The 57,671-nt window shown below is 45.5% G+C and carries 56 protein-coding genes (2 of these 56 running past the window's edge); 37 read left to right on the top strand and 19 right to left on the bottom strand.

Annotation, left to right across the window (positions count from 1 at the left end):
• Positions 1-2,020: the 3' portion of a S46 family peptidase gene (locus BMW79_RS27710; protein WP_089900922.1), read on the top strand. Its footprint begins 143 nt before the window's first position; 2,020 of the gene's 2,163 nt are visible here — the last part of the coding sequence; its start codon lies off the left edge, out of view; the stop codon is at positions 2,018-2,020.
• A 51-nt stretch (positions 2,021-2,071) separates the two neighbouring features.
• On the opposite strand, the gene BMW79_RS27705 is transcribed toward BMW79_RS27710, so the two are convergent.
• Both BMW79_RS27705 and BMW79_RS27700 read right to left on the bottom strand, forming a co-directional pair.
• Positions 2,072-2,965 (bottom strand): class I SAM-dependent methyltransferase, encoded by an 894-nt coding sequence (locus BMW79_RS27705; RefSeq protein ID WP_089900919.1) that lies wholly within the window; start codon positions 2,963-2,965, stop codon positions 2,072-2,074.
• 25 nt (positions 2,966-2,990) lie between these two features.
• Positions 2,991-4,538 carry an acyl-CoA mutase large subunit family protein gene (locus BMW79_RS27700; RefSeq protein WP_089900916.1) on the bottom strand — a complete coding sequence of 516 codons (1,548 nt, stop codon included), beginning with the start codon at positions 4,536-4,538 and terminating at the stop codon, positions 2,991-2,993.
• A gap of 97 nt (positions 4,539-4,635) precedes the next feature.
• On the opposite strand from BMW79_RS27700, the gene BMW79_RS27695 reads away from it, so the two are divergent.
• Positions 4,636-5,544: a M23 family metallopeptidase gene (locus BMW79_RS27695; RefSeq protein WP_177192359.1), complete on the top strand. Its 909-nt coding sequence runs from the start codon at positions 4,636-4,638 to the stop codon at positions 5,542-5,544.
• Here the strand turns inward: BMW79_RS27695 and BMW79_RS27690 are convergent, their stop codons facing one another.
• From BMW79_RS27690 to BMW79_RS27675, 4 genes are all read right to left on the bottom strand, one after another.
• Positions 5,545-6,075, bottom strand: coding sequence for a DUF7935 family protein (locus BMW79_RS27690; protein ID WP_089900909.1), 531 nt, complete (start codon positions 6,073-6,075; stop codon positions 5,545-5,547).
• 138 nt (positions 6,076-6,213) lie between these two features.
• Positions 6,214-7,353 (bottom strand): pyridoxal phosphate-dependent aminotransferase, encoded by a 1,140-nt coding sequence (locus tag BMW79_RS27685; protein WP_218150464.1) that lies wholly within the window; start codon positions 7,351-7,353, stop codon positions 6,214-6,216.
• A 198-nt stretch (positions 7,354-7,551) separates the two neighbouring features.
• Complete coding sequence (locus BMW79_RS27680; RefSeq protein WP_089900903.1) at positions 7,552-8,271, bottom strand: DUF4397 domain-containing protein; 720 nt, start codon at positions 8,269-8,271, stop codon at positions 7,552-7,554.
• A gap of 43 nt (positions 8,272-8,314) precedes the next feature.
• Complete coding sequence (locus tag BMW79_RS27675) at positions 8,315-9,514, bottom strand: serine hydrolase (RefSeq protein ID WP_089900900.1); 1,200 nt, start codon at positions 9,512-9,514, stop codon at positions 8,315-8,317.
• A 213-nt stretch (positions 9,515-9,727) separates the two neighbouring features.
• On the opposite strand from BMW79_RS27675, the gene secDF reads away from it, so the two are divergent.
• A complete protein-coding gene (secDF, locus tag BMW79_RS27670) occupies positions 9,728-12,874 on the top strand; it encodes a protein translocase subunit SecDF (RefSeq protein ID WP_089900897.1) in 3,147 nt (1,048 codons plus the stop codon).
• 97 nt (positions 12,875-12,971) lie between these two features.
• Here the strand turns inward: secDF and BMW79_RS27665 are convergent, their stop codons facing one another.
• The 5 genes from BMW79_RS27665 to nusB form a co-directional block, all read right to left on the bottom strand.
• Entirely contained in the window at positions 12,972-13,274 is a 303-nt protein-coding gene (locus BMW79_RS27665; protein WP_089900894.1) for a HesB/IscA family protein, read from the bottom strand.
• 155 nt (positions 13,275-13,429) lie between these two features.
• A complete protein-coding gene (gene coaE, locus BMW79_RS27660) occupies positions 13,430-14,026 on the bottom strand; it encodes a dephospho-CoA kinase (protein WP_089900891.1) in 597 nt (198 codons plus the stop codon).
• A gap of 134 nt (positions 14,027-14,160) precedes the next feature.
• Entirely contained in the window at positions 14,161-14,505 is a 345-nt protein-coding gene (gene yajC, locus BMW79_RS27655) for a preprotein translocase subunit YajC (protein ID WP_245752703.1), read from the bottom strand.
• A gap of 29 nt (positions 14,506-14,534) precedes the next feature.
• Entirely contained in the window at positions 14,535-14,972 is a 438-nt protein-coding gene (locus BMW79_RS27650; protein ID WP_089900888.1) for a DUF1573 domain-containing protein, read from the bottom strand.
• Positions 14,973-15,009: 37 nt separating this feature from the next.
• Positions 15,010-15,906 carry a transcription antitermination factor NusB gene (gene nusB / locus BMW79_RS27645; RefSeq protein WP_245752702.1) on the bottom strand — a complete coding sequence of 299 codons (897 nt, stop codon included), beginning with the start codon at positions 15,904-15,906 and terminating at the stop codon, positions 15,010-15,012.
• 448 nt (positions 15,907-16,354) lie between these two features.
• On the opposite strand from nusB, the gene BMW79_RS27640 reads away from it, so the two are divergent.
• From BMW79_RS27640 to BMW79_RS27615, 6 genes are all read left to right on the top strand, one after another.
• Entirely contained in the window at positions 16,355-16,636 is a 282-nt protein-coding gene (locus BMW79_RS27640) for a co-chaperone GroES (protein WP_079473337.1), read from the top strand.
• A gap of 52 nt (positions 16,637-16,688) precedes the next feature.
• Positions 16,689-18,326 (top strand): chaperonin GroEL, encoded by a 1,638-nt coding sequence (gene groL / locus BMW79_RS27635; protein ID WP_089900883.1) that lies wholly within the window; start codon positions 16,689-16,691, stop codon positions 18,324-18,326.
• A 128-nt stretch (positions 18,327-18,454) separates the two neighbouring features.
• Positions 18,455-18,940 (top strand): FKBP-type peptidyl-prolyl cis-trans isomerase, encoded by a 486-nt coding sequence (locus tag BMW79_RS27630; RefSeq protein WP_177192358.1) that lies wholly within the window; start codon positions 18,455-18,457, stop codon positions 18,938-18,940.
• 65 nt (positions 18,941-19,005) lie between these two features.
• Positions 19,006-19,482 carry an FKBP-type peptidyl-prolyl cis-trans isomerase gene (locus tag BMW79_RS27625; protein ID WP_089900876.1) on the top strand — a complete coding sequence of 159 codons (477 nt, stop codon included), beginning with the start codon at positions 19,006-19,008 and terminating at the stop codon, positions 19,480-19,482.
• A 123-nt stretch (positions 19,483-19,605) separates the two neighbouring features.
• Positions 19,606-21,033 carry an L-serine ammonia-lyase gene (locus tag BMW79_RS27620; protein WP_089900873.1) on the top strand — a complete coding sequence of 476 codons (1,428 nt, stop codon included), beginning with the start codon at positions 19,606-19,608 and terminating at the stop codon, positions 21,031-21,033.
• A gap of 164 nt (positions 21,034-21,197) precedes the next feature.
• Positions 21,198-24,002 (top strand): BamA/TamA family outer membrane protein, encoded by a 2,805-nt coding sequence (locus tag BMW79_RS27615; protein ID WP_089900871.1) that lies wholly within the window; start codon positions 21,198-21,200, stop codon positions 24,000-24,002.
• A gap of 9 nt (positions 24,003-24,011) precedes the next feature.
• Here the strand turns inward: BMW79_RS27615 and BMW79_RS27610 are convergent, their stop codons facing one another.
• From BMW79_RS27610 to BMW79_RS27600, 3 genes are all read right to left on the bottom strand, one after another.
• Positions 24,012-24,488 carry a hypothetical protein gene (locus BMW79_RS27610; protein ID WP_089900868.1) on the bottom strand — a complete coding sequence of 159 codons (477 nt, stop codon included), beginning with the start codon at positions 24,486-24,488 and terminating at the stop codon, positions 24,012-24,014.
• Positions 24,489-24,548: 60 nt separating this feature from the next.
• A complete protein-coding gene (locus BMW79_RS27605; protein WP_089900864.1) occupies positions 24,549-27,200 on the bottom strand; it encodes a valine--tRNA ligase in 2,652 nt (883 codons plus the stop codon).
• 145 nt (positions 27,201-27,345) lie between these two features.
• Complete coding sequence (locus BMW79_RS27600; RefSeq protein ID WP_089900861.1) at positions 27,346-28,362, bottom strand: threonine aldolase family protein; 1,017 nt, start codon at positions 28,360-28,362, stop codon at positions 27,346-27,348.
• 326 nt (positions 28,363-28,688) lie between these two features.
• Here BMW79_RS27600 and BMW79_RS27595 point away from each other — a divergent pair, with 326 nt between their 5' ends.
• From BMW79_RS27595 to BMW79_RS27575, 5 genes are all read left to right on the top strand, one after another.
• Positions 28,689-29,546, top strand: coding sequence for a sigma-70 family RNA polymerase sigma factor (locus BMW79_RS27595; RefSeq protein ID WP_012793808.1), 858 nt, complete (start codon positions 28,689-28,691; stop codon positions 29,544-29,546).
• A gap of 135 nt (positions 29,547-29,681) precedes the next feature.
• Entirely contained in the window at positions 29,682-30,563 is an 882-nt protein-coding gene (locus BMW79_RS27590) for a DUF4249 domain-containing protein (RefSeq protein WP_089900857.1), read from the top strand.
• Positions 30,564-30,579: 16 nt separating this feature from the next.
• A complete protein-coding gene (trxB, locus tag BMW79_RS27585) occupies positions 30,580-31,530 on the top strand; it encodes a thioredoxin-disulfide reductase (protein ID WP_089900854.1) in 951 nt (316 codons plus the stop codon).
• Between the two features lie 48 nt (positions 31,531-31,578).
• Positions 31,579-31,956 (top strand): dihydroneopterin aldolase, encoded by a 378-nt coding sequence (folB, locus tag BMW79_RS27580; protein WP_089900851.1) that lies wholly within the window; start codon positions 31,579-31,581, stop codon positions 31,954-31,956.
• A 103-nt stretch (positions 31,957-32,059) separates the two neighbouring features.
• A complete protein-coding gene (locus BMW79_RS27575; RefSeq protein ID WP_143059282.1) occupies positions 32,060-32,815 on the top strand; it encodes a tetratricopeptide repeat protein in 756 nt (251 codons plus the stop codon).
• An 87-nt stretch (positions 32,816-32,902) separates the two neighbouring features.
• Here BMW79_RS27575 and BMW79_RS27570 read toward each other — a convergent pair whose 3' ends face one another.
• Positions 32,903-34,234, bottom strand: coding sequence for an MATE family efflux transporter (locus BMW79_RS27570; RefSeq protein ID WP_089900845.1), 1,332 nt, complete (start codon positions 34,232-34,234; stop codon positions 32,903-32,905).
• A gap of 140 nt (positions 34,235-34,374) precedes the next feature.
• Here BMW79_RS27570 and BMW79_RS27565 point away from each other — a divergent pair, with 140 nt between their 5' ends.
• Genes BMW79_RS27565 through BMW79_RS27550 form a run of 4 tightly spaced genes read left to right on the top strand, consistent with a single transcriptional unit; the run spans position 34,375 to position 36,743 of the window.
• Entirely contained in the window at positions 34,375-35,244 is an 870-nt protein-coding gene (locus tag BMW79_RS27565) for a DUF3822 family protein (protein WP_177192357.1), read from the top strand.
• On the top strand, positions 35,235-35,789 hold the full coding sequence (locus BMW79_RS27560) for an RsmD family RNA methyltransferase (protein ID WP_089900840.1): 555 nt from the start codon (positions 35,235-35,237) through the stop codon (positions 35,787-35,789). Before BMW79_RS27565 ends, BMW79_RS27560 begins: the two co-directional genes overlap by 10 nt.
• Before the next feature lie 27 nt (positions 35,790-35,816).
• A complete protein-coding gene (gene coaD, locus BMW79_RS27555; protein WP_089900837.1) occupies positions 35,817-36,293 on the top strand; it encodes a pantetheine-phosphate adenylyltransferase in 477 nt (158 codons plus the stop codon).
• Positions 36,294-36,311: 18 nt separating this feature from the next.
• On the top strand, positions 36,312-36,743 hold the full coding sequence (locus tag BMW79_RS27550) for a hotdog fold thioesterase (RefSeq protein WP_089900834.1): 432 nt from the start codon (positions 36,312-36,314) through the stop codon (positions 36,741-36,743).
• Positions 36,744-36,783: 40 nt separating this feature from the next.
• Here BMW79_RS27550 and BMW79_RS27545 read toward each other — a convergent pair whose 3' ends face one another.
• Positions 36,784-37,404 carry an NUDIX hydrolase gene (locus BMW79_RS27545; RefSeq protein WP_089900831.1) on the bottom strand — a complete coding sequence of 207 codons (621 nt, stop codon included), beginning with the start codon at positions 37,402-37,404 and terminating at the stop codon, positions 36,784-36,786.
• A gap of 142 nt (positions 37,405-37,546) precedes the next feature.
• Between BMW79_RS27545 and pyrE the strand changes: the two genes are divergently transcribed.
• The 3 genes from pyrE (at position 37,547) to BMW79_RS27530 (ending at position 39,337) form a co-directional block, all read left to right on the top strand.
• A complete protein-coding gene (pyrE, locus tag BMW79_RS27540; protein ID WP_089900828.1) occupies positions 37,547-38,182 on the top strand; it encodes an orotate phosphoribosyltransferase in 636 nt (211 codons plus the stop codon).
• A 52-nt stretch (positions 38,183-38,234) separates the two neighbouring features.
• Complete coding sequence (locus tag BMW79_RS27535) at positions 38,235-38,615, top strand: heavy-metal-associated domain-containing protein (protein ID WP_089904337.1); 381 nt, start codon at positions 38,235-38,237, stop codon at positions 38,613-38,615.
• Between the two features lie 266 nt (positions 38,616-38,881).
• Complete coding sequence (locus BMW79_RS27530; protein WP_089900825.1) at positions 38,882-39,337, top strand: hypothetical protein; 456 nt, start codon at positions 38,882-38,884, stop codon at positions 39,335-39,337.
• On the opposite strand, the gene BMW79_RS27525 is transcribed toward BMW79_RS27530, so the two are convergent.
• Entirely contained in the window at positions 39,334-39,789 is a 456-nt protein-coding gene (locus BMW79_RS27525) for an LEA type 2 family protein (RefSeq protein WP_089900822.1), read from the bottom strand. The genes BMW79_RS27530 and BMW79_RS27525 overlap by 4 nt on opposite strands.
• A gap of 841 nt (positions 39,790-40,630) precedes the next feature.
• On the opposite strand from BMW79_RS27525, the gene BMW79_RS27515 reads away from it, so the two are divergent.
• Both BMW79_RS27515 and BMW79_RS27510 read left to right on the top strand, forming a co-directional pair.
• Positions 40,631-41,257: a WbqC family protein gene (locus BMW79_RS27515; protein WP_089900817.1), complete on the top strand. Its 627-nt coding sequence runs from the start codon at positions 40,631-40,633 to the stop codon at positions 41,255-41,257.
• A gap of 261 nt (positions 41,258-41,518) precedes the next feature.
• Positions 41,519-42,919 (top strand): type III PLP-dependent enzyme domain-containing protein, encoded by a 1,401-nt coding sequence (locus tag BMW79_RS27510; RefSeq protein WP_089900814.1) that lies wholly within the window; start codon positions 41,519-41,521, stop codon positions 42,917-42,919.
• Positions 42,920-43,297: 378 nt separating this feature from the next.
• On the opposite strand, the gene BMW79_RS27505 is transcribed toward BMW79_RS27510, so the two are convergent.
• Both BMW79_RS27505 and BMW79_RS27500 read right to left on the bottom strand, forming a co-directional pair.
• On the bottom strand, positions 43,298-44,131 hold the full coding sequence (locus BMW79_RS27505; RefSeq protein WP_089900812.1) for a hypothetical protein: 834 nt from the start codon (positions 44,129-44,131) through the stop codon (positions 43,298-43,300).
• A gap of 163 nt (positions 44,132-44,294) precedes the next feature.
• On the bottom strand, positions 44,295-44,747 hold the full coding sequence (locus tag BMW79_RS27500; RefSeq protein ID WP_089900809.1) for an Hsp20/alpha crystallin family protein: 453 nt from the start codon (positions 44,745-44,747) through the stop codon (positions 44,295-44,297).
• A 240-nt stretch (positions 44,748-44,987) separates the two neighbouring features.
• Here BMW79_RS27500 and BMW79_RS27495 point away from each other — a divergent pair, with 240 nt between their 5' ends.
• From BMW79_RS27495 to BMW79_RS27430, 14 genes are all read left to right on the top strand, one after another.
• A complete protein-coding gene (locus BMW79_RS27495) occupies positions 44,988-45,401 on the top strand; it encodes a BrxA/BrxB family bacilliredoxin (protein WP_089904333.1) in 414 nt (137 codons plus the stop codon).
• Between the two features lie 261 nt (positions 45,402-45,662).
• Positions 45,663-46,832 carry a prolipoprotein diacylglyceryl transferase family protein gene (locus BMW79_RS27490; RefSeq protein WP_245752701.1) on the top strand — a complete coding sequence of 390 codons (1,170 nt, stop codon included), beginning with the start codon at positions 45,663-45,665 and terminating at the stop codon, positions 46,830-46,832.
• Between the two features lie 9 nt (positions 46,833-46,841).
• A complete protein-coding gene (locus BMW79_RS27485; protein WP_089900804.1) occupies positions 46,842-47,267 on the top strand; it encodes a hemerythrin domain-containing protein in 426 nt (141 codons plus the stop codon).
• Positions 47,268-47,443: 176 nt separating this feature from the next.
• Positions 47,444-48,382: a DUF2167 domain-containing protein gene (locus BMW79_RS27480; RefSeq protein WP_089900801.1), complete on the top strand. Its 939-nt coding sequence runs from the start codon at positions 47,444-47,446 to the stop codon at positions 48,380-48,382.
• 422 nt (positions 48,383-48,804) lie between these two features.
• Complete coding sequence (locus BMW79_RS27475; RefSeq protein WP_089900797.1) at positions 48,805-51,282, top strand: outer membrane beta-barrel family protein; 2,478 nt, start codon at positions 48,805-48,807, stop codon at positions 51,280-51,282.
• A gap of 338 nt (positions 51,283-51,620) precedes the next feature.
• On the top strand, positions 51,621-52,187 hold the full coding sequence (locus BMW79_RS27470; protein ID WP_089900793.1) for an RNA polymerase sigma factor: 567 nt from the start codon (positions 51,621-51,623) through the stop codon (positions 52,185-52,187).
• The gene (locus tag BMW79_RS27465) at positions 52,187-52,744 is read left to right on the top strand and encodes a hypothetical protein (RefSeq protein WP_089900790.1); all 558 of its coding nucleotides are present in this window, start codon (positions 52,187-52,189) and stop codon (positions 52,742-52,744) included. The genes BMW79_RS27470 and BMW79_RS27465 overlap by 1 nt, the downstream gene beginning before the upstream one ends.
• Positions 52,728-53,810: a hypothetical protein gene (locus tag BMW79_RS27460; RefSeq protein ID WP_089900787.1), complete on the top strand. Its 1,083-nt coding sequence runs from the start codon at positions 52,728-52,730 to the stop codon at positions 53,808-53,810. The genes BMW79_RS27465 and BMW79_RS27460 overlap by 17 nt, the downstream gene beginning before the upstream one ends.
• 37 nt (positions 53,811-53,847) lie before the next feature.
• The gene (locus tag BMW79_RS27455) at positions 53,848-54,603 is read left to right on the top strand and encodes a head GIN domain-containing protein (RefSeq protein WP_089900785.1); all 756 of its coding nucleotides are present in this window, start codon (positions 53,848-53,850) and stop codon (positions 54,601-54,603) included.
• A 93-nt stretch (positions 54,604-54,696) separates the two neighbouring features.
• Positions 54,697-55,188, top strand: a complete 492-nt coding sequence (locus BMW79_RS27450) for a YajQ family cyclic di-GMP-binding protein (protein WP_089900782.1) — start codon at positions 54,697-54,699, stop codon at positions 55,186-55,188.
• Positions 55,189-55,262: 74 nt separating this feature from the next.
• Positions 55,263-55,514, top strand: coding sequence for a type B 50S ribosomal protein L31 (locus tag BMW79_RS27445; protein ID WP_079473370.1), 252 nt, complete (start codon positions 55,263-55,265; stop codon positions 55,512-55,514).
• 69 nt (positions 55,515-55,583) lie between these two features.
• Positions 55,584-56,759: a putative sugar nucleotidyl transferase gene (locus BMW79_RS27440; RefSeq protein ID WP_089900779.1), complete on the top strand. Its 1,176-nt coding sequence runs from the start codon at positions 55,584-55,586 to the stop codon at positions 56,757-56,759.
• A 9-nt stretch (positions 56,760-56,768) separates the two neighbouring features.
• The gene (gene tpiA / locus BMW79_RS27435) at positions 56,769-57,530 is read left to right on the top strand and encodes a triose-phosphate isomerase (protein ID WP_089900776.1); all 762 of its coding nucleotides are present in this window, start codon (positions 56,769-56,771) and stop codon (positions 57,528-57,530) included.
• Positions 57,531-57,661: 131 nt separating this feature from the next.
• Positions 57,662-57,671, top strand: partial view of a 2'-5' RNA ligase family protein gene (locus BMW79_RS27430; RefSeq protein WP_089900773.1) — the beginning only. It continues 590 nt past the right edge of the window; only the first 10 of its 600 coding nucleotides appear in the window; it begins with the start codon at positions 57,662-57,664; the stop codon falls past the right edge of the window.

Below are 57,671 nucleotides of genomic sequence, written 5' to 3'. Positions count from 1 at the left end.
CAGTGCCTCGGATATTTACAACATCAACAAAGGAAGTCTGAAAGATGCCATCGTAAGCTTTGGCGGCTTCTGTACCGCAGAAGTGATCTCTGAGCAGGGATTACTGCTCACCAATCACCATTGCGGGTATGATGCCATCCAGAAACATTCTTCCCTGCAGAATAACTTCCTGGAAAATGGCTTCTGGGCTAAAACTGCGGTAGAGGAACTACCCAACCCGGGCCTTTTTGCCACTTTTATTGTCCGGATCGACGATGTCACCAAAGCGGCTTTGCAGGATGTAAAGCCAGGCATGAGTGAAAGAGAGCGGCAATCTGCTATCGATAAACGATTGAACGAAATCCGCCAGAATGCCCGCAAGGAAAGCTGGCAGGAAACCCTGGTAAAGCCTTTCTATGAAGGCAACCAGTATTTCCTGTTTGTCACCGAAACTTACCGGGATGTACGCCTGGTAGGCGCACCTCCTTCTTCTATCGGGAAGTTTGGCTCCGATACCGACAACTGGGTATGGCCCCGTCATACCGGCGATTTCTCCATGTTCCGGATCTATGCCGGTAAAGATGGCCGCCCCGCGCCTTATTCCAAAGATAATGTGCCTTTAAAGCCTAAATATGCACTCTCCATTTCCCTGAAAGGTGTGAAGCAGAACGACTTCACCATGGTAATGGGTTTTCCTGGCCGCACCACAGAATACCTGCCTTCCGAAGGGGTAAAACAAACGGTGGAAGTATTGGATGCCGCTAAAGTTGAAATGCGCGATGCCGCCCTCAAAATCATGGATGGCTACATGCGTAAAGATGCACAGATCAAAATTCAATATGCCGCAAAATTTGCAGGTACTGCCAACTACTGGAAAAAGTGGAAAGGAGAAATGCTGGGTGTAAAACAAACCAATGGCATTGGCAGAAAACTGCAGTATGAAGCTACTTACCGCCAGCTGCTGGAAACAAATCCGGCCTGGAAACAACAATATGCCGGTGTGCTGGATTCCCTGAACGGTTACTACCAACAGATCCAGCCGTATGCACAAACCCGCGACTATTTCAGCGAACTAACCAAGAACGTAGAACTGTTTGATGTAGGCGACCGTCTCATCAACTTCCTCAATAACGTACACGAAAGAGGGGAAGCACAGTATGAGACCATGCGGCAGCAGTTCCTGGAGTCTATGCAGCCATTTTACCAGAACTATAACGCCACAGTCGATCATGATGTAGCGGTGAGCCTGCTGGCACTGTATGCCAAAGGTGTTCCTGCACAATATGCCGGTACTGAGTTTACACAGATCTGGCAGGAAAATAACAAAGACAGCCGTCTCCTGGCTGATAAACTCTACGCTACTTCGGGACTAACCTCCATGGATAAACTGAAAGCATTTGTACAGCAACCCTATAATACCGTGGTAGCACAAATGTGGACAGATCCGGCCGCCCGCCTCGTTATGGCGATGCGTAAAGGTTATGTGGATAATGTAAGCCGCCCGCTGGCCGATCTGCAATCCAATATCAATAACCTGCAGCGCACTTATATGCAGGCACAGATGGAAGTAATGCGCAGCAAGAAAACCTTCTACCCCGATGCCAACAGCACGCTTCGCGTTACCTATGGCAAAGTAGACGGCTACAACCCGCGTGATGCTATCCACTATGATTTCTATACCTACCTGGATGGCGTAATGGAAAAATACATCCCGGGTGATTATGAATTTGATGTACCAGCCAGACTGATAGAGTTGTATAAGAAGAAAGACTATGGCCGCTACGGCGTAAATGGTAAAATGCCTGTTTGTTTTATTGCCTCCAACCACACTACCGGCGGTAATTCCGGCAGCCCTGCACTGGATGCTTCGGGCCACCTGATAGGATTGAACTTTGACCGTACCTGGGAAGGTACGATGAGCGATATCAATTACGATCCGTCTATCTGCCGTAATATCATGGTAGATATCCGCTACGTGCTATTTATTATAGATAAATATGCAGGATGTACCCGGTTGATCGATGAGATGAAGTTGCTGTAATCATTATTGCAATAACAAAAATGCCGCTCAATTATTGAGCGGCATTTTTGCTTATATTTTACATTCGTATACGATAGAACTACACCTATCCACTGTTTTCAGCCCTTTGCGATAGGAGCGGAAGCCGTGGAAGAATCCTTGCAGCAGCCGGCTTTTGCCGGTTTTATATTTTTCGCTGAGCAGGCTTACATAAAAACCGTCGAACACCATCGGATGTTTTTTGGCCAGCCTGATATGGTGCTGGTTCAGTAACTTTTCCATGGAATCGGGAGAGAAATGATACAGGTGGCGGGGTACATCATAGGCCGCCCAGTATTCCTTATAATAACCGGCATCAGAGGAAGTATAGTTGGGCACTGCAATAAGCAGGGAGCCGCCTGGTTTCAGGAGGGTACGGATATGATCCAGGTAACCGTGCAGTTCGTGCACATGTTCCAGCACATGCCACATGGTAATCACATTAAACTGTTGCGATGGTAAGCTATACAGCTGCTCAATCGGTAACGCATCAATATTGTAGATCTCTTTGGCGTTGCGGCGTGCATTTTCATCCGGTTCCAGACCGGTAACAGTCCAGCCGCCGGTTTGCATATAGTGCAGAAAGGCGCCGGTGCCACTGCCGATATCCAGGAGTGTACCTGTTTTGATACCAGCAGCATTGCGTACCCAGTTCTGTTTGGAACGCAGGGTTATTTTCCGGACGCTGTGATATAAGCGGTTAATGAGCCCCTGCTTTGTTTCAGAGTGGGAAATATATTCCTGCGACTGGTAGTAGCGTCCAATATTGGCGCCGTCGGGCACATTCTGTGTAAAACGGCCACCACAGCCTCCGCAATGGAAGATGGGGAAGGTTTCTTTGGATACAGTATAGTCTTTGGCAGTAAGCGCTTCATGTATCTGTGAAGATCCACAAAGCGGACAAGTGTTGTGATAGATTAAACTCATTTGTTTGTTGAATACGCTTATATAATTATTTATACTCTCCCCATACTTCTCTCAGCACATCTGCTATTTCTCCCAGGGTACATAACTGTTCCACTGCGGTCACTACCAGGGGCATCAGGTTTTCGCTGGTGCCAGCCGCCTGCCGGATGTTGGCCAGCGCCTGTTGTACCGCCGTGTTATCGCGGCGTTCCCGGAGAGATCGTAACCGGTCCGACTGTAAAGTACGGATACTATCGTCTATACGGAAAACGGGTGGTGCAGCCTGGTCTGCCGCCGTAAATTTATTGACACCGATGATTATTTTCTCATTATTTTCTATTTCCTGCTGATAGCGGTAAGCGCTGCGGGCAATTTCATCCTGGATGAAACCCTGTTCTATGGCGCTTACAGCGCCACCCATAGCATCAATTTTATGGATCAGTTCCCAGGCTTTGCTTTCCACTTCGTTGGTAAGCGCTTCCACATAAAACGAGCCAGCCAAAGGATCCACGGTGTCTGCCACCCCACTTTCGTAGCCAACAATCTGTTGGGTACGGAGTGCAATGCGTGCTGCTTCTTCCGTGGGTAAAGACAGCGCTTCATCGAAGCCGTTGGTATGCAGGGATTGGGTGCCGCCCATAGTGGCTGCCAGCGTTTGGATGGCCACCCGGACAATATTGTTCTGTGGCTGTTGTGCAGTAAGTGTGCTGCCGCCCGTTTGTGTATGGAAACGCAGCATCTGCGCTTTGGCATCGGTAGCGCCCAGCTCTTTGGTGATGTTCGCCCACATACGCCTGGCGGCGCGGAACTTCGCTACTTCTTCAAACAGGTGGTTGTGTGCATTGAAAAAGAAGGAAAGGCGTTTGGCAAATACATTGATGTCCAGTCCTACTTCCAGTGCCGCTTTCAGATAGGCCTTCCCGTTAGCCAGTGTAAAAGCCAGCTCCTGCACTGCATTGGCGCCTGCTTCCCGGATATGATAACCGGATATGGAGATGGTATTCCACTTCGGTACCTCTTTGCTGCAATAGGCGAAAATGTCTGTAATCAGCCGCATGGAGGGTTTGGGAGGATAAATAAATGTGCCCCTGGCAGCGTATTCTTTCAGAATATCGTTCTGGATGGTACCGGAAATCTTTTTCAGGTCAGCGCCCTGGCGTTTCGCAAGGGCAATGTAAAAGGCCAGCAGGATGAAACCGGTGGCATTAATAGTCATAGAAGTAGAGATCTGTTCCAGGGAAATTCCTTTAAACAGTATTTCCATATCTTCCAGTGAATCGATGGCTACGCCTACTTTTCCCACTTCTCCTTCCGACATGGCATGATCCGAATCATAACCGATCTGGGTAGGCAGATCAAACGCCACACTCAGTCCCATTACACCCTGACTCAACAAATAGTGATATCGTTTGTTGGATTCTTCTGCGGTACTAAAGCCTGCATACTGCCTCATGGTCCACAGTTTATCGCGGTACATGGTTGCGTGTATGCCACGGGTATAAGGAAAGGCGCCGGGTTGTTCTTCCATAGGCACCGGCTGTGTATACAGCGGCGCTATAACAATGCCTGAATCGGTTTGAATGGTCTTTTCCATAGTATCAAAAACTAGCGTTGCAATGTTACATAATTATTATGGTACTTCGCCGCTGAGAAAAATATTGATAATTTGTGTCAAAGTTAAGCAGGCAATTATGATCATTTATTGTTTATTGGGTGCAACTATTGCGCTGGCATTATACAGTTTATACCTGGTATGGAAAGCAGGAAGCAGGCCGTTGCCGGCTACTTTCAGCTATTTATTGCTGGGTCTTTCCCTCGGTGTCTTTCTCTATCTGTATGGAACTTGGGTATATCTTTCTATCTATTCCAAATACGTTTTCGGTGTATTGTTACTCGGAAATATAGTGGCATATGTTGCGCGTAAACATGATCACGCAGCCAGACCAACACCCCGTTGGAAAAAAATCAGTAACGGAATACTGACGGTTGTATTCGTGGTGATGACTGTATTGTACTTCACCGGTACTACGGGTAAGCCGGATCGTGTAGCCTTGTCTTTTCCTTTCAAGCCGGGCAAATACTTCGTGCTGCAGGGTGGTAAGGGATTGCCTACCAATGTGTTCCATTTCAGTTTACGTGGGGCTATCTATGCAATGGACATCGTACAGTTGAACGATGCAGGTGGACGGGCCAATAAAATCTTCTCCCGGAAACTGGAAGACTATGTGATCTTTGGTGATACCATTTATGCACCCTGCGACGGGCTGGTGATGCGGGCTTACAGCAATAACCCCGATAATATTCCACCTGCTATGGACCGTGGTCCGAAGAATACCAACCAGGTATTACTGGAAACGCCCGGTTACTATGTGTTTATGGGCCATCTGAAAATGGGCAGTGTAGTGGTACAGGAAGGGCAGTATGTAAAACGGGGAGATCCGCTTGGCTGTGTGGGTAATTCCGGGTTCAGTACGGAACCACATCTGCATATACAGGTACATGCCAGGCAATCCGGCATTCCCTGGTATCAGGGAAAGCCGCTCTATATTATGTTTAATGGAAAAGGATACCTGTTGAATGAAGTGATTAACGCGAAATAATTACCGCATCAATCTTTTAGCTTCTGCATTAATAATCTGGGAAGTGAGTTCGGCCGGAGATTCACCGGCTTGCAGGAATACTTCCAGGATTTGTTTGTTCAGCTCCATGGCGGGTGCATCCGCTGGTAATTGCACCGCCACCTGGTTAATAACGGAGATGGTTTGTTCCTTTAATGTTTTTACAGCTTCCCAGGTCATGGCAGATACGTAAATCTGCTGGGTAACATTATGTTCGTATTCCGCTTTGATTTGTTGTACCATGGCGATCTGCATATCCACGGCAGTGAGCCCGGGCTGATACGTACGTCCGATAAGGCTTTGCGGCGTGATACGGTCTACATAGAGCGCCATCCTTTCATAGGCCTGTAACTGCAGGGGAAGGGTAGCAGCATTGACTGTTTGCGGTTTGTCGTCTGTTTCCCGCCCGGTGCTTTTATCTTTCTTAAAAAGGTCTTTTATAGTTGGATATACGATAGCCACTGCACCAACTGCAAGCGCCACGTAAAGGAGTGTAGTCACATCAATGCCCATCTTGCTTATTTATGCGCACAAATATATAAACATATTTATATATTCTGTACTGTATGCTTAAAATTAATATGATTACCCGGAGATGTTTATAAAATAACTACTCCGGGTAATCATATCAATTACAGATAATCACTTTTACTAAGCCAGTTTTCCAAGCCAGGTTTTCATTCTTTCCACGCCTTTTTCCAGCTTGTCCATGCCGGTGGCATACGACAGGCGGATACAATCGGGTTGCTGGAAAGCGCCGCCTGTAACGGTAGACACATGTGCTTTATGAAGAAGGTACATGCAAAGGTCGTCGGCATTTTTGATGTGTGAATCTTCAAAGGATTTATTGAAGAAAGCACTTACATCGGGGAACATATAGAAGGCGCCTTCTGGATCATTCACTTTTAATCCGGGAATGGTTTTCAGGGCTTCATGTATGTAGGCGCGGCGTTTTTTAAATTCTGCGACCATTTCCACGGCGGTGGTCAGTTCGCCGGTGAGGGCCGTGATAGCGGCGCGTTGGGTGATAGAGCAGGTAGCAGAAGTAAACTGGCTCTGTATTTTATCACAGGCTTTGGCGATATCCAGCGGAGCGGCGAGGTATCCCAGGCGCCAGCCGGTCATGGCAAAACCTTTACTGAGGCCGTTGATCACGATTGTGCGGTTGATCAGGTCGCCAAACTGCGCGATGCTTTCATGTTTGCCTACGTAATTGATATATTCATATATCTCATCGGAGATAATAAAGATCTGCGGATATTTTGCGAATACGTCGGCCAGTCCCTGCAGCTCTTCTTTGGAATATACGGAGCCGGTAGGGTTGCAGGGAGAGGAGAACATGAACAGCTTCGTTTTCGGTGTGATAGCCGCTTCCAGCTGTTCAGGTGTAATCTTGTAATTATTTTCGATGCTGCACGGAACGAATACCACTTCGCCCTGGCAGAGGCTTACCTGTTCGGAATAAGTAACCCAGTAAGGAGTTGGGATAATTACTTCATCGCCGGGATTGACGATACTGAGTACGGCATTGGCCAGGCATTGCTTGGCGCCCGTAGATACAACAATCTGTTCCGGCGTATAGTCAAGACCGTTATCTCGTTTTAATTTGTGTATTACTGCCTGTCTTACGTCCGGATAGCCAGCCACGGGGGTATAATGGGTGAACCCTTCATCAATCGCCTTCTTCGCCGCTTCGCGGATATGCGCCGGGGTGTCAAAATCCGGTTCGCCGATACTGAGGTCTACGATGTCTATACCCTGGGCTTTCAACTCGCGGCCGAGTTTAGCCATTTTAATTGTTTGAGGCTCGGAAATCCTTGACAGCCTTTCTGCTAGTTGATTCATATCATTAACATTGTATTGACCGGAACAAACCTACAGAAAAAAACCAGATAATACACGGAAAGATGGCGTGTGGCTGCCGCATAAACGCAGAAGGGGCCGTAACCACGGCCCCTTCTGCGTTCTATATGAATTAAAATTCGCTGCTTAGTATAAGCTCTGCATGGAGTTGACAGTGAGCTTGTCGTCACCTGTGCTGCCTTTCACACCCACCAGGTAAATGGTGTAGAAGTTACCCTGTGTGAAATAACCGGTACGCAGGGAAGTATTGTTGGCAATGGTGTTATTGGTGCCAGCTTCCTTGATGGTAACAGAGTTATTCACGCTGAACGGGCTGTATGGTTTGAAGATGCTGGCAGAACTAACATCGCCGTTAAAGTAAAGGCGGTTGCTGTCAATTTTTTCAGTACCTACATAAATGTCAACAGGACCAGCATTTTCGCTCAGGTTCAGGAAACGGATACCCACTTTGTCGCGGCTGTAGTTAGTCTGGTCTGTTTTGATAATGGAGGTTCTAACCGGTACTTTGTTCCAGATCAGGTATGTATAATATTGGGTAGAATCGAAGTTGAAAGTGGTGGTGGAAATCAGGCTGTCTCCTCCTTTTTTCTTCAGGTCAAACTTATGCAGACCGCCGTATACAGCGTATCTGGCATAGAAGTTATAGTTGATAAGGCTATCGGTTATTTTCTGATCGTTGTCGTAAAAAATAGCCGGAGCAGTACTGGTAGATGAACCCAGGAATAAGATCTGGGCCTGTGGGCGTGGATTGGTAAAGTTGTTATCGTTTTTCAGGCAGGATGAAAAGCCGATTACTCCTGTCAACAAGGCAACTACTGCCCATAAGCGATTTTTCTTGATTAGCATTTTGCTCTCAGTTTTTAAAGTGTGTTATTGATCGGTTGTTTTTTTAGTCGTTTGGCTGAAAACGGGACAGGTCCGGTAAAATTTGCTTCTTACGTGCTGCTTCCGCTTCATATATTATTGCTCCGAGTGTCTGGAGAAATGGTTTTCCCATTTTCTCAAAGGCCGCCTGGTCATCTCCCAGGATACCGGTGGTATTGACAAAAACGCTGGCTGATAACAGAAATTCTGTGTTGTTGGCAAAATCCACAATATAAGCGGTATCTGTCAGAAATCCGTAGGCCCAGCCGGGTTTATTAAAGATCCTGATATGTGCGGGGATCCGGCTATCCCGGTCACCGCCAAAAAGTAAAAACCTGGTGTATGCCTGATAATATTGTTCCTGGTCGTACACCGGATCCGTTGATTCTTCCGGGTGTTGGGACATACAGCGATACAAAAAACGGTAATCTTTCCCTGTTAAACGGAATCGTTGGCGATTTGTTACAGCCTCCGGAAAAATTATGCTGCGTAATATATGATGTAAGCTCGTGAGCGGTAATTTATTGCGATGAGAGAAGTTCATGGGTTGCTGCTCCAGTTCACCCAGGTGGTTATACCAGGCTTGCCCGGCAAAGTCGTGGCGGGGAGAAAACTCCAGGTCACTGAAGGCAAGGGGTTGCTGGTACAATACCTGGTCGCCTTCCTGGAAATACAGGGCATTGGTGTAGCGGTTGTCTTCCTCATACAGGGGCAGGCCCACCCGGTGGCGGATCTGCACTTCTTCATATCCCATTTCCCAGAGCCGGCGGTTAAAGGTTTCCTGCCCGATGAATTCATAAAGCCGGTTAAATGCGTCGTTATCGCTGATCAGGAATATTTTCCTGATGTAATGGGCCAGGGAGGGGAGTCCGGAAGCGGCAGAAGGGTCGCGGCGTACGCCTGTATTGATATTTGGGAGGGGGGCGGTAAAAAAAGGCGTGTCCCGGTGCAGGCCGGGGATCTGTAGATCATTCAGTTTTTCCAGTGCCAGTGCCACTGCGGGGAGTTTCACCGTAGAAGCGGGGTAGAAGTAGGTATCCGGGGGCACCCCGTAGTGATAGTCCGTGAAATGAGGCTGCTGCTGCTCATCCCGATCTATCCGGGTGAAAATTACCTGTAAACGGTAAGTCGAAGGATCGCTGAATATGGCGCCTAACCGGCTTTTTTGACTTTTCAGCAAAGCTTCCAGAAAATTATCTGTTGCCGGATAATGTTGGGTTTGCATATATTTGTCGTTGTTATAGATTGTAAAGCAAAGGAATATATTTAAAAAGACCAGAATCAGGGAGCAGCAGTTTTAAAAAAAGTGTGCCAACCAACCTGCAAAGGCAGGCGCATATTGAATTTGCGCGTCTTTTAACAAGGACTTTAATATATCGATTTAAATTCTATCTTTGCAACTCTTAAAATTTTTTTTTATAAACCCGAAACAAACAGTATGCAACTTAAAGGACTGGTAAGATTTTTTGCCATCGCACTGATCCTTATCTCTTTGTACCAATTGTCCTTCACGTTTTTGGTGCGGAACTATGAGAAGAAGATAGAGCAGCAGGCCGAGAACGATGTGGCCAAACAATACCCTACACCTGAAAAGAAATATCCCAGCAATTCAGAACTGCAGGGCTTCTACTCAGATACGCTGAAAGGGTTTATTAAACAGAGGAGACAAGAGATTGTGGACAGTACCGCCAGCACAAAGATTGCAGGTTTCCCATGGAATGTCACTTACACCAAGGCCAAAGAGAAAGAATTGAATCTCGGTCTGGACCTGGTGGGTGGTATGAACGTTGTACTGGAAGTAAAGGTGGAAGATGTTATCCGCGCTTTATCCGGTCAATCCAAGGACGCCGCTTTCAATAAAGCGCTGGAAAGAGCAAATGAGCTGAAGAAAACAAACCAGGCCGATTTTGTTACTTTATTCGGACAAGCATACGCCGAGGTAGCACCACAGAGTAAACTGGCTTCCATCTTCGCAAATGCCTACCAGAAGGATATCAACTTCAATTCCTCCAACCAGCAGGTGCTGGACATGATCCGCAGGGAATCACGTGTTGCCATTAAGAATACCTATATCGTACTGCAGAAACGTATTGATAAATTTGGTGTGGCACAACCCAACATCAGCCTGGATGAAAACAAAGGACTGATCTCTGTAGAACTCGCAGGTGTGGACAACGCTGCCCGTGTACACAAGTACTTACAGGCAACTGCTAACCTCGAATTCAGGGAAGTATACAAGAACTCTCCGGAATTTGTACAGAATGTACTGGCTCCGATGAACGATGCAATCAGGAATTCACAGAGCGCACTGCCTGCCACTCCTGCTACACCGGATACTACTTCCGCTGTTACTGCTGCTGCCGCAAAAGACACCAGCAAAGATGGCAGCCTGCATGATTACCTGTCTAAAGCAGATACCGGTAAAAATGCCAGCAAAGAATTACAACTGAAAGAACAGCAGAAACAGAACCCGCTGTTCATGGTATTATTCCCTAACGTAGACCCACAATCCGGTTCCATTTATCCGGGTCCGTCTGTCGGAAGAATCTTACCTAAAGATACCGCTACTTTCAACCGTTATCTCGAACTGCCAGCTGTTAAGGCTATCCTGCCTAAAGATGCAGTTTTTGCATACGGTGCTGAAAATAAAGAAGATAAACATGGTCCTTTAGCCGTTTACGCACTGAAAGTAAACCCAGCTAACCCTGATCCACGTGTTGGTGGCGGAAGCATCGTTGATGCCCGTCAGGATATGGACCAGAACAACCAGCCGGAAATCAGCATGACGATGGATAACGAAGGCGCCCATCAGTGGAAAAAGCTGACCGGTGAACTGGCTCCAACCAATCCTAAAGATCCATCTACCTTTAACTATGTAGCAGTAGTACTCGATAACATCGTTTATTCTGCTCCTTCCATCCAGGGTGAAATTGCGGGTGGCCGTTCTTCTATCAGCGGTAGCTTTACCATTGAAGAAGCAAATGACCTCGCCAACATCCTGAAATCCGGTAAAATGCCGGCTCCTGCACAGATCGTTCAGGAACAGATCGTAGGACCAACCCTCGGCGCTGAATCTATTGCTGCCGGTGCCAAATCCTTTATGATCTCCTTCGGTGTGATCTTCGTACTCATGCTGGTGTATTACAATTCTGCCGGCTGGGTGGCTAACATTGCACTGGTACTCAACCTGCTGTTTACCTTCGGTATCCTGGCTTCCATGGGTGCTACGTTAACAATGGCGGGTATCGCGGGTATGGTACTCACGATCGGTATGGCGGTGGATACCAACGTAATCATCTTCGAAAGAATCAAGGATGAGCTGACCCACGGTAAATCTTACCAGGAAGCAGTCGCCGATGGTTACAAACGTTCCTATGCACCGGTACTCGATGGTCACGTTACTTCCCTGTTAACAGCTTTCATCTTATTCTACTTTGGTTTAGGTCCGGTACTGGGCTTTGCTACCACTCAGATCATAGGTTTGTTCCTGTCTCTGTTCTGCGGTATCCTGGTTTCCCGTATGGTAACTGATTTCTGGATGAGAAAGAAAAGACATTTTGAATACTTCACGCCGATTTCCCGCAAAGTATTTAAACATGCTGCTTTCGATTTCGTAGGTAAACGTAAATATGCTTACATCGTTTCTGCTATCGTAATGGTGGCAGGTGTATCTTCCTTCTTCCATGGTTTCGACCACGGTATCGATTTCTCCGGCGGTCGCAGCTATACTGTCCGCTTTGAGCATCCGATGAACAGACAGGAAGTAGCAGATGTACTGCACAAAGAGTTTGATTCCGAAGTATTCGTTAAAACAATCGGCAGCACCAACCAGCTGAGCATCACTACTGCTTATAAAATTGAGCAGCAGAGCCTGGCGGTGGACAAAGAAGTAGCGGATAAATTATACAATGGTCTGAAGAAGTTCTATGACGCTTCAGTTACACCGGAAGTATTCACTACCCGTTATGTTGTTGGTTCCCAGACGGTATCGCCGACTATTTCCGATGACTTGCGTGCAGGTGCGGTAAAGGCAACGGTACTGTCTATCGTGGTGATCTTCCTCTATATCCTGTTACGATTCAGCAAATGGCAGTACTCTATCGGTACTATCTTCTCTTTGCTGCATGACGTACTGGTAACGCTGGCAGTATTCTCCTGGTGCAGATCCTTTGTACCATTTACACTGGAAATTGACCAGCACTTTATTGCGGCAATCCTGACTGTGATTGGTTTCTCCATGAACGATACCGTGATTGTATTTGACCGTATCCGTGAGTACTTCCGGACCGGCGCTCATGGTCGCGACAGGGATACAGTGATCAACAAAGCGATCAATGACACCCTGAGCCGTACCATTATGACCTCCCTGACGGTGTTCCTGACCATCCTGATCCTGTTTGTGTTCGGTGGTGAAGTAACCCGTGGTTTCGCCTTTGCGATGCTGGTGGGTGTGATCACTGGTACTTACTCTTCTATCTTCGTTGCGGCGCCAGTTCTGGTAGACTTCGACAAGAAGAATCAACTGGCCAATGAAGGTGAGTCAGTAGAAGTTGTTGCTAAGAAAACAGCGGCTACTACTAAATAAGTAAGATCTCACTGAAACAATGTTTGATAAATAAAAACCTCCTGGCTTGCCAGGAGGTTTTTTTATGAGGTATTATAAATAATATAGAGAGATGTGATCAGCTGCCTGGCTGCCGGAATACGAACCCGGTGGCGTCGCTACCTTGTTGATAGTCTATTTCCATTCCCATAAGATACATGCCATGGGCTTTCTTCATAATCACCGGAACACCGGCCACATCAAAGAGGTCGTCATCTTCCATGATGGCATCAAAACCGAGCATATAGGCTACGCCCGAACAGCCTCCTCCTTTCACACCTACCCGCAGGTAAGGTGCTTCTGTATTTCCCTGTAATAATTGTTTCACGATCTCAACAGCAGTGGCTGTCAATTGAATAGGAGCTTTGTTCGCAGTATCCATCATCCGAATTTTACCCAAAGTTAGGGAAAATCAGGAGTGGTTCACAGGTGCGCTGAAAATGCCTCGGGAGTGCTTTAAACATACTGAATAACAGTAGGTTACGTGGGTTTTAGCCGGATGTGAGGTGGGCTTGATGCGGAAACACACTGTGGTGCTTACTTTCCGGTCGAAAGTGCTAAAAGTTGTTCATGAAGGGCGAGTACCTGTGGAATCACCATATGTTGTTCATCGTTGTGGATGATGAAGTCGCTGAGCCGCATTTTGATAGTTTCATCTATTTGTTTGTACATGCGGGCCAGTACTTCGTTCCGGGTTACATTATCCCGTTTCATCACGCGGTGAACGCGCAGCGGTTGTGGTGCAAATACGGCAATAATCTTATCTAGATGGTGAAAGGACTCGGTTTCAAAGAGTAATGCAGCTTCTTTCAGGACGTAGGGCGTGTGCTGTTGTTGGGCCCAGTTATCGGAATCCCGGATGGTAGCCGGATGCACGAGGGAATTCAGCAGGGCAAGTTTGTTTTTGTCGTTGAACACGATGTTGCCGAGATACTTACGGTTCAGAACGCCTTGAGCATCATATACTTCATCGCCGAAATGCTCCCTGATCTGTGCGATCAGTTCGGGATCCCGGACCATAATGTCTTTGGCGCGATCGTCCGCATAGTATACGGGAACGCCCAATAATTCAAATATTCTGCTGACGGTGCTTTTACCGGAACCGATGCCGCCGGTGATTCCAATCTTTAACATAGTCCCAATTTATAAAAAAATACGAATTACCCATATGAATTACGGAGTTACCGGTAGATGTGCGGCGGAGGGTATCCGTTTGCAACATCTTCCTGTAACTCCGTAAAGCAGCAATTACTGTGGTTCGTAATTCCTTATTTGGTATCAGCAGGTTTCTGCTGAGCTGATGTATATTCCATGCTGATAGCAGAACGTTCGATAGTGAAGCTGGTACCAGGACTTACTTCCATCAGAACGGTGTTGTTATCGTTCATTTTCTTCACTTTACCGTGGATACCGGCAATAGTGACGATTTTATCACCTTCTTTCAGGTTATCGATAAATTGCTTCTGCAGTTTTGCTTTTTTAGTCTGGGGCCTAATCATGAAAAGCCACATAACGACAATCATACCGCCAAAAAACAGGAAAGAAACCCAGGAGTTACCACCGCCTTGGGCACCGCCCTGAGGCGCCATTAATAAAATGTTCAGGATGTTCATCTATAATTGATTTAATAGTTTATTCCGGTCTATTTGGTAATGATATTACACTGAATCTTAGGTCCTATCACGTAGCCGTCATTATTATTGATCTTGACAGAAATTTCTTTCTCTGTGTAACCGGATTTGCCGTGGCTGTCGAAAATCACCTTCATAAAGCCGGATTGTCCGGGTTTGATGGGTTCTTTTGGCCATTCCGGCACGGTGCAACCGCAACTGGAGATGGCGTCTTCGATCAGCAGCGGGCTGGTACCGGTGTTGGTGAATTTGAAGGAATATTCCACTTTTTCACCTGCTGTAATTTCTCCGAAGTTATGCACCTTTTCTTCAAAAGTGATGACGGAGGATTGAACAGCTTCGTTTTTTTGTTCGCTTCCTGTTGCAGTGGCCGGCGTATTTTTGGCACTATTGTTACAAGCCGCTATGAGCAGGCTTCCACAGGCGAGTAGACAGAACAGTTTTTTCATGGCATTGCTATTTTACGGTAAAAATAACTTTTCCCACTTACTTTTTCGGACGGTCCTGTTTCTGTACTAACTGGTCTTTTTCCAGGTCTTTCAGAATGTTATCCAGGATACCATTGATAAACTGGCCGCTCTGCGGAGTGCTATAGGCTTTCGCCAGATCGATGTATTCGTTGATGGTTACCTTGGTAGGGATGGTTGGGAAGTAGAGAAATTCGCATACACCCATTTCCATCAGTAACATATCTACTGCCGCAATACGTTCAGAATCCCAGTTTTGTAATTTGGGTTTGATCAGTTCGAGGCAATATTCTTTTTTGTCTATTACTGTCAGCAGGAGTTCCCGGGCATAATCGAGCTTTTCTTTGCTGATCAGCTGCAGGAAATTGAAGAGATGCGGCTTATTGAAATAGTTATTGATCAGTATGCTCATCATTTCTTCATCGTCGCCCCAGTGGAGGAAGGTATCTTCCATATGCTGGAGAAACGGCTCACTTTTGGCCAGTATTTCTTTGTAGATGAATTCCAGTATTTCCTTTTCGCCCTGTTTGGTGCGGGTACCTTCAGCTATATAAGCTTTGTAGGTATCAGTAGCAGCCAGTTGGTTATAAAGCTTTCTGAGCAGGTCGTCGTCTGTCTGCAGCTTCATTTTCCATTGTTCCAGGTTTACCTGGAAACCTCTGTCGCTGGTTATCTGGAAAAGGAAATCATTCCCTGCAATTTTAGTATTCACCTGCAGGTCCTCGGCAGAGGGTAGGTGTTTGGATGCACGGGCATTCGCATCAATTTCCGCGTATTGTGCCACCTGTACCACTGAATTAAGTAAGTAGGTAAAGATCTGACAGGTCTGGTCCAGCTTTTCGTTTAAAAGTCTGGTAGCCGTTCCTGGCTTAATACTGCTTTCCTCCATCGTTTCCAGGGCGTAAAGTGTTTGCATTACCTTTACCCGGATGTTTCTTCTACTGATCATCGTATAAAAAAGAACTGGTATAAGGGCGCAAAACTAGAGAAAAATTTTCATATTCAAGGATTTTAGCGGAGTTTGTCTTACTCAGGATTAGGCCGATTATGGTGATTTTACGATTTTGATATACTTATGATTTTAAAAGATTTTGGGAGATTAAAGCGAACTTTTCCGCTTCAATCTCCCAAAATCTTTTAAATCCCACAAAATCGACATCATAAAATCACCATAATCGGCCTGATACGGGAAGGACAATACCCGCGTTCTGTCATTTTTTCGGGTCGCCTGTCATGATTTGTCAGTAGGAAACCCTGTCCCTACCTCCGTGACCTGAAAATTTGACCCGAAAACCGCCTTGGCACAATTCTCGTGGTCGGGAAGGAACAAAAACACAAAACATCTTTTTTAAATAAAAACTACTATGGCTAAACAATTAAGTATTAAACCTTTAGCTGACAGGGTAATCGTGAAACCTGCAGCAGCAGAAGAGAAAACAGCTGGTGGTATCATTATCCCCGATACTGCAAAAGAAAAACCAGTGAGAGGCACCGTGGTGGCTGCTGGTCCTGGTAAAAAAGATGAACCCATCACTGTGAAGGTAGGTGATACTGTACTGTATGGTAAATATTCTGGTCAGGAACTCCCTATCGAAGGCGAAGATTACTTAATCATGCGTGAATCTGATATCCTGGCGATCGTTTAAGATACTTCCACGGATATGTTTTAATTCCTAAAAGAAAAATCTACAAAGTATTATGGCAAAACAAATTTTCTTCAATATAGACGCCCGCAACAAAATGAAGAAAGGCGTTGACACCCTGGCTGATGCTGTTAAAGTAACCCTGGGACCAAAAGGTCGTAACGTAGTGATCGAAAAAAAATTCGGCGCTCCTGGTGTGACTAAAGATGGTGTTACCGTTGCAAAAGAAATCGAACTCGAAGACGCAATCGAAAATATGGGTGCGCAGATGGTGAAAGAAGTAGCTTCCAAAACTGCTGATCTGGCAGGTGATGGTACTACTACGGCTACTGTTCTGGCACAGGCTATCATCGGCGACGGTTTGAAAAACGTAGCTGCCGGTGCTAACCCAATGGATCTGAAACGTGGTATCGACAAAGCAGTGAAAGCTGTTATCGAGAACCTGAAGAAACAATCCGAAAAAGTTGGTAACGATACACAGAAAATCGAACAGGTTGCTTCTATCTCTGCTAACAACGACAGCGAAATCGGTAAACTGATTGCGCAGGCGATGCAGAAAGTAACCAAAGATGGTGTAATCACTGTAGAAGAAGCTAAAGGTACTGACACTACCGTTGAAGTAGTAGAAGGTATGCAGTTCGACCGTGGTTACCTGTCTCCTTACTTCATTACCAACAGCGAAAAAATGCAGGCAGAACTGTCTAATCCTTACATCCTGATCTACGACAAGAAGATCAGCACCATGAAGGATATCCTGCACATCCTGGAGAAAGTAGCTCAGCAGGGCGCTCCACTGGTGATCATCTCCGAAGATCTGGAAGGTGAAGCACTGGCTACCCTGGTGGTAAACAAACTGCGTGGTACCCTGAAGGTTGCTGCTGTTAAAGCTCCTGGCTTTGGCGACAGAAGAAAGGATATGCTGCAGGACATTGCTACCCTGACCGGTGGTATCGTTATCAGCGAAGAACAAGGTTACAAACTGGAAAATGCTGACCTCACTTACCTGGGTAAAGCAGAATCCATCACTATCGATAAAGACAATACTACCGTTGTTGGTGGTAAAGGCGAAAAAGACGCGATCCAGTCCCGTATCGGACAGATCAAAGCGCAGATCGAAGTAACTACTTCTGACTACGACCGCGAAAAATTACAGGAACGCCTGGCTAAATTAAGCGGTGGTGTTGCTGTACTCTACGTAGGTGCTGCTACAGAAGTGGAAATGAAAGAAAAGAAAGATCGCGTAGATGATGCTTTACACGCAACCCGCGCTGCCGTTGAAGAAGGTATCGTACCAGGTGGTGGTGTAGCTTATATCCGCGCTATCGAAGCGTTGGATACACTGAAAGGTGATAACAACGACGAACAGACCGGTATCGCTATCGTTAAACGCGCTATCGAAGAACCATTACGTCAGATCACTGCCAACGCAGGTATCGAAGGTTCTATCGTAGTACAGAAAGTGAAAGAAGGTAAAGCTGATTTCGGTTTCAACGCACGTACAGAAGTTTATGAAAACTTACTGGCTGCCGGTGTAATCGATCCAACTAAAGTTTCCCGTATTGCACTGGAAAACGCTGCTTCTATCGCTTCTATGTTGCTGACAACTGAATGCGTAATCGCAGACAAACCAGAACCTAAGTCTGCTGCTCCTGCAATGGGCGGCGGTGGCCACGGTATGGGCATGGATTACTAATTCATATGATAAGAATAGGAACTCCTGCAGGCATCGTCCTGCAGGAGTTTTTTTATGCAGTTCGGAACCTGTGCTGTAACTTTATCATGACATATCCGTTTAACAGCCAGGATAGTAAATTGAAGCGGATGAATACAGTTGTAAAATTAATTTGCGTAAGCCTGCTACTAGCACTGGGGGCTTGCATGAAAAATAGCGATGACCTTCAACAGGATGCGCGGATGGATAATCCCAGCTCCAGTGCCATCCAGGCATACCTGGATGCACATAATGAAACGGCCATCAGGGATGTTTCCGGTCTCTATTACAACATAATAGCGCCTGGTGATAGTGTACATTTTGTAAAAGCTACCTCTATTCCTACTGTTATTTACACCAACCGTCTCCTCTCCGGGGAAATTGTAGGTACCTCACTGGGAGCCACAGACTTTGATCAACGGATGTTGAAAAATCATATTCCAGGCTGGCAGATCGGCCTGCAGAAGATTTCCCAGGGCGGTAAAATCAGGTTGTATATCCCGCCATCCCTTGCCTATGGCTCCACAGGGATCAGCGGCGTTATTCCGGCCAATGCCATCCTCATTTCTGATGTGGAACTGGTAAGTATCCGGTAGAAGCATTATCTTATGCCAATTGTCGTATCACCTTTTAATCTTAATAAAACCGAAACTCAAATTGTATGAAGAAAGTTTTTCTGTTGGGAGGATTGTTCCTGTTAGTGCTTGCTGCCTGTTCGAAGAAAGATGATACCCCGCCTTACGACGCCATTGCACAATATGATGCGGATTCCGCCAAGATCGTAGCCTACATCGCTGCCAATAATATTCCCAATGTACAACATGACCCACGCGGTCTCTGGTACCAGATCATCACCAAAGGAGAGGGCGATTCTGTGAAACAGGCTGCCAATGTACTGGTATCCTACAAAGGTCAGTTACTGGATAAATCTGTTTTCGACAGCAACGACAGCATCCGGTTCGACCTGAACAGAACGATTGCCGGCTGGATCCTGGGTATTCCTAAAATCCGCAAGGGTGGAGAGATTAACCTGATTATCCCGTCTTATTACGGATATCAGAACCAGGCATCTCCTAAAATACCTGCGAACTCCGTGCTGTTGTTTAATGTGAAGCTGAAAGATTACGTGAATAAATAATTAAGATCAATATAAAAGAAGTGCCGTCTTTCCACCAGGAGACGGCATTTTTTTTGCCAGGCACCGGGCGGTTTGCTTTATTCACTGGCTTTCCGTTAATTTTACAGATAAATCAAGTAATTAGTGGCACACGAATGTATTTCCGTATTCGACATTTTTAAGATAGGCGTTGGTCCTTCCAGTTCCCATACCTTAGGCCCCTGGCGCGCTGCATTGCAGTTTCTGGATCAACTGGAGCAGGACGGCAAATTAGCCGCTGTCAGCAAAGTACAGGTATTATTGTATGGCTCCCTTGCGAAAACCGGCCATGGACACGGTACTGATATTGCCGTACAACTGGGGCTCTGCGGGGACGATCCGGTGACCTTTGATGTAAACCAGATCAATCCTAAAATGGACGCCATCCGCCGTCAACGCAAAATGCAGATAGCGGGTAAATATGAAATAGACTTCGATCCCGTTGAAGATATTGATTTCCTTTTTGAAGAATCTCTGCCTTTTCACCCCAATGCACTTACCTTCCTGGTTACTTTAGTGGATGGGGAACAACTGGCTTCCACCTGGTATTCTATCGGTGGTGGTTTTGTAGTGCAGGAGGGAGATGCCGGCGGCAGTTCCCAGCAGGTAGATCTTCCTTTCCCGATTGACACCGCCCGTCAGTTGCTGCAATGGTGTATCAAAACAGGCTACAGCATTTCAGAACTGGTACTGGAAAATGAACAGGCCTGGCGTCCTGAAGAAGAAACCCGGCAAAGGCTGCTGAATATCTGGCGCGTTATGCAGGAATGTACTTTCCGTGGTTGTCATACCGGTGGCGAATTACCGGGAGGATTAAGAGTAGGCCGTCGTGCGCAGGCGCTTAATAAGAAATTGCTGAAAGGCCGTACCTACAGTGATTACGCTTCCTGGATCGAAGCCATCCGCGCGGGTGGGGAACATTTTAGTTATACGCTCGACTGGGTAAGCTGTTTTGCGCTGGCGGTGAATGAGGAAAATGCATCCTTCGGCAGGGTGGTAACAGCTCCTACAAATGGCGCTGCAGGCGTTATTCCGGCAGTTTTGCAATATTTCATCGCTTTCTGTGATGGTTTTCATGAAGAAAAAATACAGCAGTTCCTGCTCACGGCTTCTGAAATAGGCAGCATTTTCAAGAAGCGTTCTACTATTTCCGCAGCGATGGGTGGCTGCCAGGCGGAAATCGGGGTGTCTTCTGCTATGGCGGCAGCAGCGCTTACTGAATGTATGGGCGGTTCCCAACGCCAGGTGCTGATGGCCGCAGAAATAGCGATGGAACATCACCTTGGCCTTACCTGCGATCCTATCGGCGGATTGGTACAGGTGCCCTGCATTGAAAGAAATACCATGGGCGCTATTAAAGCCATTACAGCATCTCAACTGGCGCTGCAAAGTAATCCTGAACTGGCCAAGGTATCCTTGGATGCGGTTGTGAAAACCATGTGGGAAACGGCGCAGGATATGAATTCAAAATATAAGGAAACTTCCGATGGCGGTCTGGCGGTGAATATTCCGATCAGTTTGCCGGAATGCTAAAATAAATATTACGGGATGCACTGATCATGTGTTAGAAGATATCCCCGAACGAATTACGGACATAAAAGCAGATTACGACGAATATCGGTTATAATATAAGGAAAGAACCATATTTTCGTTTATACGTTATCATATCTGCTTAGATCCGTAATTCGTTATTTTTTATGCGTATTATCCTTGCCATTACTCTCCTTTCCTTTTCTTTTTCTTTATCAGCGCAGCAATTCGGAGGCAACCCTCCCTCGCTGAAATGGCAGCAGATCAATACAGATACGGTGCGGGTGATTTTCCCCCGGGGCATGACCGCGCAAGGCGAACGGGTAGCCAACATGGTGCATTATCTGAACCGTTATACCCGCGCTTCTATAGGCCCGCTCGAAAAAAAAGTGAGTATCGTATTGCAGAACCAAACACTGCAATCCAATGGATATGTACAACTGGGGCCCTTCCGTTCCGAATTTTACCTGACACCTCCTTCCAATTCACTCGACCTTGGCTCGCTCAACTGGATAGACCAGCTGGCAGTGCATGAATATCGTCATGTATTGCAGAATATGAACTTCCGGCAAGGGGTATCCAAAGTGTTTTCTATCCTGGGAGGAGAACTCGGACAGGCGGCAGTGACCAATATTGCTGTGCCCAACTGGTTTTGGGAGGGTGATGCGGTGGTGATGGAAACTGCATTGACACCACAGGGCAGGGGCAGACTACCTGGTTTCTTCGACGGATTCCGGGGTTTGTCGCTCGCAGGTAAACGTTACGCCTATATGAAAATCAGGAATGGTTCTTACAGAGATTATGTACCGGATCATTACCCCCTTGGCTACCTGATGACCAGCTATGGCCGCGAACATTATGGCTCCCATTTCTGGAAAGACGTCACCAGTGATGCTGTCCGTTTCCGTGGGGTGTTTTATCCGCTGTCGCATAGCCTGAAAAAAAGAACGGGCATGAACGTAACCGGCTTTTATGATGCCATGTTGCGGGAATACCAGCCGTTGTGGAATAATTATGCCGCCCGTCCGGATACCACAGCAGCAGTGGCTTTACTGCCCGTAGCCAAACCGGTGACCAATTATAATTATGTATATGCTGCGGGAGATAAAGAATGGATCGTCTTAAAAAATGCCTGGAACAAAGTACCGGGTATTTACCAGTTGAACGCTGCCGGCAAGGAGCGTTTGCTGTTGCGTCCCGGTATCATGTACGATGATTTTTTTAGTTACCGCAACGGCCGCATTGTATGGGCTGCTGCCCGCTTTGACGCACGATGGGGCTGGAAAGATTTCTCCGTGATCCGTTTGTGGGATGCGGCTACCGGCCAAACCAAAAACATCTCTCCAAAAGGTAAATTCTTTTCTCCCGATATTACCCAAAATGGTCAGCAGGTAATTGCAGTTGCTACCACACCGGATATGCAATACAGCCTGCAGCTGATCAATACACAAACGTCGGCTGTTACAAAGCAGCTTCCCAACCCGGACAACTGGTACTACACCTATCCGAGGTTTACGCAGGATGAGCAGGCGGTGATCAGTGCTGTCAGAAATCATAAAGGAGAAATGGCGCTGGTTCAGCAATCACTGTCAACCGGGGAAAGCACCATGTTAACGCCTTTCAGCTATACCGTGATCGGTATACCGGTAGTGCAGGGAGATACCGTTTACTTCACCAGTGGTGTGAAAGATGTAAATAACGTATATGCACTTACGTTAGCAGACCGTAAAACGTACGAAGTAACAGACCGGGGGAACAGTACGCAACATGCCGCTGTGGCGGGCGACAGCCTTGTGTTTAATGAATTTACCATCAAAGGATATAAGCTATACCGGGCGGCATTGAACCGGCCAGCCTGGAGACCGGTGGATGTAAGCAGTGATGGCCGTAGTGCCTGGCTGCAACCGCAGTTTAAGGAAGGCGGCAATATACTGGACCGGGTGCCGGATGATTCCATGCCGGTGAAAAAGTATCCGCAGTTTACCCGTCCGTTTAACTTCCACAGCTGGGTACCATCGTTTAATGATCCGGATTATGGTATATCCCTGATCGGCGAAAACATCTTAAGTACTACTTCTACCAGTATCGGCTATACGTACAACCGGAACGAAGGAAGTTCAGATATTGCGGCAGGCTTTACTTTCGGCGGATGGTTCCCGGTATTGTCGGTAGGTGCCGATTATACCATTAACCGCAACGGACTGGATCAGAACCGGCAACGGGTGTACTGGAACGAGGCTACCGCGCATGTAGGCGTCAGCGTTCCGTTGAATTTATCATCAGGACTTTACAGTCGTAGTTTATCTGTCGGAAGTAATTACAATATCCGTCACCGTTATCTTGATGCTAAATACAAAGGCAATGACCTGCAGTTCCTGAGTAATACGCTGATCTTTAATAATCAGCGGATCAAGGCGGTGCAAAATATCTATTCTCATTTCGGGCAGTATCTCGCGGTGCAATATAACAGCTCTGTTTCCGGATTGTATGCCGAGCAGCTGTATGCCCGGCTGGATCAGTATTTGCCGGGGCTTTGGCAAAATCACAACCTCGTATTGCAGGTTGCTTATCAGCAGCGCGACAATGCGTTCAACTACACATTTACGGATAATTTCGTATATGCGAGAGGGTATAATACGCCTTTGTATACCAGCATTTATAAGCTGGGGGCAAACTATCATTTGCCGTTGGTGTATCCTGACTGGGGCTTTGCGCAGATCCTGTATTTCAACCGCATCAGGGCCAACCTGTTCTATGACTACAGTATGGCGAATTTTTCCCGGGCTAATGTGAATCAGAACACCCGCTTTACCTCAGCAGGTACGGAGTTATTCTTTGATACGAGGATAGGCAATGCACTGCCGTTTACATTTGGTGTGCGGGTGAGTCACCTGTTTGACCAGGATCCTACAAGCAATGTGCAGAACCGGGTAGACTTTATAGTACCGATCCAGCAGTTGTTTAATTATTAAGGGAGATATTTATTTCACGGTGATTTTCAGTGCGGGAGACTGGTAGAACTTTTCCTCCGCATATTTGATAATGATCTGATCAAAGTAGAGTACATCACCGGTCTGGAGGTTGTCTTTCAGGTGCTTGCTCCAGGCTGCGGGAAGCGCGGCGGCTTTGAAATTATCGCCGGTAAAATCTTTATAAACGCCCGGCTGGCCAGTAGTATCGTTCAGGAAGGGTTCGTGTTTTTCGTAGGTAAATGCGAAAGAGAGTACCGGGTATTTGATATTCTTTTCATCTCTCACAATCAGTGCGGAGTCCAGTAATTTTATCACTTCACTTTTCGGGAGGGTGTCGCTCAGGTAGATACCCCAGCTGCTACGAAGTTTCGCAGGTCTTTTGCTGCTGACGGTGGCAGGAGTAGTGGCCGGCTTTTTAGCGGATTGGGCAACTACCGGTGTGATCGCAGTGGCTAATAAGAAACTAAGTAACAGGTGTTTTTGCATGATAGTACGGGGATATAAAAAAGATCGCCCGGTATAGTAACGACCGGGCGATCTGAAAAATTATAAGGATTTTAAACTTTCCTCGATGACGGAGATCTTCGCTTCCGCATCTGCTTTCTTCTGACGTTCTGCGTCTACCGCTTCCGGTTTGGCATTCTGTACAAAGCGTTCATTGCTGAGTTTCTTTTCTACAGATACGAGGAATCCTTTCAGGTATTCCAGGTCTTTTGTCAATGCAGCTTTCTGTGCGGTGGTATCCAGTGCATTTTCTGTACCCAGGTAGAATTTATCTTTCTGGATCACGAGGGTGATGCAACCAGGTACCGGTTCCTGCACATAGTGAATGGCTTTCGCATTCACCTGTTTTGCGAGCATGCCTTCAATCTGTTTGAATGCATTATCGTGTTTGGTTTCTATGTGCAGTACGATCGGGTCTTTAGGTTTGATCTGATGTTTGTTACGTGCATCGCGGATGCTGCTGATCACTTCTTTGGCCAGTGTACCTTCCAGCAGGGTAGCGTGAACAGGCGCCTGTGGTGTGGTGAACTGTTTGATCATCAGGGAATCATTATCTGCACGCACTGCCAGTTGCTGGTAAATTTCTTCGGTGATGAAAGGCATGTAAGGGTGCAATAGTTGCATCAGTTGTTCGAAGAAATAAACAGTTTTCTGGTAGATAGAAGCCGGGATCGGTTGTTCGAAGCCAGGTTTCGCCCATTCCAGGAACCAGCTGCAGAAATCGTCCCATACCAGGCTGTAGATGGCTTTCAGGCCTTCGCTGAGGCGGAAGTCTTTATGCAGGGCAGCTACTTCCAGTTGTACTTCATTCAACCTGCTTTCAAACCATTTCACAGCAAAGTTATCAGCAGCGGCGTTGATAGCGCTGTCGTCTTCCTGGCGTTGTTCCCACATTTTCACCAGCTTGAGGGCATTCCATATTTTATTACAGAAATTGCGGCCTTGTTCACAGCTGGAATCATCGTAGAGCAGATCGTTGCCGGCAGGTGAAGAGATCATGATACCGAAGCGTACGGCATCGGCGCCATAGGCGTGGATGAGTTCCAGCAGATCCGGGGAGTTGCCCAGTTGCTTACTCATTTTACGACCTTGCTTATCACGTACCATTCCGGTGAAATATACGTCGCTGAAAGGTTTCACTTCTTTGAATTCCAGGCCTGCCATGATCATGCGGGCCACCCAGAAGAAGATGATATCCTGTCCGGTTACGAGTACGGAGGTAGGGTAGTAGTAGTTGATATCTTCGTTATCTGGCTGTGAAATACCGTTGAATACTTCCATTGGCCAGAGCCAGGAGCTGAACCAGGTATCCAGACAGTCTTCGTCCTGCGTGAGTTCTGCGGCAGTGATGGTGATGTTCCGGGCAGCAAACTGCTGTACCGCTTCTGCAGCGGTAGCGGCTACTTCGAAGGTGCCATCGGGTGCGTACCAGGCTGGGATTTGTTGTCCCCACCAGAGTTGGCGGGAGATACACCAGTCTTTCACGTTTTCCATCCAGTATTTGTACGTCGCGAGGAAGCGGTCGCCGGGATGGATTTTTACATCTCCGTTTACCACTGCATCCAGTGCGGGTTTGGCCATTTCGGCCATTTTTACAAACCACTGGGTAGAGATACGTGGTTCTACTACGGTGTCGGGGTTACGTTGGCTGTAACCGAGGCGGGTAGTGTATTCCTGTTCTTTTTCGAGCAGGCCTTCTTCCGCGAGGGCGGCTACCACTTTCTTACGTGCCACGAAGCGGTCTTCTCCTACAAATACGATGGCGGCAGCACTGAGTGTACCGTCGTCATTAAGGGTATCTACTATTTCCAGGTTGTGTTTCAGCCCGAGGTTATAGTCATTGATATCGTGTGCTGGCGTTACTTTCAGTGCGCCGGTACCAAATTCTTTATCTACGTAGGTATCAAATATTACCGGTACGCGGCGGTTTACCAGCGGAACGGTAGCGAAGTGACCTTTCAGGTGTGCATATCTTTCATCTTCGGGATTCACGCAGATGGCGGTGTCGCCCATGATGGTTTCAGGGCGCTGTGTGGCGATGGTGATGAATTCGCCGGTAGGAGTGCCATTGGCATCCGTGATGGCGTATTTCACGTGGTACAGCTTACCCTGGAGGTCTTTGTATTCAACTTCCTCATCGCTCAGCGCTGTTTTGGCTTTTGGATCCCAGTTGATCATGCGTGCGCCGCGATAGATCACGCCTTTTTTATAGAGGTCGATGAATACGGTGATCACTGCTTTGTAGTAGTGGTCGTCCATGGTAAAGGTAACGCGGTCCCAGTCGCAGCTGCAGCCGAGTTTTTTGATCTGGTGATAGATGATATCGCCATATTTATCTTTCCATTCAAACGCGTATTTGAGGAATTCTTCGCGGGTGAGCTGTGATTTTTCGATGCCTTTTTCCTGTTTCAGCATATTTACCACTTTTGCTTCGGTGGCAATAGAGGCATGGTCGGAGCCTGGAACCCAGCAGGCGTTGAAGCCGCTCATACGAGCCCGGCGTACCAGGATGTCCTGGACGGTTTCATTGAGGGTATGGCCAAGGTGTAAGACCCCTGTTACATTGGGAGGGGGGATGACGACAGTAAAAGGTTGACGGCCATCCGGTTTAGAGCGGAAGTAGCCTTTGTCCATCCATTGTTGGTACCATTTTTCCTCCACCGTAGCGGGCAGGTAATTTTTCGAAAGTTCCATGCTATTCATAATATAAGGTTGCAAAAATAACAGAGATTAGCCAGAGATGGAAATTTAAAGGGCAAGAATAGTTGAATGACCGCAGTGCAGATGGCAGGGCGTCATGTTGTCTGAAAACATGACGCCCTGCCATTATAGTGCAGTGTTATGCCATTTCTGCGATGATTTCGCAGGTTTGTGCAATCATTTCCGGTGTATTGTCCAGGTGTGTTACAATTCTGACCTGGGTGGGAGAGATGGCTATGACAAGAATCCCTTGTTTTTTCAGGTAGTCGGCAAAAAGTTGTGGGGTCCAGTCGCCCGTTACTTCAAAAATGAGGATGTTGGTTTCTACGGGGAGCATATGTCCGACGAAAGATTTTTCCAGCAGTGCCTGGGCGATTTGTTTTGCATGCAGGTGGTCTTCAGCGAGACGTGCTATATTGTTCTCCATAGCATAGATGCCGGTGGCAGCCATGTATCCTGCCTGCCGGAGGCCGCCGCCGAATTTTTTGCGGATTCTCCGGGCATTTTTTATGAAGTCTTCGCTGCCGAGGAGTACGGATCCCATGGGGCAACCCATTCCTTTGTTCAGGCATACGGAGATGCTGTCGAAGAGCTGGCCATATGTTTTCGGGTCCTGGCCGGTGGCTACGAGTGCGTTGAAGAGCCGGGCGCCGTCGAGGTGCAGTGCGAGACCGTGTTGTTTGCATACGTCGCCTATTTTCACCATTTCTTCCCAGTCGTAGCAGCATCCGCCGCCACGGTTGGAGGTGTTTTCGAGGCAAACGAGGCTGGTGCGGGCTTTATGTACATCGTCGGGATTGATGGCGGCTTCCACTTGCGGGGCGCGGATCATGCCACGGTCGCCGGTGATAGGGTGTACCTGTGCGCCGGAGTTAAAAGCGATGCCGCCTCCTTCATAAATATACACATGGGCAAGATTGCTGCAAACCACTTCGTCACCCGGCAACGTATGTACTTTAATGGCGATCTGGTTACTCATTGTGCCGGAAGGGCAGTACAAGGCTGCCGGTTTGCCAAAGTAGGCTGCCATCATGGCTTCCAATTTATTGATACTTGGGTCTTCACCGAAAACGTCATCACCGGTTTCTGCCTGCAGCATCGCCTGTAACATGCCAGGGCCGGGACGTGTAAAAGTGTCGCTTCTGAAGTCAATCATTTTATTGAAAAATTTGCAACGGCTTAACAAATAAATTAGTTAAGATGTTAATTTAAATATGATTCTTTATCAATTGTTAAAATTTGTATAAAGCATCGCAGAACAGGGACTAAAGCACTATAAAATTCCGTTATAAAACTGTACTTTGTTATATGGCTGGCAAATATAAGAAGGATTTGGTAGAGTGATTGGTTAGCACGATCTTTGCAGACTTATTTTGAAACTAACAATAAAGCGCGGGAAACTTTGTAAGTTAATAATTTTAAAAATTCGAACAAAAAATTTCTTTCGCTGTTATTTATTTATAAACCAATACAATTTTTCATATGAGGCAACTTAAAATTGCCACCCAGATCACCAATCGTGATTCGCAGGCGGTAGAAAAGTACCTGCAGGAAATCTCGAAGATCCCTTTGTTAACACCTGAGGAGGAGACCGTTTTGGCGCAGCGCATTAAAATGGGCGATCAAAAGGCTCTTGAAAGATTGACTACAGGAAACTTACGTTTCGTTGTTTCTGTTGCGAAGCAGTATCAGCACCAGGGCCTTAGCCTGAGTGATTTGATTAATGAAGGTAATCTCGGCTTGATCAAGGCGGCACAACGTTTCGATGAAACGAAAGGTTTCAAATTTATCTCTTATGCGGTATGGTGGATTCGTCAGTCCATATTGCAGGCGCTTGCTGAACAGGGTCGTCTTGTTCGTCTCCCGCAAAATAAAATTGGTACCTATAATAAAGCGAACAAAGCTTACATGGCATTTGAGCAGGAAAACGAGCGTGAACCTTCTACCGAGGAACTCGCAGAAATCCTGGAGATGTCTGAATCAGAAATTAACAATATCTTCCAGAGCAACACGCGCCATATGTCCTTAGATGCACCTGTGCATGAGGCAGAAGACGTAGCAATGGGCGACTTGCTGGAAGGTGGAGATATTACTGATGACGACGTGATGAGAGATTCACTCCGTGAGGAAATACGCCGGGTATTAAAATCCCTGAGCCCACGCGAAGCTGAAATTGTGAATGCTTATTTTGGTCTGGATGGTGAAAATGGCGCAACAATCGAACAAATCGGTCAGAAATACGATCTGACTAAAGAAAGAATCAGGCAGATTAAAGAACGTGCTATTAAAAGGCTGCAGAAAGCCCGTTATAGCGGCGCACTGAAATCTTACCTGGGATAAAATACCTTTTTCGTTGGGGTTATTTTGTAACGAAAACGATAAATCTACTAATCCTCTTTATTCTATAAGAACACCGGCCTTGTAAATACATGGCCGGTGTTTTTATTTAGTGCTCACCCCTTATTTTTGCACTCTATGCGCAAGCTGTCCTTCTTTATCCCGGTGATACTGCTCTTTTCCGCCTGTGAAAAAGATATCAGCGTGGACCTGCCTGTGGAAGCACCACAACTGGTAGTAGAAGGCACCTTTGAAAACGGGATGTATCCACAGGTGATTCTCACGCATAGTCTGAACTATTTTTCCAGCATAACGCCGGATATACTGGCGAAAGCCTTTGTACACAACGCTGCTGTCACCGTTACCGATGCCGGCAATAACGTTATGACACTGAAAGAACGGGTAATAGACAGTGCAAATACAAAGTTCTATGTATATGGACCGGATTTTACGGGAGGATCTGCCCGTTTTACCGGCAAAGTGCCAGGTACCTATACCTTACGCATCAACGCTGACAATAAGGCATATGAATCTGTGACAACTATACCATCGCGCGGCATGAGACTGGACTCCATCTGGTGGACCCTGGTGCAGGTAGATGATTCGACCAAAGCCCGTTTATGGGTGAAGATTACGGATGCTCCTGCATTTGGGAACTATGGCCGGTACTTTACCCGGAGAAACAGGGAGCCGTTTTTACCCGGAAGAAATTCTGTGGTAGATGACCAGCTGGTGAACGGCACAACATTTGAAATTCCTGTGGACGCTGGTGTAGACAAGAATAAGAAGCCGGATGTGTCAACAGACGCCTTCTTTGAACTCGGAGATACGGTTACCCTGAAGTTTTGTAATATTGACAAAGCGACTTGGGATTTCTGGCGGACACTTGATTTTGCCTATAACAGCAACGGCAATCCGTTTTCATCGCCCACCAAAATACTTGGGAATGTATCTGGCGGCGCATTAGGTTATTGGGGCGGTTATACCGTTTCCTATAAAACAATTATTATTAGCAGGTAATTATACAGCAAACAAAATGGAAAACAAGCAACAAGAACATGTGCATTTACTAATCATCGGTTCCGGCCCCGCCGGTTATACCGCTGCTATTTATGCCGCAAGAGCCAACCTCAAACCAGTACTATATCAGGGTATTCAGCCCGGCGGACAATTAACCATCACTACCGAAGTGGAAAACTATCCCGGTTATCCGGAAGGTATCCAAGGTCCTGAAATGATGGTGGACTTTGAAAAACAGGCTGCCCGTATGGGAGCAGATATCCGTTATGGTCTGGCAACTTCAGTGGATTTCAGCAAACAACCTTATAAAGTAATTATTGACGAAGAAAAGGAAATCACTGCGGATGCAATCATTATCGCTACCGGTGCTTCTGCCAAATGGCTGGGGCTTCCTTCCGAGCAGCGTTTGAATGGTAGCGGCGTTTCTGCCTGCGCCGTTTGCGACGGATTTTTCTTCCGTGGTAAAGAAGTAGCGATCGTAGGCGCCGGTGATACCGCTGCTGAAGAAGCACTTTATCTCTCTAAAATGTGCAGCACCGTGCATATGCTGGTACGCCGCGATGAAATGCGCGCGTCTAAAGTAATGCAGGACCGTGTACTGAAAACTTCCAATATCATTGTATACTGGAATTCAGAAACAGATGAAGTACTGGGCGATAAGAAAGTAGAAGCCCTGCGTATCCTGAACAATAAAACAGGCGAGAAGAAAGAAGTACCGGTAAGCGCGTTTTTCGTAGCTATCGGTCACCAGCCTAACTCCGGTATCTTTAAAGAATACCTGACCCTGGACGATCAGGATTATATCGTAACTGAACCCGGCTCCAGCCGTACCAGTGTAGAAGGTGTATTTGCCTGCGGCGATGTACAGGATAAAATTTACCGTCAGGCAGTAACTGCTGCCGGTAGCGGATGTATGGCTGCCCTGGATGCAGAAAGATACTTATCAGCAAAAGAACACCACCAATAATAACACGGAGCAACACATGGATTTGCAGGAAATGATTCCTGCAGATCCATGATCCGTTATCCGCAATTTTCCTTTATGCTCACGATCGCCCTTGAAGAGGCTACCTTCTACGCTTACCATGGTCTTTACCCGGAAGAAACCATTATCGGCAATCATTTCGTGCTGGATGTGGCAGTTCGTATACCCGGTACCGTACCCGTAGATGATTTGTCTGAAACCGTTAACTACCAGGGCATCTATGAAATAGCCAAAGCTATTATGGAAGTACCCCGTCCTTTACTGGAAGAGGTAGTGTATGAATTAACCGATGCGCTCAAGCAACGTTATCCCGCTATACAACACAGTATGGTGAGTCTCCGTAAAATGAATCCCCCCATGGGAGCCACTATCCGCAACTCGCTCGTTTCCCTGGAAAAAAATTATTAGTACGCTGCTTAGCCGGGAAAGGTATTTTTTGGGATATGTATGATGTTTCCGTAAATTTATAGCTATAAGTTAATCAACAAATTCTCACGCTAAAACCTGTCCTATGTTGAAACGGATCATGGCAGTTTGCTTTTTGTTATCGACGGTCTTGTTTGCCCGGGCCCAGAGTGTCACAGATATGATGGAAGAAGCCAGGCAGCTGGAAAAACAGATGAAGGAAAGCGAAGCATTTGAAAAAGATAAGGAAATCCTGAAAATACAACCCGCTGAACTGGATGCACTGAACCAGGCGAGCCAGTTATGTTCCCGCATTGGTAACCGGCAGAAAAGTAAAGACGACAAGATCAGTTATTTCAATCTTGCTAAAAGCTATGCCCAACAGGCATTGAAAGTAAATCCCAACAGTCCGGAGTCGAATTTATCCATGGCCATAGCGATGGGACGCATGGCATTGATTTCCGGTGCAAAAGATAAAGTAGCTGCTTCTAAAGATGTGAAGAAATATGCCGAGCTGGCAATTAAATTCAATCCTTCTATGGCGCAGGCCTTTCATGTGTTAGGTAAGTGGAATTTTGAAGTGGCCAACCTGAATGCTTTTGAAAGAGGCGCGGCCAAAATGCTGTTTGGCGGATTGCCGGACGGTTCCCTGCAGAATGCCATCGCCAATTACGAAAAATGCCGGCAGCTGGATCCTGGTTTTATCCTCAACTACTATGAGCTGGCCCGTGCCTATAAAGCCGATGACCAGCAGGAGAAAGCGATTGATGTGCTGAAGAAGGCGCTGACTTTGCGTAATATTACCCAGGATGATGCCAGCATCAAAGCAGATTGCAAGAAGATGCTGGATGACCTGCAATAATGTGTAAGATATTAACGGACGATAAACTGTTCGGGGAGATGAAAGTGCATGGCGGCTTTTATCTCCCCGGATCTTTTTAAAACCCCATCAGATTTCCTTCCCTTTCCACCTGCCGCTGCGCAGGTACCAGTAACTCATTCCGAAGATGACCGTCCAGTAGATAAAATCGGCGCCCCATGCCCATTGCAGCTCGCTGCGCATCCTTTCAATCACGATATCACAATAGAGCAGATAACCGATAACGGCCACTATTTCTGTAATCAGGTTGATGCGGGTATTACCGGTGCCTACCACCCCGCTCATCACCACCGCTGCTACTGCCATGAGAATAGTGCTCAGGGTAATGATGCGGATAGAAGGGATGGCAGCGGTAATCAGGTCGGCATTGTTGGTATAGATATGCAGGAGAGTATAAGGAAACAGGTTGACAAGCACGCAAACGGTAGTAGCGCATCCTACACTGATCCAAACAATTCTCCGGATAATGGGAAATACAAGTTCGGGTCGTCCCTGGCCGATAATGTTGCTGACCATCGTATTACAGGCGGCTGCCAATGCCCAGGTGAAGATGCCGAAGAAACCGAAGATGCTGCGGATCATATTGGATACGGCAAGCGGTCTTTCTCCCAGGTGCTCAATAAAGATAAAGAACACAAACCAGCCGCCTATGCTGAAAAGGAACTGTACGATCAGAGGGGCAGATACATTCAGGATATTGCGGATAATGCTCCAGTTGATCTTCAGATAGTTGAACAGGCTATATCTAATATGGTATTTTTTAATGAAAAGGATGCTGAGCGCTACGCCGCAACCGGTTACTTCCGCGATCACCGAAGCGGTAGCTGCACCATTGAGGCCCATATACGGGAAGCCCAGCATACCGAAAATGAGGGTGTAATCGAAGAATATGTTCATCATTTCCTGGAAGAGGGAGGTGATGACCAGCACTTTAGAATGACCGCTACCTATGTAAAACGCGTTGGCCATATTCAGCAGCATGAGAAAAGGCAGTCCCCAGATACGGATACGTATAAACGAAACGGCTGCAGAAATAATATGCTGATCGTGCAGGGCTTTGGAAAAGAACCAGGGCGCTGCCAGCAAAGTCAGTAAAATAGCCAGTCCGGAAAAAAGGAGGCCAAGTTGAATACCATTGGAGAAAAGCTGTCCGATGCCGGAGAACTGCTGCTGCCCGGCCCTCCGGGCAATCAATACCTGCATGCCATTATTCAGGCCGTAGGCAATCATATACATCACCAGATAAAAAATACCGGCTATACCATTGGCGGCCAGTTCAAATTCTCCCAACCGGCCAACGAAGGCCGTGTTGGTAATATGGTTTATCTGCGGAATGATGAGCGCAAGACAGATAGGTCCTGCTATTTTAATAATCTGCCGGTTACTTACTTCCAGTTGCATGAATCTTCTGCTGATTGTGGGTGTAAAAACAAAGATAGGGCTATATGTTGATCATCTCTGCGTGATAAAACAACAAAACGCCCTCACCAATTAACTAAAAAGATTATTATTGTAATTCATTTGAAAGGTTAAATATGCCCGTGGCTTATAACATCCATCCTGCATTTACGGTAGACGATGAAACCCTGTTGGAAACAGATCTTACTGCCTGCAATTTACTGGTACTGGTAGGAAGCGGCACATTCAGCTATGCTGTGTTTGATCCGGCGGCTAAGAAATTCCTGGCGTTGAAGTCGTATCAGTTTACGCCCCGTAAGCTGGCCCTGGCCGATCTGGAAATGATAGAACAGGTATTTGATACAGACAAGCTGTTATTTACCGCTTTTAAATCTATACTGCTGGCTTTCAATACCGGTGGTGGTGTATTGGTGCCGCATATGTACTATATGCCCTCCATGAAAAAGGAATTTCTGCACCTGGCCAAACCGGAGAAAATGCAGGAAGCCATCCTGTCGGATTTGCTGCCGGCATTGCCAATGGTGAATATTTACAGCGTAGATAAGGATCTGCTGGGATTCCTGCGCAAGGAGTTTTCGACTGATCTGGTGATACATGCCAATTCTGCCTTGCTGCAATCTTACCCGATGGACCTGGATTTTTACGCAAAAGACGGAGTAGCATTTGTAGAAGTAGATCAGCATGCCTTTACCATGACCGTTTATGCGGGAGGGAAACTGTTGATCCAGCAGGAATCGGAATACCAGACAGGGTTGGATGTGGTATATGCCCTGGTGAATATATTACGCCAGCTGGAGCTGAACGAGCAGCTGGTGAAGGTGAAATTGGGTGGTGCGGTAGCTACAGATGCCGGTGTTTACCAGGAGATGTACAAATTTATACCACACCTGGAATGGATACAACGAATACCGGGTTTCCACTACATTACTAAAATGCAGGAAATACCGGGCTATTATTTTCATAATTTATATGCGTTAGCGCTATGCGTATAATCGGAGGAGCGAGTGGGGGAAGGAAAATACAACCACCGGCAAAAATGCCGCATACACGGCCTACTACAGATATTGCAAAAGGAGGGTTGTTTAATATCATAGAAAATAACCTGGACATTCCATCTTTAAAAACACTGGATATTTTTGGCGGCACCGGCAGCATCAGCTATGAGCTGGCTTCCCGTGGCGCTACCGACATGACCGTGGTAGAAAAAGACCCTGCTATGGCGGCTTTTATCAGCAAAACGGCATTGTCTTTAGGAATTACCGGCCTGAAAACGGTAAAAATGGACGCTTTTAAGTACCTGCAGCAATGCACCGAAAAGTTCGACCTGATCTTTGCAGATCCGCCCTATATGATGGAAACGCTGGATCAGCTGCCATTACTGGTATTTGAGAAGGAGTTATTGAACCCGGAAGGCTGGCTGGTGGTAGAGCATACACAGCATAAGAAATTCCAGGACTATTCTTATTACAGATCAGAAAGAAACTATGGCGCTACCGTCTTCTCTATATTTATTAACCGGGAAGAATTAAAGCGCTGACCGTTCACTATCAATAATAACATCTTCATGAGAACATGTTTATTCCCGGGTACATTCGATCCAATCACACTGGGACATACGGATGTGATAGACCGTGGGCTTGATTTGTTTGACCGCATGGTGATTGCCATCGGGGTAAACAGCAGCAAAACGCCTATGTTTGCACTGGAAGAGCGGATGGCCTGGATCCGTGAAATATATAAGGCAGACGCCCGGGTAGAAGTAGCTTCTTACTCCGGTCTGACTATTGATTTCTGCAAAAAGCTGGATGCCCGTTTTATTCTGCGTGGCATCCGTTCCGGCGGTGATCTGGAATATGAGCGCGCTATTGCAGATGCCAATCGCACCGTGGCCCCCGGAATTGAAACTATTTTCCTGACACCTGTTCCGCAGTATTCCAGTATCGCTTCCACACTTGTGAGGGACCTCTATAAATACGGCGGAGATGTCTCAGCTTTCCTGCCGGCGGCAGTACTGGAAGGCATTCAACGCCTGAAGCAATAATTTAATAAAGCAGATGATATGAAAACGATCTGGCACAATACAAAGATTTCACTGGACCAGTTGAACGAGATGGGAGGCACTACCATGGCTACCTGTCTGGGAATGGAGTTTACAGAGATAGGTCCGGATTACCTGAAAATGATGATGCCGGTAGATCACAGAACGGTACAACCTTATGGTTTGCTGCATGGTGGCGCTTCGGCGGCGCTGGCAGAAACGGTGGGCAGTATGGCGTCTGGTTTGATCATTGATCCGGAGAAGCAGATCTGTGTAGGCATGGAAATCAATGCCAATCACCTGAGAGGGGTAAGAAGCGGGTATGTACATGCCTGCGCAAGGCCTTTGCATATTGGCAGCAATAGTCATGTATGGGATATCCGTATTACAGACGATCAGCATAAGCTGGTATGTGTAAGCCGGTTAACAGTAGCCATACTGGCCAAGCGATAGTATTTGTTCCGGGAGCGTTTGTTCCCGGAACAAAGCAATACTACATGGCTGCGGCCCTAAACACTTCCCTGATGTTTTCGTAAGAGAATTTCAGGTACTTCTCTACGTTTTCCGGCCTGATCCATTGCAGGTCCTGGATATCTTCTTCTATCTGTGGTACGGTTAATTCTGTGCCGGTAAACAGCATCCGGTACCAATAGGTATGTTTCAGTACTTTTTTATTTTTCATGGGGTAGTAGTGGAACGTCTCGGTGATCTTATGTTCCAGGGAAACGTTGTGCAGGCCGGTTTCTTCCGCTACTTCGCGTAAAGCGCAGGTTTCGAGGTCTTCGCCCGGGTCCTGTTTACCTTTTGGAAGGTCCCATTTTCCGCGACGGAACATCATGAGTACTTCTCCGGCAGGGTTGGTAATAAGACCACCAGCCGCTACCAGGGTGGTGAAATGCAGGGATACTTTTTTGAAGAGCTGTTTTACATCGGGGGCAATGAATACTGCGGCTTCTTTTTTACCATCTTCCAGTTTCTGCAATACATTTTCCATTTTTTTGGTGTCCGGATTGTCGTATACTTTGGCAGCTGCCAGGCGAGCTGGAATGATAGTGGTATCAGTACTCAATAAGAGCGGACGTTCGTTGAGATAGATCGTAATTGGTGCTTGCATGCCGCAAATGTAATTACGAAATATGAATTAGAGATTACGAATTATGAATTTGGGTGGATCGTCTGTGATTCGGGAAACTCCCTATAAATTCGTGGGTGCTAATTCGTAAATTGAATAAAATGATAGTACTTTTGGCGATTGTATGAATAAAGTAAGCGAAAAACAAGTTGCAGAAAAGTTACTGCAGGTGCAGGCCGTGAAATTAAGCCCTGCACAGCCCTTTACATGGGCTTCCGGCTGGAAATCACCGATCTATTGCGATAACAGGAAGATCTTATCGTTTCCTTACGTGCGCGACTATATTAAATCTGAGTTGTGCAACCTGGTATTTGAAACCTTCCCGGATGCGGCAGTGATTGCAGGGGTAGCTACTGCGGGTATTCCGCATGGAGCGCTGGTAGCAGATCAGTTGAAGCTGCCATTTATTTATGTAAGATCCAAGCCGAAAGAGCATGGGATGGGTAACCAGATTGAAGGGGTATTACAGCCAGGGCAACCGGTGGTAGTGATTGAAGATCTTATTTCTACCGGTAAAAGCAGCCTGGAAGCAGTACAGGCCATCCGTGCAGCAGGTGGCGAAGTAATCGGTATGGTATCTATTTTCAACTATGGTTTTGATATTGCGGTAAAAGCGTTTGAAGCGGCGGGAGTTCCTTTCCATTCGCTGAGTAACTATTCTGCGATGATTGCCCTGGCGGAAGAGAAAGGCATCGTATCTGCAGATGAAATTGCTACTTTGCAGGCCTGGAGAAGTGCGCCGGATCAGTGGGGGAAATAGTCAAAAATTGCATATCACTTTTTTCGTATATTCGGGTATTAATATTACAACTATGCGTATCCTAAAATTAGTCGTGTTGTTCCTGTTTGCCGGTATTGGTGTAACGATGGCACAACAGAAACAGAAAGCGATCGAGACTGCAAAGATCAGTACTCCGACCGTGCAGTGTGAATCCTGCAAAAACAGGATTGAAAGGTATATGTCGCACGAAGAAGGCGTACAATCCGTGAAAGTAGATTTCAAGAAACATGTAACTACGGTAAAGTATTATACAGATCGTACCAACATTGAGAATATCAAAACCGGTATTGCCAATGCAGGATATGATGCAGACAATGTAACTGCTAACCCGGAGTCTTACCAGAAACTGCCTACCTGCTGCAAGAAGCCTGAAGATGGTGGTGGCATGGATCCGAAGAAGAAAAAGAACTAATTATATTATTCAGCCTTTGGTATGCCTGCGAAAAGCGGAGTACTAAAGGCTGAACTGTTTCCGGGCGTAAGTGAAGCACGGAACAGTTTTGGGAGATGTGTCACTTTACAGTGTATATTCAAATACGGTTTTATTGATGCACTATCCTATCGCTTATACTTCATTTTTAAACAGTTAACGTTATCCCAATTCTCTTTAATCCGCTGAAACATCATCTGGCGGCGCTTATCGAAACACTTTTCCAAACGGCTCCTTCCGAAATAAATGTGCGGCTGCTGGCGCTTGGCGGCTCGCAGATGGATATGTATGCCGGGCAGCTGGACGTAGCGGCTATTTTTGATGAAATAAGAACACAGCTGAAGACGGCTGGGGTGGGTACACGTGCGGCATATGAAGCTTACCTGTTGCAGGGTGGTGGTTATGCCACCATGGCGTTGTCTGATACATCCGTGTGGGTGCTGCGTTTGGCGGCGGATAAGCCGGATTATATTCACTTGCATCCCGGCCGGTATAGTCCGCATACGTTTCGGGTGAAGGCATCGGCGCTCAAAACAGCATTGGCCTACCTGGCAGCATCGCGGAATGGGGGGCTGAAAGGCCCTCTGCTGGAGGATCTGAATGCACTCAGAGCGGGTTTACGGCTGTCGCCTCTCCGGAGTGTATCGGAGAGCGGCCATATATTGGAAATAATGTCGTTGCTGGATTGTGGTCCTGTTGACTAGAAGAAATTAAGCGGCTGCCGGGTTTCGCATTTAATCGGAAAAGGGAGGAAAATGCCTGCTTTACCTACTTTACAGTTCCCGGTAGCTTTAATGGTGACTTCTTTATTAGCGAAAGCGGTGAACGCATTTTTCAGCACATTGGCCATATTTACTTCCAGTTTTACCGGGAAATAGAATGTATCTCTGGCGGGAATGGAAATAGTGGTGTCTTGTAAAGAGTGTCCTACCTGTGTATCATCAAAATATACGTCGAAGTTCGCGTCTTTCAGTTGAAGGCGGTAATTGTTTGGATTATAATAAGCCAGGGTCATTTTTACGATGCTTTTGGATATGCCCAGCTCTTCCATATCGATACCGGCCACTCTCACGAACTGAATGTCTTTATTCTTTTCGCATGAACTGGCTAATCCCCAGATAAGAAAAACGGCAGTTAAAATTCTAAGCACTTTCATCAGCTGACCAGGTAATTTAATTTATGTCAAACCTACTGCAAAGCTTTTAGTTTATCAAACATCGGTTTTGAATTGGGAAACTTTTAACGGAGAAACGGCAGGGAGTATTTTAAAAAAGGGGCGATGTTCAGTGTTGTTATATCTCTGTGTTTTAAATTTTTCCAGGCGATCTCTGGGGGAGAATCCAGTAAAGGAAGAGGCTGGTTTGACAGCGATGTTGAATTTTAAAAGCAAGTTCTGGCGGTGACAACTATAGTAAAATCGGAGTTTGGTTTTGGAGATTTTAAGCAGTCTCTGTCTATTATGTTGAATCAAAAGAAGAGTCCGCTTTTCGGAAAAAATATCAATTTTTTAAAGCAAGCTCCGGACATTTTTAAGGAAACAGAAGAGCTGGCTACAGTTATTTCTATGGCGACCTCTGGCACATCAATAATATAAAAGAAGAGCTTGTTTTATGGAGTTCTACCTAAATAAATATAAGCAGTCTCTGCTTTATTCGTGGTAAAGCAGGTGTTTAATGGGCACAATAACAGGGGAGGCCGCTAAAATAATTAGAACATAAAACACATATAAATAAAATGGTGCTTTATGAAAATACCTTATCTTCGTAATCCTTCCTGTGTTCGCTAAAATTGAACAAAGAATCCACTAATTTCTTTAGTATTTTTGCATTTCGGTAATAATTGGCTGAAAGAGACGGGTACTAATTTATTTAGCATATTTATATCTGTGCTATGAATTGTTTATCATTTACTTAAAGTTAATTGTTAAGTATTTATGTATAAGTGGTTGTCCCGTGGAACAAACGTCATTTCACAACGGGCGCTTAAAATTTGACATTATGACAGAGAATGCATCAGGAAGGATTTTATTGATTGAATCTCAATATTTTCCACCAATTGATTCATATAAAACTTTAATTAAGCACGATATATTACAGATAGAGAAATATGAACACTATCAGAAGGTCAGTTATCGAAACCGTTGTTATGTAGCGGGGCCAAATGGCCGGATGATTTTGAGTGTACCGTTGGCAAAAGGGAAAAACCAGCGGACCGTGATGAAGGATGTACGGATCAGTAATGAGGAGAAATGGCAGGGTTTGCATTGGAAAACGCTGGTGTCTGCTTATCGTCGTTCACCCTGGTTTGAATATTATGAAGCGGACCTGCAGGAATTATTTGAAACCCGTTTTGACTTTTTACTGGATTGGAACATGGCTTGTTTTGAATGGATGAATAGCAAGCTGGGCCTTATGATCCCAGTAACGTTTACAGAGAGCTATCAGAAGGAAGTAACGGGAGTAACGGATGCCCGGGAAACGATCCTGCCGGACGTGGTAAGAGAAGCGGAGCCATCCTATACCCAGGTATTCCAGGAGCGTACCGGTTTTATTCCCGGTCTCAGTGTACTAGACCTGCTTTTTTGTGAAGGGAAGCAGTCTTTGGAAATATTGCAGGAAGACTAAGCGAGATATCGGATAATATTATTTAACTTGTTGACTTGTAATTGTTTGTATATTTGCCCGGGTAATGGTGCTTTTTTAATCAATACCTCCCGAAAAAAATTGAGGTGGCAATCAACAAAATATTTAGATTTGCAACCTATTTTGCTGGGGTTCGAACTGACGTAGGTGTGTAAACCAGGAGTTTCCCAGTGAGGGAAAAATGGATTGTTATCCTGTTATTTTTTTCTATTACTAATTCCTAAAATTCATTTGCAGTACTAAATGAACAACACCTACACAGACCTGGTTAAACAGACTTTTGAATTTCCCCAGGAGGGCTTTGAAGTTAAAGACAACTACCTGGAATTTAATGGTTTGGATATTAAGGCATTGATCGACAAGTATGGTACACCTTTTAAACTGACTTTCCTGCCGAAAATCGGGATGCAGATTAACAAGGCGAAGAAAATGTTCCATGACGCCATTAAGAAGAACCGGTACGAAGGGGAGTATTTTTATTGCTATTGTACCAAGAGCTCGCATTTTTCCTTTATTATGGAGGAAACCTTGAAGCATGGGGTGCATATTGAAACTTCCTTTGCTTATGATATTGACATTGTCAATAAATTATATGAGCGTAAGAAGATAAATAAGGAAACCTATGTTATCTGCAATGGTTTTAAAACCAAGGCATATACCAGGGCTATTGCACGTCTGATAAACAGTGGGTTTAAAAATGTACTTCCTGTCCTGGATAATAAGGAAGAGCTGGAAGACTACAAGCGTAATATCAGGATCAAGGATAAGGTGAAACTGGGTATAAGGGTGGCAGCAGAAGAGGAGCCTAGCTTCGATTTCTATACTTCCCGCCTGGGTATTCCTCCCCGCGATATCCTGGAGTATTATGTTGATAAAATTAAAGGTAATGAGAAGTTTGAGCTGAAAATGCTGCACTTCTTTATGAATAAAGGGATTAAAGACGACATTTACTACTGGAGCCAGTTTAACCGTGTAATGAATCTTTACTGCCAGCTGAAGAAGATCTGTCCTGAATTGGATAGCATCAACATTGGCGGTGGCTTCCCGATCAAACACTCCCTTGGCTTCGACTATGATTACAACTATATCGTAAACGAGATTGTGGCCAATATCAAGAGTATGTGTAAGAAGAATAAGGTACCCGTACCTAATATCTACACAGAGTTTGGTTCCTTTACCGTTGGAGAAAGCGGAGCGGTGATCTATAGTGTGGTGGGTGAAAAAATGCAGAACGACAGGGAGTCCTGGTATATGATTGATAGCTCTTTCATTACTACTTTACCAGACACCTGGGGTATTGGGGAGAAGTTCCTGATGTTGCCTATTAACAAGTGGGACCAGGAATACCAGGAAGTGCATCTCGGTGGACTTACCTGTGATGGATACGATTTTTACACATCAGAAGAACATATTAATGCTGTATTCCTGCCTAAGCAACAGGCATCCGGTGAGCCGCTGTATATTGGATTTTTCCATACCGGCGCTTACCAGGATCAGCTGAGTGGATACGGTGGCATCAAGCATTGTCTTATTCCTTCACCGAAACATGTGATTGTAGGATACGACAAAAACGGGCAGTTGAAAGATTGGCTGTATGCCAAGGAGCAGACTGCGCAGAGCATGTTGAAAATTTTGGGTTATTAAAAAAATGGGTTAGTAATCCTACTGAAAGCCCCCCGATTATTCGGGGGGCTTATTTTTTTTCATTTTTTTTCTCTCAGTGATAAAAAAAAGGCTTTCAAGTTACTGAAAGCCCTATCATGGCATAGGTTAGATGATATTCATCCGGCATAAGGAAAATAGGAGATGAATATTGACTGCACAAAGATAAAGTTATCGTCAGCCATCCATAAGGCATAAAAGTTGTAATTTTTTCTAATCCTGTTTTAATCATTTGGAAGGGAGAAGCATTAATTTATCATCATGATGTCCGGAAATAACACAAATGGTAATATTTACTTATCGATATAATACGAATAGTATTAATATAGGCCTATTCTTTTATAACACAGATGTGTAAGCCTATTTTGTCTGTGAATCATTGAGATAGTCGATAGCGGATCCGCAGTGTTTTTCGATTTCGCTGAAGCAGCTGTCCAGCAATTCTATTTCCCCTTTACTAATGGCTGTTTTCCCCGAAGAGGAAAAGCCTTTTACCAGCAGGAACTGTTTGGTGAGGTGTTGATTGATCAGGGACAGGTGCTCTTTTTGTTTTTCTGCCGTTCTTTTTTGTTCCATGGAAATAATGTTCCGATAGTACTGTCCCAGTGCGCGGATAAGGAAAAGCAGGTACATGCCCACCACGAGTGGATTGGCGAGGTATTGAAAAACGGGGGAATAGCCTGGGGTAATAAACACCGGCACACTATCCACTTTGATCCATGCCACTGCAATCAGGTAGCTACAGAGGGTAAGGCTCCAGATCAGTGCGGCCGTAAGATTCACGGTGATGTAGCAGATCAGGATGCTCATCACCCATATCAGTGTGTATTTGGGACTCAGGTCCTGGTTGTTGAAGAAAGAAGAAAGTATCGGAATGATCAGGGTGGTGAGGGTAGTGAGCAGCCCTGTTATCTTTGCGGAGATACCTGCTCTCAGCAGTAACAGGCAGGTTATCAGTAACACGATCATGAGTGGGATCAGGATCATGTTGGCCACATTCAGGCTGAGCATATTGATAAAAAGCAGGCTTACCAGCAATACGATATAGAAGAAGGCATAATCAAAGATCAGTTTGATTTTTGCCTGTTCGTAAGTGTTTTCGGTATGGAGGAGTACCTTACCAATCACTACTTTTTCAGTGTTCAGATAAATGTTTTTAAGGAATAACCAGCCTTGCCGGAAGAGCTTTGCCATGAGTGCGTGCTTAGAGAAGCAAATTATTGCATAATAAACAATGGTAAATTCAACGTTTGTGTGAATTCCTGATATAAAAAAAGGGACGCCTTTGCAGGCATCCCTTACTTAAACCCTCATGTTACTACAGCAGGCTTCCTTTTAACGGGAAGCCATACTTCCCTTATTCCACTACTATTTCTTTAGGGGCATCCTGTTTGTTTTCCTTTTTACCAAGGGTTACTTTCAGGATTCCGTTGTCATATTTCGCATTAATCTTACCTGCATCTACCTGTTCGCTGATAGTGAAGGAACGTTTAAAAGATTTGAAGTTGAATTCCCGGCGTACCTGTTTGTCGCCTTCATTCTTTGTTTCAGTTTTCTTTTCCGCGCTGATGGTAATAGCTTTCTCATCTGCACTGATTTTGAAGTCTTCTTTAGAGAAGCCGGGTGCTACTACATCCAGCAGGAAGGCTTCCGGTGTTTCTACGATATTTACCGGAGGATGGGTGGTAAAATAATCGTTGGTCAGAAAATCATCTTTCACGTATTTATTTAATCCTCCATTGAGAATGTCTTCTACTAATCCGCCAAATGATTTGGGAAGTGGGCTGTGGTTAAATTTGATGTGTGTCATAGTCTCTATAAATTTTTTTAGTGTGAAATCAATTTTATTGTTGATACCAGGTACAGATCAAATGGGATACCATGCCGTAAAAACTGCTATTTTGTTAGTAAAAAGGTTACAGATTGCGACATTGTGTCACTATGATTGTATAATTTGTGTCAAAAAGTCTAATTGCGCATCCATTTTTTTACTTTCTGGGTACATATAATTAACTTTGTAAAAAATACAAACAGAAAAAACTCAAATTATATGTATCCAGCGGAACTAGTAATGCCTATGAAGGCGGAATTGACAGATAATGGCTTTGAAGAATTGCTGACATCAGAAAGCGTTGATAATACTTTACAGAAAGAAGGAACTACCCTGGTAGTGATCAATTCTGTATGTGGTTGCTCTGCAGGTACTGCCCGTCCGGGTGTATTGCTGGCAGTAGCGCACAGCGAAAAGAAACCAGACAGGCTGACGACCAGCTTTGCAGGTTTTGATGGTGATGCAGTAAGACAGATCCGTACTCATCTGATGCCTTATCCACCTTCTTCTCCGGCTATCGCATTATTTAAAAATGGTGAATTGGTGCATTTTATCGAGCGCCACATGATCGAAGGCCGTTCTGCACAGATGATTGCAGCAAACCTGGCGGACGCTTTTGAACAATATTGCTAAAAATTCATATTTCTAAATTCCAAATTTAGAAATTCGAAATTGCATCGTACTTTGGTGGTTTGATTTTCCTTTTGATTAAATTCGGCTTTGTTCATAGGAAGATTCAGATCACCAATTTTTTTTTCGGCTATGTATCCTAATTTATATTACGCGTTCAGAGATCTGCTTGGCATAGAGATTCCGTTTTTGAAGATTTTCCAGACGTTTGGTTTTTTTGTCGCCATTGCATTTTTGGCTGGGGCCTATATTTTAACGCGTGAATTGAAGCGCTACGAGGCGCTTGGATTACTGAAAGGTATTCCGGAAAAGATTACTACCGGCTTACCTGCTTCTCAGGGAGAACTGATTGGTAATGCGGTAGTAGGATTTTTTATCGGGTATAAGATCCTCGGGATCTTTTTTCAGTGGGATACTGCTTCCCAGGATTTACAGGCCTTTGTTTTTTCCAGTCAGGGTAGTCTTTTTGCAGGCATTCTACTAGGAGCCGCCATGGCCGGATATAAGTACTACACTAAAAAGAAGGCTGCCTTGCCACAGCCGAAAGAGCAGGTGGTAATGGTGATGCCGCACCACCGGGTACCAGATATTATTGTGATGGCTGCTATTGCGGGTTTACTTGGTGCTAAAATATTTCACAATCTTGAAAACTGGAACGACTTTGTACACGACCCGATCGGGGCATTGTTATCTTTCAGCGGACTTACTTTTTACGGTGGTTTGATTGTAGCGGCCATCGTGATTATCAGCTATGCGCGCAAGAGACAATTCAATATCCGTGCATTGATCGATAGTGCGGCGCCCGCATTGATGCTGGCCTACGCTATAGGAAGAATGGGTTGTCATTTTTCCGGAGATGGCGACTGGGGTATTTACAACAGCGCCTACACCATTGATACCAATACCGGCCATACGGTGAAGATGGCGCCCGCCAATTTTACGGATGTGGTACAAAAGAATGCCGGTTTCTTTCAACAGCAATATGCCAGCGTAGAGCAGATTCCGCATGCTGCTTTTGAAAAGCCGGGAGCTTTGGGCTTTTTGCCCGACTGGCTTTTTGCATATGGTTATCCGCACAATGTTATTAAAGAAGGAGTACAGTTAGCCGGTTGTGATGGACAATACTGTAAGGTATTGCCAACAGCCGTATATCCTACACCGTTATATGAAATTATTGTTTGCCTGATTTTGTTTGGTATCCTTTGGGGGATCAGGAAAAAAGTAACCACGCCAGGTGTTATTTTTGGCATATACCTGATATTAAATGGCGTAGAAAGATTTTTTATAGAGAAGATAAGAGTCGATACCAGGTATGATATATTCGGCTTTCATCCCACACAGGCCGAAATCATTTCCACGCTTCTGGTTATCGGAGGTATTGTACTGATCAGCATCTACCGAAAAAATAATACCGCTGCCAATAAGCTTTCCTGATTTTAGTATATGCAACGTCACTCTTCCTTAGTGCCCTTGTCGCACGAGCACAGGCGCCTCCTATTTGTATGCCGCTACCTGAAACAAGATGCTTCGCCTTATGAAGGCTTTCCGCTGGAAACACAAGCCAGATTTGAGTATATCATTAAAGTATTTCAGGAAACCATGGTGCCGCATATTCAAAAGGAAGAGTATCTTTTTGAAAAATGCGCTGGTAAAAATCAGGTGATAGATGCCATGATCCGCGAGCTGCAGGAAGAACATCTGGTTATTTCCCGCATGTATAGTACACTAACAGACAGTACAGATCTGGACGCATCTATGCATATATTGGCTTGCAGCCTGGAAGCCCACATCCGTAAGGAAGAGCGGGAGTTTTTCGAATTACTGCAGCAGGAGTTGCCGGATGTGCTGGCCAACCTGAAACTGGAGTAGTTATAAATGTACTGAACGTGTTATTGTACGGAGCTGATTTTAATACTAATTTTTCAACAGAGTTATAGTAGCACTATGTGTTTGTAATATTGTTCCATTAATTATCTATACATCTCATCGCGGTTTCTCCTTGTTTGTTTAGCTGGTAAATAACCTGTGGCTATTTAATTAGAGTTATGCGTACGTTTTTTTACAGCTTATTGGCAATCGGTTGCCTGACATTCCACCTCAATGCGCTGGGTTTATCCCGGGAAGATAGTCTCAGTAAATACGAGAAACTGGACTCATCTGAGATACTTGCAGCATCCTTTAATTACAAAACGGGTGAACAGGAGTTGGGGCAAGGCGCCACTTTGCAGGTGCCGGCGGGTTATCGCCTGCTCGATGGAGCGCAGGGCAGGATACTTGTAGAGCACTTATGGGGCAACCCGGAGAATCCAAATATCGTGGGTGTGTTGTTGCCAGACAGAATGGGGCCTATGGAGAAAAATTTCCGTGGGGTGGTAATTTCCTTTGAACCGTCCGGTTATATGGCAGAGTCAGAAATCCAGCGGATTGATTATAAGAAGTTGTTGGTGGAGATGAAGGAGGATCTGAAAAGTGATAATCTTTTGCGTCGCCGGAAAGGCGCGGGTGTTATTACAGGAATGGATTGGGCCTTTACACCATATTATAATGCCGGTAATCATACTTTACACTGGGCGCGGATATTACATTTTGGTGGAGGTATACCAGCTTCCCTGAATTATGAAGTCCGCGTATTGGGCAGGAAAGGTGCGCTTTGTTTTACCGCCATTGGTAAATCCACTGAGTTGGCGTTAATAAAACAACAGATTGCTACAGTGGCAGCCGGCGCATATTTTACGGCAGGTAACCGGTATATTGATTTTAACCCACGCACTGATCAGGCTAGTCTCTGGACCCCCGTGCAGGAGTCCGTGCTTCTCCGGATATTGTCGTTTGATAATATATTATTGAGCATCCGGAGTATCTTATCCACCATGCTGGTGGCTTTGTGTATGGTATTATTTGTTTACTTTATGGATTATTACCATCATCATCGCCGCAGATCCGCCTTCCGCAAAATGATAAAAATAGACGAGCACCTGAACTAGGAGCCTTGTTTTTACCTTTTATCCACCTTTTTATTCGTCATCCGGCGGTAGCCGGAGATATTACTCCTCTTTATATATAGCTCCTTTTTCCCGGGTCGGGGACTGATCATTCATTTTATCCTTCCATAATACCGGTTATCCGGTATTAACACCGCTATTTAATATAGTGCAGATTCTCTTGCAACATTCTCTCTGTTGGGTCGTCTTTCTTATCGTTCCATAGCAATTTACCATTCGTCCCTTTCTACAGACCGCTTGTGTAATGCTATGTACTGTGTAATACATAATACCTACTTTTACATCGTAGTAGTTAATCTAATGTAGTAGTCTAACCACTGTAGTAGTTTAACCATTGTAGTATACAAACTAAGGAACTAAAAAAAGTCAATCACAACGTCAAAACCACTCTAAATCACCCTTATATGAAAGCAAGTTTAAAAGCTATAGCCTTAACAATGAGCGTCTTAGGTACTGCTTTAACTTCATTTGCCCAAAATGCCCCCAAAGTAAATGGCCAAATCACCCAGTCCGGGAACAAACCAGTAGAGTTTGCTACTGTAACTTTATTAAAAGCAAAAGATTCATCGCTGGTAAAAGGAGCGATCGCAGATATAAGCGGTAAGTATGAATTTGAACAGGTAAAACAGGGTAAATACCTGGTTGCGGCAGTGGCCGTTGGTATGACCAAACGTTACAGTCCTGTTTTTGAAGTAGGGGTGACCCCGGTAAAAGTACCGGCCGTATCATTGGAAGTTGTTTCCAAAACCCTGAAAGGTGTCGATGTAAGTGCGCGTAAGCCTTTTATTGAGCAGAAAGCTGATAAAATGGTAGTAAATGTGGAAAGCAGCATCACTGCCGCTGGTGGTTCTGCGATGGAAGCGCTGGAAAAATCCCCTACAGTAACAGTAGATAAGGATGGTAATATTTCCATGAAGGGAAAAAGCGGTGTAGTCATCATGATAGATGGTAAACCAACCAATATGACCTCCCAGGACGTTGCCGAGCTGCTGAGAAGTATGCCAGCCACCAATCTTGACCAGATTGAACTGATTGCCAATCCTTCCGCCAAATACGATGCCGCCGGCAACGCAGGGATCATTAACCTGAAATTAAAGAAGAACACCAACTATGGTACCAACGGAAATATCAGTCTTGGTGCGGCTCAGGGTATCAGACCCCGCTGGAACGGTGGCCTGAACCTGAATCACCGTAATGAGAAATTCAATGTGTTCGGCTCTTTGAATTACAGTCACCGGGAACAGCAACAGGACCTGGGTATTTACCGTGCCTTCACCGAAAATGGCCAGAACCGGGTATTTGACCAGGTAAATGGTATACATCAGAAATCCAATTACAAAGCGGGTAAAATCGGGGCCGACTACTTCATCAGTAAAGGTCATACCATTGGTGTGATGGCAGATATTTCCGGCGGCGACCGTAACACACCGGGTAATGCCAGTACCCGCATTGGTAATGGCAAACAGGTGGATTCTATTCTGAAAACCAATACTATTGAAAAGAATAACTGGAACCGGAATGCCTTTAACCTGAACTACCGTGGTATCCTGGACACCACCGGCAGGGAACTGAACATCGACGTGGATTACGCAAAAAACACGGAAAAACAACTGGCTAATTTATATGCCACTTCACATGATGCCAGTGAGAAAGGAATTCTTGCCAGCGACACTTCCCGGAATAATCAGCCATCCACTATCGATATTAAAACTGCTAAAATTGACTACACACATCCGCTGAGAAACCAGGCAAAATTTGAAGCCGGTGCAAAAGTGAGTTTTGTGAAAACAGACAATGATGCCCGCTTTGATTCGCTGAGAGGAGGCAATTGGGTACTGGATGAGAACCGTTCCAACCACTTTATTTACAAGGAAAATGTAAATGCCGCCTATCTGAATTTCAGCAAGCAGTTTAAGAAAGTATTTGTGCAGGTAGGGTTACGTGGAGAACAAACCAATATCCAGGGTACGTCCACCTCTACCAAAAACCAGGAGGAAAGCAAAGTAAAGAATGATTCCAGTTACTTCAACCTGTTTCCCAGCATGGCGCTGACTTATAAACTGAATAAAAGTAATACCCTGGGAGTGACTTACAGCCGCAGGATCCAGCGTCCGAGCTATGAAGATCTTAATCCGTTTGAATTTTACCTGGACAGGTATACCAAGCAATCCGGTAATCCTAACCTGAAGCCGCAGTATTCAAACAATTTTGAGATCACCCATACCTTCAAAGAGTTCCTGATTACTTCCATCGGTTATACGCATACAAAGGATCTGATGACAAGGGTATTGGAAGTAGAGGTGGATCAATCTACCGGTGATACCACTATTCTGAAGCATAAATACCAGAACGTGGCAAAGGCTAACAATTTTAACCTGAACGTATCTGTACCCATGCCTATTACAAAGTGGTGGATGAGTTTTACAACGGTGTCTGTCTCTTATGCGAGTTTTGAAACGGTGGTAAACAACAGTACTGTGAAGCTTTCCTCTCCTGGCTTCTTTGCACGTACCCAGCAAACATTCACCCTGAGCAAGGATTTGTCTGCCGAAGCCACCTTCTTCTTTGTATCTCCGCAGGTAACAGACGAAGGATTGTTCAGAATGAAGTCTTTGAGCTCCCTGGACCTGGGTGTTTCCCAGAAAGTGCTGAAAGGTAAGGGTACTTTAAAGCTGAATATAACGGATGTGCTTAAAACCAATTACTTCCGCGGATCGTTTGACAATGTGGGTAAATACACCTCTATCTATAGTAAATGGGATGCACAGCAGGTACGTCTGAGCTTTACCTATCGCTTTGGTAACACCAATGTAAAGGCAGCGCGCAACCGTCAGACCGGACTGGAAGCCGAGCAAAATCGCGTAAAACAGGGCGGTAACTAAGACCAGTCCCGTTTGAAAGATGGTTTTTTAGGTATATAAGGAGGGAAAAACGTAGCCCTTTACCGGGCTGCGTTTTCCTTAACATTACACCGGCATAAAGATGTGTTGGTTTCATCACAGGAAATGGCAGTTTGGTATAATTTGACCCCGGAGGATAGGACATTACAATAATTTTGAAGAAATTTTTCACCTGGCACCTCTTTCATCCATGCTCTATAAATAGTTAATAATTAATCAGATAACGGAATTTTGCTGTTAACAAAGCGGATAATGTCACACTAAACCGGAAATTTCCCCATCGTCAGTATGCAACCTTTTTTACAATTACTGTCTTTATAATGAAAGCATCAGCCACTAACTTGAATCAGACGCCATTAGCAGAATATATTGTAGAACGCTGCAAAAAAGGAGATGTTCGTGCATTCCGTGAATTGTACGACGCTTACTCTGCTGCCATGTATAATATCTGTCTGCGTATGACCAACAACGTGAGTGATGCGGAAGACACCTTACAGGAGGCTTTTATCCAGGTGCACCGGAGTATTCATAAGCTGGAGAAAGAATCCAGTATCAGTGCCTGGATCAAGCGGATAGTGGTAAATCATTGTTTGAATACACTGCGTAAAAAGAAAGTGTATTTTGAAGATGTAGAGGACGTGGAAATAAAGGCAGAGGAGGGGATCGATGAGGCCCAGTTTACCTGGACCGTTGCGGCGGTGAAATCTGCTATTCATACCTTACCACAGGGATACCGGACCGTGTTGAATCTTTATCTTTTTGAGGAGTATTCACACCGGGAGATAGCAGAAATGCTGGGTATTACCGAATCTACCGTAAAAACGCAGTATATGCGGGCCAAAGAGAAAGTAAGGCAGATTGTAAAACAGCAAAATGTAACTCGTTAATGCCAGACAATTTTGAAAGTTTTATCCGTCAGCACCGGGAGGAATTTGAGGAAAAGGGGCCTTCACCGAGGGTGTGGGATGCGCTGGAGCAGGAACTGACGGTCGGGCGCAAAGGAAAGGTGGTTTCCCTTTTACAGAAAAACTGGTTTAAAGCAGCCGTGATAGTGGTGTTGATGGCCAATGCAGCGGCATTGTTCTACTTCACCAGGCACCGGGAGCATCAGCAGCAGGAACTGGCTGTAATAGCGCCGGATATACAGGAAGCGGGTGTATACTATACCACACGCATCAACGAAAAACTACAGCAGATTAATGCTTATCCGGATGCCGCACTGGGGCTGGATAGCACTGCCCGTAAAGAATTGGCGCTTCGCAACGATACTTATAAAGCACTGGAGAGAGAATTAAAAAATAATCCGGGCAATGAAAGAATCCGCGCCGCCATGGTGCGCTATTACCAGCTGAAGCTGGACCTGTTGGATAAAATTCTGGAAGAGTTACAGCAGAAGCATGTAGCTCCCGGTAACACAAAAAAACATTATGAAGCTGAGATTTAAATGCCTGTTATTTCTGCTGATGCCGCTATTGGCAGCCGCTCACGAGGGCGCAACGGTTTACAAGAAAACGGTTGTAAAGGAGTTCAAGGTAAATGATAATGCCAGACTGACCCTTTCCAACAAATACGGCAAGATCATTTTTCACGCCTGGAATAAGAATGAGATCAAGGCCACTATTACCATTACCGGTTTCGGAAAGAGTGATGAGCAGGCCAAAGCCATTGCAGAACTGGTGGATATCAATACCAACCAGAGTGGAGGCACAGTATCGTTCAACTCTATCTATAGCCCGTCGAAGAATAGCTCCGGTTGGTTTTCCTGGGGCGGCAAGATGGATTCCAAGGATTACGTAAACATTGACTACGATATCTATATCCCGCAAAGCCTGCAGGATCTGCAGGTAACCAATCAGTTCGGGGATGTGATCGCTGACAAGTTTTCTTTTCCTGTAACACTGGATATGAACTATTGCACCTTTGATATCCGTGAGGCGCAGCAACTCAGTTTCAGAATCAATTACTGTGATAAAGGAAAGATCGGAAAGGCCGGTAAAGTGACCGTAAGAGGCAATTACTCCACCATTCGCGGAGAGCAACTGGAATCGCTGGATGCTACTTCAAATTACAGTGAATATGGTTTCAGCCGGTTGGGTAGCCTGAAGATATCGTCGAACTATGATGATTATAAAATTGATGCAGTGGGCGCGGTGTCTGGCAGGGGAACTTATTCCGATGTGCGCATAAAGGAATTACAGCAATCTGTGGATCTGAATATGACTTATGGCGATGTGAAAATAGAGAAAGTGGGAACAGGTTTTAAGCAGGCAGATTTACTGCTTACGTATTCCGATCTGAATATAAGTTTTGCACCAAAGCAACCTTTGTTGATAGAAGTTAACCTGGTGAACGGCGACATGAATGCCGGCCATTTGGAGCTGAAAAATGTCAGTTCCCAGGAGAAGGGTTCGACACTTCGTTACTCTGCACAGACAGTCACCGGTAGTGAATCATCTCCCTATATAAAAGTACGGGGTACCAACACCGATGTGAAAATGGGAAGTTATTAATCAGCCGCCATTCTAAAACCTTTTTTAACATACAACTATGAAACGAATTGCCATTTATTTGTTAGTCGCATTGCCTTTATTAATGGCAGCAACGGTATTGGTGTCCTTCTCGCATATCGGTAAATATGCTTTTTCTTTTAACGAAGAAAGAATCCGGGGTAACGGGAATGTAAAAGAAGAATCACGTCCGGCGACTGCCTTTACCGATATCAGTACTTCCGGGGTGTATAAAGTGATAATTGAACAGGGAAGTACCCACAGTATCCGGATAGAGGCAGAAGATAACCTGTTGCCTTATATCCTGACAGATATTGCCGGAGGCGAACTGAGTATCCATTCCAAGAAGGGGTATAATATTCAGCCTACCAGAGAAATCAGGGTATATATCACGCTGAAGCAGGTAGATAAGCTGTCGGCCAGCGGAGCGGGCGGTTTTACCAGCAAGGGTACGCTGAACAGCGACCGTATCCAGCTGCGGTTCAGTGGTGCAGCAGATGCAACCCTGGACATCCATACCAAAGAATTGAAAGTGGGTGTGTCCGGTGCGAGCAACATCACGCTGAAGGGAAGTACCGAGAAAGCGGATTACGGAATTTCTGGTTCTGCTGATATTTCGGCACTGGATCTGGCCACAGGCGATGCCAAGATTGGAATTTCCGGTACCGGTAAAGCAGATGTGTTTGTGCAGAAGAAACTGGATATTGGTATATCCGGTATGGGAAGGGTTAAATATAAAGGAGAACCGAGTATTACCCAGTCAGTTTCCGGCATGGGTAAGATCAGCAAGATATAATAACAAGTTAGATTTAGAGTATATAACGGGCAGGTAGTTCTCTACCTGCTTTTTCTTTTTTATATTTGTCGTTCGAATATAAAATTTTTAGTTATGCCGTCCTTTGATATTGTTAGCAAAGTAGATTTACAGACACTGGATAATGCGATTAACACGGTGAAGAAGGAAATCACCAACAGGTTTGATTTCAAGGGTTCACATGTGGAGATTGAACTGAATAAGAAAGAACTGGTGCTGAATATAGAAGTAGACAGTGATATGAAGCTGGGTCAGGTGCTGGATGTGCTGGTGAGCAGAACCATGCGCCAGGGGCTGGATGCTTCTATTTACGATCTGAGTAAGGAGCCATACCAGAGTGGTAAGGTATTTAAGAAGGAGATACCGGTGCGTAATGGTATTAAGCAGGAAGATGCCAAGAAGATAGTGAAAATGATCAAGGATGCCGGTTTAAAGGTACAGGCCGCGATTATGGACGATATTGTACGGGTAACAGGGAAGAAAATTGATGACTTGCAGGAAGTTATCCAGAAGGCCAAGGAAGCTAACCTGGGTATTCCTTTGCAGTACATTAATATGAAATCCTGATTTTTTTACGAATAATCTTTGGGTGTTTAAGAAAATTAGTTAACTTTGCACCCTGTATTTACAATAATTTTGATATGAAACAGGGAATCCATCCAGAAAGTTACAGATTTGTGATATTTAAAGATATGTCAAACGGCGAGAGCTTTTTAAGCCGCTCTACCGCACCTTCCAAAGAAACTGCAAAGTGGGAAGACGGTAATGAGTATCCGTTGATTAAGTTGGAAATTTCCAATACTTCTCACCCTTTTTATACTGGTAAGAACGTGTTGGTGGATACTGCAGGACGTATTGATAAATTCAACAAGCGCTACGCTAAGAAAGCTTAGTTTCTAAGTAAAATATTTTTTAGGAAAATCCCATCGGCTTATCGATGGGATTTTTTATTTTAGCCCCTTATGGAGCGTAATTATATTCTTTTTGACACGCCCGTACGTGAACTGTTATACCCCTTTACACATACAAGACCCATTGCTGCCTGCAGAGTAGGGATACTTACCATACAGGAGAAATGGGAACACTGGCTGGGTACAGGTATCAGTCATTTCACCGTACCGCATCTGCAGGCAAAATTTCCCTTGCTGCATAAAGACAGCCAGTCTGTTACTGTTTTACTGAGCGGACATATCCTGCCTGATGCGGGGCTGGTGGCAGCTATCCTTGATCTGGCGCCGGACCAGGAGTTGTATAAGAATAATGAGTTGTTGGCCAAAGCGGTGCTGGGAGCGGATGTACCATTGTTCTCTGCCGGTGACCGGAAAAATTATCCCGGGGAAGTACTGGGAATTTATAAGCCATGGGATATCTTTGCGCTCAACGACCAGGCAATCAGGGCAGATTTTCAGCTGCTTACAGCGGGGAAAACCTCTGCGCTGTTATCACACACCAATCAACAGATCAATCATACGGATATTTTCGTGGAACCCGGCGCAAAGATAGAGTGCAGTGTACTGAATGCCAGTACGGGCCCTATTTATATCGGGAAAAATGCGCAGGTCATGGAAGGTAGCCTGATCAGGGGGCCTTTTGCGATGAACGAGGGAGCGGTATTGAAGATGGGTACGAAAGTATATGGGGCTACAACATTGGGGCCTTACTGTACGGTTGGCGGGGAAATAAAGAACAGTGTGCTCTTTGGGTATTCCAATAAAGGGCATGACGGGTATCTGGGAGATGCAGTGATAGGGGAATGGTGTAATCTGGGGGCAAATACCTCGTGTTCCAATCTGAAAAATAATGTGTCGGACGTGAAAGTGTGGATGGAAGCCAGTGGAGAGGCTATGTCTGCGGGAAAGAAATGTGGGGTGATGATGGGAGATTACAGTCGTTGCGGCATTAATACGATGTTGAACACCGGTACCGTGATAGGCGTATCCTGTAATGTATTCGGGGGGCATTTTCCGCCCAAATTTGTGCCTTCCTTCAGTTGGGATAGCGGGCAATACAGGTTGGTGGAAGCGCTCCGGGATGCAGGTAACTGGATGGCACTGAAGGGGAAGCAACTCACGGAAAAGGATCAAATGATACTGGAAGCAGTATATGCATTTATAAATCAGAAAGACCTTAAAACTTAATATCACAGTATGAGAAAGAAAATTGTTGCAGGTAACTGGAAAATGAACCTTACGCTGGCACAGGGCGAGCAGCTGATCAACGATATCCTGCAGGCAGGACTGAAACTGAAAGAAGGACAGGAAGTGATTGTAGCTACGCCGTTTCCTTATTTACAGAAGGCAAAGTCGTTGCTGAAAAGCTATCCTGGTTATTTTGTAGCGGCACAGAACTGTTACAGCGAAAAATCCGGCGCATATACCGGTGAGGTATCTGCAGAGATGCTGCAATCAATAGGCGTGGATTATGTTATTCTGGGTCACTCTGAAAGAAGGGAATATTTCCAGGAAAGCAATGCGATGCTGGCAAAGAAGATAGATCTGGTACTGGCGGCTGGTTTGAAGCCAATTTTCTGTTGCGGTGAGCCACTGGAAATCAGGCAGGCAGAAACGCAGAATGCTTATGTAGCGAAGCAACTAGAGGAAAGCTTATATCATCTGACGGAAGAGCAGTTGAAAAATGTAGTGATTGCCTATGAGCCGATCTGGGCGATTGGTACGGGATTAACTGCGAGTGCGGCGCAGGCGCAGGATATGCATGCGTTTATCCGTTCGCAGATTGCTAATAAATTTGGCAGGGAAGCGGCGTTGCATACTTCCATTTTATATGGTGGCAGCGCGAAGCCGGGTAATGCTGCAGAACTGTTTGCCAATGCGGATGTAGATGGTGGTTTGATTGGTGGAGCATCACTGGTAGCTGCTGATTTTGTAGCTATCATTGAGAAGCTGGCTTAAATAATTGAAGGATACGCAGTTATGACAACTGCGTATTTTTTTAGTAAAAAATGCTAAAAAAATTAGTATTTCAATAAAAAGGTTGTATATTCGTATTGTCATTCTAACAGGAAGAATTAAAATATCAGGTTATGAATACGA

The organism is Chitinophaga arvensicola, assembly GCF_900110835.1.
Lineage (GTDB): Bacteria > Bacteroidota > Bacteroidia > Chitinophagales > Chitinophagaceae > Chitinophaga > Chitinophaga arvensicola.
Note: the sequence above shows the minus strand (reverse complement) of the source record. Positions and strands in the feature narration are given on the sequence as shown.

Excerpts from the sequence above, each read along its gene's own strand:
- BMW79_RS27705 (WP_089900919.1), bottom strand. The coding sequence starts at position 2,965 with ATGAGTTTAATCTATCACAACACTTGTCCGCTTTGTGGATCTTCACAG.
- BMW79_RS27700 (WP_089900916.1), bottom strand. The coding sequence starts at position 4,538 with ATGGAAAAGACCATTCAAACCGATTCAGGCATTGTTATAGCGCCGCTG.
- BMW79_RS27695 (WP_177192359.1), top strand. The coding sequence starts at position 4,636 with ATGATCATTTATTGTTTATTGGGTGCAACTATTGCGCTGGCATTATAC.
- BMW79_RS27690 (WP_089900909.1), bottom strand. The coding sequence starts at position 6,075 with ATGGGCATTGATGTGACTACACTCCTTTACGTGGCGCTTGCAGTTGGT.
- BMW79_RS27685 (WP_218150464.1), bottom strand. The coding sequence starts at position 7,353 with ATGGCTAAACTCGGCCGCGAGTTGAAAGCCCAGGGTATAGACATCGTA.
- BMW79_RS27680 (WP_089900903.1), bottom strand. The coding sequence starts at position 8,271 with ATGCTAATCAAGAAAAATCGCTTATGGGCAGTAGTTGCCTTGTTGACA.
- BMW79_RS27675 (WP_089900900.1), bottom strand. The coding sequence starts at position 9,514 with ATGCAAACCCAACATTATCCGGCAACAGATAATTTTCTGGAAGCTTTG.
- secDF (WP_089900897.1), top strand. The coding sequence starts at position 9,728 with ATGCAACTTAAAGGACTGGTAAGATTTTTTGCCATCGCACTGATCCTT.
- BMW79_RS27665 (WP_089900894.1), bottom strand. The coding sequence starts at position 13,274 with ATGGATACTGCGAACAAAGCTCCTATTCAATTGACAGCCACTGCTGTT.
- coaE (WP_089900891.1), bottom strand. The coding sequence starts at position 14,026 with ATGTTAAAGATTGGAATCACCGGCGGCATCGGTTCCGGTAAAAGCACC.
- yajC (WP_245752703.1), bottom strand. The coding sequence starts at position 14,505 with ATGAACATCCTGAACATTTTATTAATGGCGCCTCAGGGCGGTGCCCAA.
- BMW79_RS27650 (WP_089900888.1), bottom strand. The coding sequence starts at position 14,972 with ATGAAAAAACTGTTCTGTCTACTCGCCTGTGGAAGCCTGCTCATAGCG.
- nusB (WP_245752702.1), bottom strand. The coding sequence starts at position 15,906 with ATGCAAACACTTTACGCCCTGGAAACGATGGAGGAAAGCAGTATTAAG.
- BMW79_RS27640 (WP_079473337.1), top strand. The coding sequence starts at position 16,355 with ATGGCTAAACAATTAAGTATTAAACCTTTAGCTGACAGGGTAATCGTG.
- groL (WP_089900883.1), top strand. The coding sequence starts at position 16,689 with ATGGCAAAACAAATTTTCTTCAATATAGACGCCCGCAACAAAATGAAG.
- BMW79_RS27630 (WP_177192358.1), top strand. The coding sequence starts at position 18,455 with ATGAATACAGTTGTAAAATTAATTTGCGTAAGCCTGCTACTAGCACTG.
- BMW79_RS27625 (WP_089900876.1), top strand. The coding sequence starts at position 19,006 with ATGAAGAAAGTTTTTCTGTTGGGAGGATTGTTCCTGTTAGTGCTTGCT.
- BMW79_RS27615 (WP_089900871.1), top strand. The coding sequence starts at position 21,198 with ATGCGTATTATCCTTGCCATTACTCTCCTTTCCTTTTCTTTTTCTTTA.
- BMW79_RS27610 (WP_089900868.1), bottom strand. The coding sequence starts at position 24,488 with ATGCAAAAACACCTGTTACTTAGTTTCTTATTAGCCACTGCGATCACA.
- BMW79_RS27605 (WP_089900864.1), bottom strand. The coding sequence starts at position 27,200 with ATGGAACTTTCGAAAAATTACCTGCCCGCTACGGTGGAGGAAAAATGG.
- BMW79_RS27600 (WP_089900861.1), bottom strand. The coding sequence starts at position 28,362 with ATGATTGACTTCAGAAGCGACACTTTTACACGTCCCGGCCCTGGCATG.
- BMW79_RS27595 (WP_012793808.1), top strand. The coding sequence starts at position 28,689 with ATGAGGCAACTTAAAATTGCCACCCAGATCACCAATCGTGATTCGCAG.
- BMW79_RS27590 (WP_089900857.1), top strand. The coding sequence starts at position 29,682 with ATGCGCAAGCTGTCCTTCTTTATCCCGGTGATACTGCTCTTTTCCGCC.
- trxB (WP_089900854.1), top strand. The coding sequence starts at position 30,580 with ATGGAAAACAAGCAACAAGAACATGTGCATTTACTAATCATCGGTTCC.
- folB (WP_089900851.1), top strand. The coding sequence starts at position 31,579 with ATGATCCGTTATCCGCAATTTTCCTTTATGCTCACGATCGCCCTTGAA.
- BMW79_RS27575 (WP_143059282.1), top strand. The coding sequence starts at position 32,060 with ATGTTGAAACGGATCATGGCAGTTTGCTTTTTGTTATCGACGGTCTTG.
- BMW79_RS27570 (WP_089900845.1), bottom strand. The coding sequence starts at position 34,234 with ATGCAACTGGAAGTAAGTAACCGGCAGATTATTAAAATAGCAGGACCT.
- BMW79_RS27560 (WP_089900840.1), top strand. The coding sequence starts at position 35,235 with ATGCGTATAATCGGAGGAGCGAGTGGGGGAAGGAAAATACAACCACCG.
- coaD (WP_089900837.1), top strand. The coding sequence starts at position 35,817 with ATGAGAACATGTTTATTCCCGGGTACATTCGATCCAATCACACTGGGA.
- BMW79_RS27550 (WP_089900834.1), top strand. The coding sequence starts at position 36,312 with ATGAAAACGATCTGGCACAATACAAAGATTTCACTGGACCAGTTGAAC.
- BMW79_RS27545 (WP_089900831.1), bottom strand. The coding sequence starts at position 37,404 with ATGCAAGCACCAATTACGATCTATCTCAACGAACGTCCGCTCTTATTG.
- pyrE (WP_089900828.1), top strand. The coding sequence starts at position 37,547 with ATGAATAAAGTAAGCGAAAAACAAGTTGCAGAAAAGTTACTGCAGGTG.
- BMW79_RS27535 (WP_089904337.1), top strand. The coding sequence starts at position 38,235 with ATGCGTATCCTAAAATTAGTCGTGTTGTTCCTGTTTGCCGGTATTGGT.
- BMW79_RS27525 (WP_089900822.1), bottom strand. The coding sequence starts at position 39,789 with ATGAAAGTGCTTAGAATTTTAACTGCCGTTTTTCTTATCTGGGGATTA.
- BMW79_RS27515 (WP_089900817.1), top strand. The coding sequence starts at position 40,631 with ATGACAGAGAATGCATCAGGAAGGATTTTATTGATTGAATCTCAATAT.
- BMW79_RS27510 (WP_089900814.1), top strand. The coding sequence starts at position 41,519 with ATGAACAACACCTACACAGACCTGGTTAAACAGACTTTTGAATTTCCC.
- BMW79_RS27505 (WP_089900812.1), bottom strand. The coding sequence starts at position 44,131 with ATGGCAAAGCTCTTCCGGCAAGGCTGGTTATTCCTTAAAAACATTTAT.
- BMW79_RS27500 (WP_089900809.1), bottom strand. The coding sequence starts at position 44,747 with ATGACACACATCAAATTTAACCACAGCCCACTTCCCAAATCATTTGGC.
- BMW79_RS27495 (WP_089904333.1), top strand. The coding sequence starts at position 44,988 with ATGTATCCAGCGGAACTAGTAATGCCTATGAAGGCGGAATTGACAGAT.
- BMW79_RS27485 (WP_089900804.1), top strand. The coding sequence starts at position 46,842 with ATGCAACGTCACTCTTCCTTAGTGCCCTTGTCGCACGAGCACAGGCGC.
- BMW79_RS27480 (WP_089900801.1), top strand. The coding sequence starts at position 47,444 with ATGCGTACGTTTTTTTACAGCTTATTGGCAATCGGTTGCCTGACATTC.
- BMW79_RS27475 (WP_089900797.1), top strand. The coding sequence starts at position 48,805 with ATGAAAGCAAGTTTAAAAGCTATAGCCTTAACAATGAGCGTCTTAGGT.
- BMW79_RS27470 (WP_089900793.1), top strand. The coding sequence starts at position 51,621 with ATGAAAGCATCAGCCACTAACTTGAATCAGACGCCATTAGCAGAATAT.
- BMW79_RS27465 (WP_089900790.1), top strand. The coding sequence starts at position 52,187 with ATGCCAGACAATTTTGAAAGTTTTATCCGTCAGCACCGGGAGGAATTT.
- BMW79_RS27460 (WP_089900787.1), top strand. The coding sequence starts at position 52,728 with ATGAAGCTGAGATTTAAATGCCTGTTATTTCTGCTGATGCCGCTATTG.
- BMW79_RS27455 (WP_089900785.1), top strand. The coding sequence starts at position 53,848 with ATGAAACGAATTGCCATTTATTTGTTAGTCGCATTGCCTTTATTAATG.
- BMW79_RS27450 (WP_089900782.1), top strand. The coding sequence starts at position 54,697 with ATGCCGTCCTTTGATATTGTTAGCAAAGTAGATTTACAGACACTGGAT.
- BMW79_RS27445 (WP_079473370.1), top strand. The coding sequence starts at position 55,263 with ATGAAACAGGGAATCCATCCAGAAAGTTACAGATTTGTGATATTTAAA.
- BMW79_RS27440 (WP_089900779.1), top strand. The coding sequence starts at position 55,584 with ATGGAGCGTAATTATATTCTTTTTGACACGCCCGTACGTGAACTGTTA.
- tpiA (WP_089900776.1), top strand. The coding sequence starts at position 56,769 with ATGAGAAAGAAAATTGTTGCAGGTAACTGGAAAATGAACCTTACGCTG.